The following is a 57,671-nucleotide window of genomic DNA, read 5'->3' as shown; positions in this document are numbered from 1 at the left end:
CACACCGGGGGCAGCCATTTCTGGTGCCCGGGGCGGCCGTTGGGGAACGACGTCGAATGCGCGGCGAACGGGTTGGCGAGGCCGTAACCGTCACGCAGCCGCATATCGAGCGGGATCAGCAGGCCGAGCGCGCCCATACTGTCGGCCGCGACGGTCACATACGGCCGGTCCGTCGGGTACGCGTACCAGCTCCTTGTCGAGTAGTCCTGGATCAGTACCGCCGGGCCCCGCACCCCGCGGACGGCGTCCAGCACCGTCGGCATCGCCGGATGGTCGGCGTAGTCCTCGGCGAGGATCGGATGTTCGTGCCCGGTCGCCCGCGACCAGTAGGCCCGCTCGTCGGTGACGCCGACGGCACGCGGCGCGGCGGAATACGGCGGACGGAGCGACCCCGCGGCCACGACCGCCCAGATCCCGACGCCGACCAGAAGTACCGCGGTCACCCTCGTCACGGGCACGGCCAGCACGGGCAGCAACAGGCAGAACAGCGCCGGGAGAAGCATGCGCCCGTGCATGAAATCCCCGCCGACCCTGACCACGTACAGCGAAAGCAGGATCGCGCCGGCGAGCGGAACCGCCACCAGCACCACGAATGTCCTGTCCATAGTGGACACCAAGGTCAGGACGGCGGCGGCGAGCAGGAGCACCGGAAGCAGGAGCCAATACGGCTGAGCGAGATCGGAGAGGTATGCCCAGCCGCGAGCCCAGTTCGCCTCCGACGCCTCCTTGACCAACGCGGTGTTCGGCGTGAGCAGGCCGTAGTAGCCCATCCGGAACACCTGATACGCCAACGGAAGCGCGGCCGCGGCGGCCAGCAGGCCCACCGCTCGTCGCCGCCCTGGTCTCAGGAGCACGAGCAACGCCAGCAACGCGACACCGCTGAAGAGCGCGAGATCCGGCCGCACCAACGGCCCGAGGCCGGAGACGACGGCGACCGGCCAGGCCCGCGTTTCATCCATTGTGGACATACGGCGGACGAGCAGCCACCACGTGCCACCGAGCCACAAGGTGATCAGGCCGGTCTCCAGCCCGGACGTCGCGAAGTCGCGGAACGGCGGCAGCGCACAGACCACCAGCGCCCCGGCGGGCGCGAGGCCGTGGAAGGTCAGCGGCTGGTAGAGCCGCCGGGCACCGTCCAGGCCGAAAAACAGCCCGGCGACCGAGAAGACCAGCCCGGTCACCACGGAGATCCACTCCAGCGGCACTCCCGGGATCAGGCCGAGAACGCTCAGTATCGCCGTCCACAGAGGACTGGTGTTGGTCTCGACCCGCTCGCCGATGTTGAACACCGGCCCGTTGCCCGCGAGGATCTGGCGGACCGTCCGCAGCACGATCAGCCCGTCGTCGCTCATCCAGCGGCGACGCCAGGCGAGGTCGGCGTAGACCACCAGTACCAAGCCGAACCCGAGCCACGTCCAGCTCGACGGTCGCCGGAACCAGGCACGCGAAGGCCACGCGGGCGTGCTTTCGCTCGCCGTCGTACTCGTCTGCGTCATGGCTCCGCCCGGCTCGGTTGCATCCGCAGGGAATCAGGTCCTCGGCCCACGAGTCAAACCGCGACGGCGAGCAGACAGGCCTGCGGCCACTTCTTCCCGGCAAGCTCCAGCCGGGCGGTGACCTGGAATCCCGCCTGGCCGAGCAGCTCGGCGACCCGGGCCGGTCGCAGCAGGTAGGCGTCGTAGGAGACGGGGTGGCCGTACGCCGTCTCGGGGCTCAGGCGCTCGTCGCCGACGTGGAAGCCGATCAGGAGCTGCCCGCCGGCCACCAGCGTCCGACGGAACTCGGCGAACACGGCCGGAAGCGTCTCCGGCGGCAGATGGAAGATCGACCACCAGGCGACGAGGCCGCCCAACGTGCCGTCGGGGATGTCGAGCGCGGTCATCGAGCCGACCTCGAACCGCAGGCCCGGGTACTGACGCCGGGCGACCTCGATCATCTTCGGCGACAAATCGACACCGGAGACGTCAAGGCCGAGTGAGGCCAGATGGGCGGTCACATGGCCCGGCCCGCAACCGACGTCGGCGACCGGGCCGCGCACCTGCTCGGCGAATCCGGACAGCATCGCGCGACTGACCGGCTCCTGGTCGAACAGCGGTCTGATCAGCGTCACGTAGTCCTCGGCGACGGTGTCGTAGGACTCGCGGGTGGCGTCGAGATGTGAGGTCACAGTGGGCGACGGTAGCGGCCCCCACCGACCATCACGGCTCGAAGAGGTGCCGTCCCTATTTCCCGTAGTGATAACGACAGGCAGCGAACCTGATCTCGCCTTCGGCGACCTTGCAGACAAGTCGGTGCTCGTCCGTGATCCGACGCGACCAGTACCCCTGAAAGCCGTGCTTCAACGGTTCGGGCTTCCCGATACCTTCATTGCCGTTGCGCACGATGTCCTTGATGAGGTCATTGATGCGCTTGAGCACTTTCCGGTCCTGGGTCTGCCACCAGAGATAATCTTCCCAGGCGTTTTCGTCCCAAATCAGCTTCATTCAACGAGTTCGTGCTGTGTCCCGCCGCCCGACTCCAGTCGCTCGATCGCGGTGATCAACCGCCGCGCGTTCTCCGGACTGCGGAGCAGGTACGCGGTTTCCTTGAGCGACTGGTAGTCGTCCAAGGACACGATCACGACGGGCTCGTGCCCGGCGCGGGTGATCACAACCTCTTCGCGGTCGTTGACCACCGAGTCGAGCGTCTCGGCGTACTTCGCACGAGACTCGGAGTAGCTCATGGTTTTCACTAGCACCCTCCCTTCGACGTACAGATTATTGTACGTCGCGAGGGGGTGGGGGACAAGGGTGCCGGATAAGCCATGGGTCACACCGACCATCACGGCTCGATCAGCCCGGCATCCCTGGTCAGGTCCTCCGGCGTCCCCGGCTTGATCACCGGGGTGCAGCCGGTCGCGGGGTCGGCTGCCGAATCGGTGCCGTTGTACTGCGCCGCGCCCGTTCGGGTCAGCTGCCGGGATCCGGTGTCGAAGCAGATCTGGTACGAGCCCGCGGGTACACCCGCGAAGGCGTATCGACCGTCCGGTCCGGTCACCGTCGAGCCGACGACCTTCGCGGAAGCGTCTTTCAGCGTCACCTTCACCTCAGGGACGCCGATCTCGTCGCGGCTCTGTAAACCGTCCTTGTCCTGGTCCAGCCACACGAAGTCGCCCAGTTTGCGCACGGGCGCGACGAGTCCCGCGGCGAGCGTCAGATCCTGACGTTTCTTGGGGCCGACCGTGGTCGTCGCGGTGCACCCGTTCGCCGGATCGGCGTCGGAGTCCTTCGCGTCGTCACCCGCGTCCTTCGCCGTGAAGGCGTAGCCCGCGAACTCGGGCGGAAGCGCGCCGATGTCGAAGCAGACCTGGTAGATGCCGTCCTTCAGCTTGGCGAAGCGGTATTTGCCGGCGGCGTCCGTGGTGAGCGTGCCGAGCACCGTGCCCGAAGCGTCCTTCAAGGTCGCCTTCACCCCGGGGACACCCGGCTCGCCGGCGTCCTGCAGGCCGTTCCGGTCGAGGTCGTTCCAGACGAACTCCCCGATCTCGTCGATCGCGGGCGGCGGGGTGACCTTGATGGTCGTCGTCGCGGTCTTCCGCGGCAGCGTGCCGCCCGAATGCTTCGCGCCGGAGACGGTCACGGTGCCGACGCGGCCGTTGTCGGCCTCGGTGACGTTCGCGTGGTCGCAGGTGATCGTCGTGGACTTACCGCCGTCGAGGCTCGCGATCGGGGCAGGCTTCACATCGCAGTACGGGTCGTCGACCTTGATGTCGGTGAGGTTCTCGGTGCCGTCGTTGGTCAGCGTGAACCGGAAGTTCGCGGTGGTGCCCGCCTCGATGGTGGCCGTGCCGCCCCAGGCGCCGCTCGCCGGATCCCGCACCTCCGCCTTCACCGAGAACGAGGCGACCCGCAGGTGGACGCAGTCCCACATGACCCAGTTACGGTCGGTGGCGGCGAAGAACTTGACCGAGGTCGCCGTCGGCGGCGCGGTCGACGGCGGGAAGTCCTGGCGGGCGAGTTTGCCGTCGGTCTCGACGGCGTGCTCGACCTTGCGCTTGTTCTCCAGGACGACCTTGTTCGTCGCGTTGTAGAACCGCAGTCCCGTTTCCTGAACGGCGTCCGCGCGCCGGAGGTTGCCGTCGTTCGTGCCGGTCCAGCCGGTGAGCGTGTAGACGGCGCCGGGCACGAACTTCATCGCCGCGTAGGCGGTGCTGACCAGCTTGTCCGGCGTCGCGATCAGCGCGTACTTGCCGCCGTCCTGCTGGTAACCACCCGCCGTCCACAGCCGGGGCTGTTTGCTCCTCGGCGTCCCGGTCGGCACCGGGGCCGCCGGGTTGAACGTGTACCCGGCGGGTGGGCTGCCCTCCTCCACGCTCGGGTTCGGCGCGACGCCGCCGGCGCAGCCGGACGGGGCGGCCGGAGCCTGCGCCCGCGCGGGGAAAGCACCCGCGCCCAGCAGAAGCGCGCCGGCCGTCATCAACACCAGTGCCCTTTTCACCGGGCCGAAGCTAGTGAGTGTGCCGCCGTTCCGTAATCGCTGAACGGTGTCGACCGGCGCCCCGATCAGGCGGAACGTGTCTTGCCGAGAGTGATCGGGGCGCCGGTCGCGACTACTTGACGCCGATGCGGCCGACCTGGCCCCAGCGGCCCTTCTTCCACACCGAAACGATCGACGGCCGCGGCTGCGACGTGCCGCCGTCCGGCCAGTGCGAAGTGGGGCTGCCCGAGTTGGGCGCGTCCTCACCGGGGTGCTGCACGGCGACGAGCACCAGGTGATCGGTCACCACCGGACCACAGCATTCCGCGCCGGACGGCACCGACAGGAACTGCTTGACGTGCCCGCGCTCCGGACCGTCGACCGGCACCGAGAACAGGCCGTCGTGGGAGCCGAGCGCGTTGCCGTCGGTGGAGATCCACAGGTTTCCGTGCCGGTCGAACGCGACGTTGTCCGGGCAGGAAATGGGGCTGACCTGCTCTTTCGGGAAGCCGCCGAAGTAGGTGTCCGCGGTCTTCGGGTCACCGCAGACCAGCAGCAGGCGCCAGGAGAACTTCGTCGACGCGGCGTCCCCGCCGTTCTCCTCCCACTCCAGGACGTGCCCGTTGCGGTTGCCCGGCCGCGGGTTCGCCTCGTCGACGTCCGCCTTGCCTGCCGGGCCACGCTGGCTGTTGTTGGTCAGCGCCGCGTAGATCCGGCCGTTGACCGGGTTCGGTTCGATGTCCTCCGGACGGTCCATTTTGGTCGGCTGGACCTTGTCGGCGGCCTGACGCGTGAAGACGTAGACCTCTTCCGCGGTGAATCCGTCCACAAAGGACTTGTTGCCGGAGGCCAGCGGGATCCACTCGCCGACGCCGTCGAATTCGCCGTCCTTCGGCAGCTTGCCGGTGCCGTCGATCTCGCCGGGGCTGTCGCCGGTGAACCGGCCGACGTAGAGCGTGCCGTCGTCGAGCAGCGCCGAGTTGTGGCGACGCGCGTGCGCGCTGTGGCCCGGCTTGTACTTGCCCTTCGAGACGAATTTGTAGATGTACTCGAACCGCTCGTCGTCACCGGAGTAGACGGCGACGCGGCCGTCCTTGGTGATCTTGACGTTCGCGGCCTCGTGCTTGAACCGGCCGAGCGCGGTGTGCTTGATCGGCGTCGAGTTCGGGTCGTTCGGGTCGATCTCGACGACCCAGCCGAACCGGTTGGCCTCGTTGGGCTCCTGCGCGAGGTCCCAGCGCTTGTCGTACCGCTCCCACTTACGGGTGCTGGCGGTGCCGGAGAAGCCGTACCGCTTCAGGCGGGCGGCCGCGACCGGGTCGGTGACCTTGTCCGCGTTGGCGAAGTACTGGTTGACGTTCTCCTCGCCGGAAAGCACGGTGCCCCAAGGGGTCACGCCGCCGGCGCAGTTGTTCTGCGTGCCGAAGACCTGGCGGCCACTCGGGTCCGCGGAGGTTTTGAGGTACTTCGAACCGGCGGCCGGGCCGCGCACCTCGAAGGCGGTGTTCAGCGTGATGCGGCGGTTGTACCGGCTCGGCGTGACGTGCAGCGCGCCACCGATCGGGTCCCGGAAGGTCTGGACCACTGAGAGACCGTGTGCCGCCCAGGCGATCTTGACCTGTTCCTCGGTCGGGTTGGCCGGGTCGTACTGGTCGGCCGGGAACATGTGGACCTCGGTGGTGTACTCGTGGTTCACCACCAGCAGGTTGCGGATGCTCAGCGGATCCTGCGGGATCAGGCCGACGAAGTCGCAGTTGTAGCCGAACTGCTTGGCCTGCGCGGCCGCGGTCTGCTTGGTGAAGTCGAACTTCGGCGCGCCCGCCTCGACGGCGTCACCCCAGCGGATGACGACGCGCTGCTCGTAACCCTCGGGGATGGTGACGGCGTCGAGGGTGTTCGGCGGCACCGCCTCGAAGTCGGTGCCGGGCACCGGACGGCCGGGGCGGCCCGGCTTGCCGTGGCCGGCGGCCTCGACCCCGGCGGGTTCGGCGGCGGCCGTGCCGGACAGCGCGGCGAAGCCACCCGCGGTGGCGGCCAGCACGGCACCGGCCTTCAGCGCGCCGCGACGGGACAGCATGTCCTTGACCACGTCGCCGAAGTATTCGTTGTCCGAGGTGTTGGGCTCGGGGTGGGCGCACGCGTTGCCGCAGCGGTACTCACAGGTGACCGCGGAGCGGCCACCGGGATGAGAGGTGATCAACGGCAGGAGCCGCCGAGGCTCGAAGGACACAGGGCCTCCATGGTTCGCGGTGGGTTCACGTAATCCGGTCAGGGGAACGTCGTGACGGTAAGCGACCAAAACGATCCAGTCCCGACCAGCAGATGAACAGCGCGCGAACGAGCGATGGCGCGCTGCCGGGACCGGCCGCGCGCCATCGACGAAAAGTACTGCTAGAACGTTGCTTACCGACTAGGAACCGATGTCACGCAACCCGTGACGACCCGGTTTCCACACGGCCACCACCGAGGGCCTTGGCTGGCTTTCGCCGCCGTCCGGCCAATGCGAAGCCGGTTTGTCGGCACTGGCGCCGTCCACTTCACCCGGATGCTGGACACAGACTGTGACGATCTTCTCTTCGACGATCGGGCCACAGGTCTCCGCGCCGCGTGGCACGGTGAGGAACAGCTTCAGCTCACCGCGGTTGCGGCCCTCCAGCGGCACCGAGTACAGGCCGTCGTTGATGCCCAGCGCGCCCGCCGAGTCGGTGGAGATCCACAGGTTGCCGTGCTTGTCGAAGGCCACGTTGTCCGGGCTGGAGATCGGCGAGACCTGGTCCTTGGGGAAGCCCGCGAAGTAGGTGTCCGGCGAGGCCGGGTCACCGCACACCAGGAACAGCCGCCAGCTGAACGTCAACGCGAGCGCGTCCCCGCGGTGCTCCTCGAACTCCAGCACCTGACCGTGCTTGTTGTTCACCCGAGGGTTGGGCTCGGTGGCGCCTTCCTTGCCGGGGTTGCCGCGCTGGACGTTGTTGCTCAGGGCGCAGTAGATCCGGCCGGTGCGCGGATGCGCCTGGATGTCCTCCGGGCGGTCCATCTTGGTCGCGCCCACCCGGTCGGCCGCCTCACGAGTGAAGACGTAGACCTCTTCGGCGGTCATTCCGTCCACAAAGGACTTGTCGCCGGAGGCCAGCGGGATCCACTCGCCCTTGCCGTCGAACTCGCCGTCGCTCGGCAGTTTCCCGGAGCCGTCGATCTCGGCGGCCGGGCTGTCGCCGGTGAACCGGCCGACGTAGAGCGTGCCGTCGTCGAGCAAGGTCATGTTGTGCCGCCGGGCGTGGCGGCTGTCGCCCGGCTTCATCCGGCCCTTGGAGATGAACTTGTAGATGTACTCGAACCGCTCGTCGTCACCGGAGTAGGCGACCACGCGGCCGTCCTCGGCGACGCGGATGTTCGCCGTCTCGTGCTTGAACCGGCCGAGATGCGTGTGCTTGACCGGGACGCTGTCCGGATCGTTCGGATCCAGCTCGATCACCCAGCCGAAGCGGTTGGCCTCGTTCGGTTCCCTGGCGATGTCCCAGCGCGCGTCGAACCGCTCCCACTTCCGGGTGGTCGCGGTGCCGTTGATGCCGTAGCGCGCGAGCCGTTTGCGCGCCACGGGATCGGTGACCGTGTCCGCGTTGCCGAAATACTGGTTGATGTTCTCCTCGCCGGACAGGATCGTGCCCCACGGCGTGACACCACCGGCGCAGTTGTTCATCGTGCCCAAGACGACCGTGCCGGTGGGATCGGCGGCGGTTTTCAGCAACTCGCTGCCCGCCGCGGGGCCGGTCACCTTGAACGGCGTGTGCAGGGTGATGCGCCGGTTGTAGCGGGACATCTTCGGCCGCAGATGCCCGGTGTCCCGGCTACGCGTCACCTGGACGACGGTCAGCCCGTGGGCCGCCCAGGCGATCTTGACCTGCTCCTCCGTCGGGTTGTTCCGGTCGTAACCGCGGAACATGAATTCTTCCGACGTGTACTCGTGGTTCGTCACCAGCAGCGCGGAAAGACCGGAATGGTCCAGGGGGAGCAGCGCGGCGAAGTCGCAGTTGTAGCCGAACTGCTTCGCCTGCGCCGCGGCTGTCTGGTTGTCGAAGTCGAACTCCGGCGCGCCGGGCAGCACGGCGTCACCCCAGCGGATCACGATGCCCTGCTGATAGCCCTCGGGCACCACGACGGCGTCGAGCGTGTTCGGCTGGACGCGTTTGTAGTCGGTGCCGGGTGGCGGTTTCGGGCGCCCCTCGGGGGTGGCCGAGGCGGGCGCGGCGAGCGCGATCGGGGTGCCGGCGGCCAGCGCGACGACGGCGGTCGCCTTCAGCGCGCCACGGCGGCTCACCGCGCCGAGCACGTCGGCGAAGGTGGGGTTGTCCGAGGTGTTCGGCGCGTCGTGGAAGCACGCGTCGCCACAGCGGTAGGTACAGGTCACTGACGCCCGGCTCGGTGAGTGGCCGGCCAGCAACGGAAGGAATTTCACTCGGACCTCCGCATCTGCAGTTCGGGAGGTCGACGCTAAGGCACCGGACCAACGAGAGGAAACCCTTCGTTGGTCCGGCGTTCACCTTTTGTTCCGATTTACATCTCCTCGCCCACGAGGACCGCTTCGGCCGGGATCGTGTGCGGGTCGGCGGTCTTCTCACGGATCGTCAGCAGGGCACCGGCGAGCACGCACAGGATCGCGGCGATGACGAACGGCGCCTGCTTCGCGCCGAACCACTCCGCCAGGTGACCGACGACGGTCGCGGCGACCGCGCCACCGAGCCAGCGGCAGAAGTTGTACCCGGCACTCGCGACCGGACGCGGCGCGCCGCTGATCGACATGGCCGTCCCGGTGAAGAGCGTGTTGAGCAGGCCGGAGACCAGGCCGGACAGAATGATGCCGACGACCAGCACCGGCTTGCTCGGGATCGCCATGATCAACAGCAGGACCGCGTAACCGAAGACAGCGACCACGGTCGCGTGCCGTTCGCCGAGTTTCGCGGCGAGCTTCGGCGCCAGCACCACCCCCGCGACGGCGACCGAAAGGCCCCAGCCGCAGAAGATCAGGCCGACGGCGACGGCGCTCCACTCCAGCACGAACGGCGACCAGGCCAGCACCACGAAGAACGCGGCCGTGTAGAGCGCGGAACCGATCGACGTGCGCAGCAGCCCGGCGTGCTTCAACGCGCGGAACGGGTCGAGCAGGCGGATCTTCAGCCGCTTCTCCTTGGCGTCGCCGATCAGGAAGATCGAGCACAGCACGAGACCGCACAGCATCAGCAGCGACGTGCCGAGGAACGGGCCACGCCACGAGATGCTGCCCAGCAGGGCGCCCAGCAGCGGACCCACCGCGAGGCCGACACCGAGCGCGGCCTCGTAGAGCAGGATCGCGCCCGCCTGGCCGCCGGTCGCGGCGCCGACGATCACCGAAAGCGCGGTGGCGATGAAGAAGGCGTTGCCGAGTCCCCAGATCGCGCGGAGCCCGATGAGCTGCTCGATCGAGCCGGACGCGGCACACAGGGCGGTGGCGATGACGACCAGCGTGAGCCCGACGACCACGGTCCGCTTGGCCCCGAACCGGGCACTCATCGCGCCGGTCACCAGCATCGCGACCGCCTGGACCCCCAGATAGGAGGAGAAGAGCAGCGTCACTTCGGACGGCGTCGCGTGGAGGCCTTCGGCAATCGACAACAGGATCGGGTCGACCAGCCCGATCCCCATGAACGCGATGACCGCGGCGAACGCGGTGATCCATACCTGTTTCGGCTGCCCCTTGACGGCGTCCAACAGGCTCGAGTGGTGCTCAGCGCTCATCGCGGATCAGTTCCTCCTTCTTGTCTTCGTGCAACAACCCGGTGGGGGCGGGAGGTCGGCGACTTTCGTGGTCACTTAGCCATGCTAACTAAAAGTACTGAGCATAGCTAAGTAATCTGCCGCACAAGATCCGCCGCGACGTTCTAGGGTTGGGGTGTGGAAGCGGTGATCTTCGATCTCGACGGTGTCCTGGTGGATTCGGAAACGATGTGGGACGAGGTCCGACGGGCGGTCGCGTACGAGTTCCACGGCACCTGGCGGGACGAATCGACCAGGGCGATGCAGGGGATGAGCACCCCGGAATGGGCCGCCTACCTGGCGCACGACCTCGGCGTCCGGCTTCGCCCGGCGGACGTCGCACAGGTGGTGATCGAGCGGATGGCGCGCCGGTACGCGGAGAAACCGCCGATCATCCCAGGCGGGCCGGACGTCGTCCGCGAGGTCGCGAAGCACTGGCCGGTCGCGATCGCGAGCTCGTCGCCGCCACTGCTGATCAAGGCATTCCTGGACATCACGCGGCTGCCCGTGCCGACGGCGGTGTCCTCGGAGCAGGTCGGCGCGGGAAAACCGGCACCCGACGTGTATCTGAAGGCGGCCGAGCTACTGGGCGTGGAGCCGAAGAACTGCGCGGCCGTCGAGGACACGACGAACGGGCTTCGCGCCGCGCTGGCCGCGGGGATGACGGTGTACGCGGTGCCGAATCCGCACTTCCCGCCGGATCCTTCGGTGCTGGAGCAGACGACGGTGATCGAGAAGATCACGGACCTTCCGGCGGCGCTTCAGAAGGGCTGACGTGCGCTCGTGAGTGGCTCCGGTCACGTGCGCGTGCGAGACGCGTCGGTCCCGCTGCTCTCAGGTCGGTGTGGCCGACAACGCGGGCGAGGCGTAGGTGCCTGGCCGCACTGCCTCGCCGACGCTATGAAGGGGCCTTTCGTTGCAAAATTTGCAATGAAAGGCCCCTTCATAGCGCGCTACGGGAGGCTCACGCCTCGCCGGCGATGAACTTTTCGACCTCGTCACGCGCGGTGGAGTCGTCGTACTGCTCCGGCGGCGACTTCATGAAGTAGGAAGAAGCCGACAGGATCGGACCGCCGATACCGCGGTCCTTCGCGATCTTCGCGGCGCGCACGGCGTCGATGATGATGCCCGCAGAGTTCGGCGAGTCCCACACCTCGAGCTTGTACTCCAGGTTCAGCGGCACGTCGCCGAAGGCGCGGCCCTCGAGCCGGACGTAGGCCCACTTGCGGTCGTCGAGCCACTGCACGTAGTCCGACGGGCCGATGTGGACGTTGCCCTTGCCGAGCTCGCGGTCGACCTGCGAAGTGACCGATTGGGTCTTCGAGATCTTCTTCGACTCGAGCCGCTCGAGCTCCTTCATGTTCAGGAAGTCCATGTTCCCGCCCACGTTGAGCTGCATCGTCCGGTCGAGCTGGACGCCGCGGTCCTCGAACAGCTTCGCCAGCACGCGGTGCGTGATGGTGGCGCCGACCTGGGACTTGATGTCGTCACCGACGATCGGCACCCCCGCCGCGCGGAACTTCTCGGCCCACTCGGGGTCGGAGGCGATGAACACCGGCAGCGCGTTGACGAACGCCACACCCGCGTCGATGCACGCCTGCGCGTAGAACTTGTCAGCCTCTTCGGAACCCACGGGGAGGTACGAGACGAGCACGTCGACCTCGGCCTCGCGCAGCGCCGCGACGACATCGACAGGAGTCTCATCGGACTCTTCGATGGTCTCGCGGTAGAAGCGGCCGAGCCCGTCGTAGGTGTGGCCGCGCTGCACGGTGACGCCCAGCGGCGGCACGTCGGCGATCTTGATGGTGTTGTTCTCGCTCGCGAAGATCGCCTCGGACAGATCGCGGCTGACCTTCTTGGCGTCCACGTCGAACGCGGCGACGAACTCGATGTCGCGGACGTGGTACTCGCCGAACACGACGTGCATCAAACCGGGCACGCGAGTGCCGGCATCTGCGTCGCGGTAGTACTGAACGCCCTGGACCAGCGAGGCCGCACAGTTGCCGACGCCCACGATGGCCACCCGAACGCGGCGGTTCTCGCCCATGCCGGTTTCTCCTTCATTCGTCCAACAGTTGTAGGTAGTGCTCAGCGGGGCCGGAGAGCGCCTCAGGTCTCCGGTCCGCGCTGCTCGGCCTGTTCGTGCGCGATCAGCTCGTTGAGCCAGCGCACCTCCCGCTCGCTGGACTCCAGCCCGAGCCGGTGCAGCTCACGGGTATAGCGGTCGATCTTCTCCTCGGCCCGCGCCATTGCCGTCCGAAGTCCTTCTCGGCGTTCCTCGACCCGACGACGGCGGCCTTCCAGGATTCGCATCCTGACGTCGGCCGGTGTCCTCGAAAAGAACGCCAGGTGGACGCCGAAGCCTTCGTCGTCCCACGTCTGCGGACCGGCGTCGCCGAGCAGTTCGGCGAACCGCTCCTTGCCCTCGGCGGTGAGCTTGTACACGCGCTTGCCCCGGCGTGCCCACGCCCGGTCTTCCACCTCTTCGAGCTCCTCGACGAGGTAACCGACGCGAAGCAACCGGCGCAGGGTCGGGTACAGCGAGCCGTACGAGAACGTCCGGAACATCCCGAGCGTCTCGTGCAAACGTTTGCGCAGCACGTACCCGTGCATGGGGGTCTCGTGCAGCAGCCCCAAGATCGCGAGCTCGAGCACACCGCACCCCCTTCCGGGAACAAACCGCGACCGGTCGCGTTGGCCACCGAGACCGGCTCGGTCAACCTACCGGCCCACTATATCGCGCCGATACATCGAAGTGGTGTAGCTAACCCGATCAGGGCACTCGCCAACCGGACGAAATTCACCGGAGAGTTATCGAATCCTCGGCGTGTCCGGATGCGCGGACGCCGTCCGGTCGAGAACGGGCCGTGGACCACACAGCAAGAGCCCGTACTCTGTTGGGGTGCGAAACCAGCGGCAGGTCGTGGACTACGCCTTACAGCGGCGCGCGCTGCTGAAGGGCGTCCACTCCGGACGGGTCGGCACATACGACGTCTGCGACGCGGGTCCGTACCTCCTGCGGGCCGCGAAATTCCACGGAAGACCAGGTGATCAGGACTGCCCGGTCTGTCATCGGGAGGAACTGACCCTGGTGTCCTGGGTCTACGGCGACGAGCTGAAGCACGTCGCCGGATCGGCCAAGACGCCGGACGAACTGGTGCGGATGGACGGACTCTTCGCGGAATTCACCGTCTACGAGGTCGAGGTCTGCCGGAGCTGTCACTGGAACCACCTGGTGCGCTCCTACGTCCTCGGAACAGGAGATCCGGGAAGCACCCGGCCACGGACCCGGTCGCAGAGGACAGCGGGTCAGTGACAGGTATCGAAAGCGCAGTTGAGCACAGAGCGGCGTACCCCGAAGCGCCGGTCTGGGAGGCCCATTCGTGAACGACGAACGCAACCGCTCCTGGCCTGGCCAGGAGCCTGATGCACCTCGCCGTGCCCAATGGCCGGGCGAAGAGGACGGACCCGGCTGGCCGGGCGAGGAACCCCCGCGCCGTCCCCAGCGCCGGACACCCCCCAACGGCGCCCCCCGCGCGGCCGCACCCCGGTCCCCGCAGCCGCGTTCTGCCGACCCACGCCCGTCTGACCCACGCCCTTCTGACCCACGCCCGTCTGACCCACGCCCTTCTGACCCACAGTGGCCCGGCGGTGACGGTGGCGGTCCGGAGTGGCCCTCCGACGACGAACCTCGCCGTCCCGCCGCGCCCCGCCGCGCCAACGGCATGCCCCCGCGCAGGCCAGGACCTCCTCCGCCGGGCGGCCGTTCCGCCGCCGCCGCTGGAGCCGGAGCCGCTGCCGGCATCCAGCGTTCCCAACAGGGTGCCGCCGGTCACCGGCCCCCGCCGCCACCCGGCAACCGCCGTCCTCCCGCTCCGCCGGCGGCCGATCAGGCGACCGCGCTGGTCCGCCCGGTCGAGCCGGATCCGTACGAGCGCGAACCGGACCTCATCACGCACCACGCCCACAACGGCACCGAAGACCCGTACGGCTATGACCCGTACGACGACCGCTATGACGATCGTCACGAAAGCACCGCACTCGGCGCCGAGGGTGGCGATCCGGACGATGACGAGCCCGCCGAGGACGAAGAGGGCGACAAGAAGAAGACCCTCACGCCGAAGCAGCGCAAGAAGCGCCGCTGGAAGATCATCCGCCGGGTGCTCTACGCGATGTTCGGCCTGTTCGTGGTGGTTCCGGCGATCGCGTTCGTCATCACCTACTTCCTGGTGGACGTCCCGTCGCAGGAAAGCGTCGCGAGCCAGCAGAGCCAGCCGATCACGTTGATGTACGCCGACGGCAGTCCGATGGGCAAGATCGCGCCCGCCAGCGGCGGGAGCCGCTACCTCCTGAAGCCGGGCGAGATCCCGGACTCGGTGAAGCACGCCGTGTACGCCGCCGAGGACTCGTCGTTCGAAACCAACTCCGGGTTCGACGTCGGCGGCATCCTGCGCGCGGTCTACAACAACGTCACCGGCGGCCAGGGCGGCGGTTCGACGATCTCCCAGCAGTACATCAAGAAGGCCACGGCCAACGAGGCGCCGACGCTCACCCGTAAATGGACCGAGCTGGCCAAATCCTTCAAGATGAACAACCAGATGTCCAAAGAGGAGATCATCACCGCCTACCTCAACACCATCTACTTCGGCCGCGGCGCGAACGGTATCGAAGCGGCCGCGCAGGCCTACTTCAAGAAGCCCGCCAAGGAGCTCAGCTCCCCCGAGGCCGCGCTGCTGGCCGGCCTGATCCAGGGTCCGAGCCGGTCCGAGAACGACGCTTACGCGCAGCGGCGCTGGAACTTCGTGATGGACCAGATGGTGGCGAACAACTGGCTGCCCGCCGCCGAACGCGCGACCGCGGCCTTCCCGAAGCCGATCCCGAAAGCGCAAGCGAAGGCCGACGACGCCGGGACGCTGAGCCTGCACATCCGCAACCGGGTGATCGAGGAACTCGAATCCCGCGGCTACGACCAGGACAGGCTGCACCAGGGCGGCTTCAAGATCACCACGACGATCGATCCCAAGGCGCAGAAGATGGCCGAGGAGTCCGTCGCCGAGGGGATGAAGGGCCAGACCGACGAAAACATCCTCAACGCGCTGGTCGCGGTCGATCCCAAGACGGGCGGCGTGGTCGCCTACTGGGGCGGTCCGGACTGGACGAAGAACGACCAGGGCCAGGAGGTCCAGGCCCACGACTGGGCGAACGTCCCGCACAACCCGGGTTCGGCGTTCAAGGCCTTCGACCTCGCCGCGTGGCTGAAGATGGGCAAGGGCCTCGGCGAGACCTTCGACGGTTCCAACAACCGGAAGTTCGAAGTCGGCGGCGGCAACTACCGCACGATCAAGAACGCGGGCGAGAGTGCCAACTGCGGCACCCAGTGCACGGTCGCCGAGGCGATGAAGGTCTCCGCGAACACCGTGTTCTACGACATGGTGATCAACAAGACGAAGGTCGATCCGGTGGCGAAGGCCGCGAAGGAAGCCGGCGTGGAGACGGTGGACGAGGGCGGCACTTCGGTCCTCTACCCCGACATCAACATCGCGCTCGGCGGTGGTCGCACGGTGACCACCGCGGAGGACATGGCCGCCGGATTCGCCACGTTCGCCGGTGAGGGCATCCGGCAGAAGCAGCACTTCGTCGCCAAACTGACCAACTCCGACGACGAGGTCGAGTTCGACGAGACGGCCCCCAAGGGCACTCCCGCCTTCAGCGACGACGCCGACAAGAGCAAGCAGATCGCCGGCAACATCACGGACGCGCTCGAGGAGGTCGTCCCGTACTCGAAGCTGAAGTGCCCGTCAGGTCACGATTGCGCCGGAAAGACCGGGACACAGCAGTACGACTTCAAGGACAGCGACCCGGCGAGCTACCGCGACCGCAACGCGCAGACCTGGATGGTGGGTTACACGCCGTCCATCTCGACCGCGGTGTGGGTCGGCGGCGACGGCAACAAGCCGCTGCACGACAAGAACAACAAGCCGATCTACGGCCGGACGATCGCCGGTCCGATCTGGGAAGACTTCATGTCCCGGTACCTGACCGGTAAGCCGACGGAGAAGTTCGGCAAGGTCAAGCCCATCGGCAAGGACGCCCGCGCGGTGGTGCCGACCACGGCGCAGAGGCCGCCGCAGACTTCGACGCCGCCGCCGGAGACGACCCCGTCGACTCCTCCGCCGCCCTCCTCGACTGAGTCGACGGAGACGACGGAGACGAAACCCACGAAGCCGACGAAGCCGCCATGGTCTCGTCCGGGGCCGGGCACCTCCGATCCGTTGTTCCCGAATACCGGGGACCCCTGACCGGGCGAAAACGACTGAAGAAGGTGTGCCGGGCGACCCTGGTACACCTTCTTTCGGGCGTACCCGATGAACCTGAACGGATCTGACACGTCTTCTCCAGCAGGAGACCTGCGACCGCAGGACCGCGCTCACCACGGAAAGGTTCGGAGGACGTCCAAGTGAACGACGATCCCCACGGCGGATGGCCAGGTCAGGACCCTGACCCCGCACGTCGTCCGCAACGCCCGGCCGGACCGCCCCGTCGTCCCGCGGGCCCGCCTCCGGGCCACGGACAGCGACCGGGCGCCCACCAGCAAGGTCCCGGACAAGCGCCGTGGCAACGGCAGCAGGGTCCGCCCCAGCAGCAGCCGCCGCCGCGACGTTCGCAGCGACCACCGGTCGCGCCGCAGCACGAGCCGGACCTCATCACGCATCACGAGCACAACGGCACAGAGCACCGGTACGACGCCGACCGCGGTTACGAAGAGCCGTACGACGACGACCGGCAAGGCCCGGAGACCGACGAGGACGGCAAGCCCGTCCTCACCCCGGCGCAGCGCAAGAAGCGCAAGTGGAGACGGATCCGGCGGGTGCTGCTCGCGCTGTTCTGCCTGTTCTTCGTCCTCCCGGCGATCGCGTTCGTGATCACCTACTTCCTCGTCGACGTCCCGTCGCCGCAGGCCGTCGCGGCCACGCAGGGCCAGGCGGTGACCTACTACTACGCCGACAACACCGAGATGGGCAAGGACGTGCCCAAGGGTGGCAACCGGCAGATCCTGACGCCGGAGCAGATCCCGGACATCGTCAAGAAGGCCGTCATCGCCACCGAGGACGCCTCCTTCGAGACGAACTCCGGTTTCGACATCGGCGGCATCCTGCGCGCGGTCTACAACCAGGTGACCGCGGGCAAGGGCGGGGGTTCGACCATCTCCCAGCAGTACATCAAGGTCGCCAGCGGGGACGACGAATCGTCGCTCACCCGGAAATGGACCGAACTCGCCAAGTCCTTCAAGATGAACCAGACGTACGAGAAGAAGGACATCATCTCGGCGTACCTGAACATCATCTACTTCGGGCGTGGCGCGTACGGGATCGAATCGGCCGCGCAGGCGTTCTTCGGCAAGCCCGCCGGCGAGCTGAACGCCTCCGAGGCGGCGCTGCTCGCGGGCCTCATCCAGCAGCCGGGCCGCTCGGAGAACCCGAAGGTCGCGAACGACCGCTGGACCGTGGCGCTGAACCGCATGGTGCAGAACGGTTTCCTCTCCGCCGCGGACCGCGCGAACCTGCAGTTCCCGACGCCGATCCCGCAAGAGGACAAGCAGCAGGCCGGGGTGGTCAACCCGTTCATCCGCGACAAGGTCAAGGAAGAACTGGCCGCCAACGGCATCACCGACGCCGTCTACTACCGGGGCGGCTACAAGGTCTACACGACCATCGACCCGAAGGCGCAGGCCGCGGCGGAACAGGCGGTCGCCGAGGGGATGAAGGGCCAGACCGACGAGAACCTGCTCAACGCGCTCGTCGCGATCGACCCCAAGACCGGCGGGGTGAAGGCGTACTACGGTGGCCCGTCCATCGTGAAGGGGCCCGACGGCAAAGACCAGAAGGGCCGGGACTGGGCGAACACGCCGCAGAACCCCGGGTCGTCGATGAAGCCGTTCGACCTCACCGCGTACCTGCAGCTCGGCAAGGGTGGCATCAACTCGACGTTCGACGGCTCCAACAACCGGCAGTTCGGCAAGCAGACGATCCGGAACGCCGGTCCCGGCAGTTCCTGTTCGGCGCAGTGCACGGTGTCCGAGGCGATGCAGCGCTCGGCGAACACGGTGTTCTACGACATGGTCGTGAACGTGACCAAGCCGGGGCCGGTGGCACAGGCCGCCAAGGACGCCGGGATCAAACCCGCCCCCGAGGGCGCCTCCGAACTGTTCGCCGACAACAACATCGCGCTCGGCGGTGGCAAGACGGCCGTCAGCCCGGAGGACATGGCCGCCGCATACGCGACCTTCGCGGGCGATGGCCAGCGGCGGGAGAGGCACTTCGTCGCCAAGGTGACCAACTCGCAGGACGAAGCCGCCTACTCCGCTCCGGAAGAGGCGAAGCCCGCGTTCTCCGACGACGCCGACAAGAGCAAGCAGATCGCCGGCAACGTCACCGAGTCGCTCAAGGGGGTCATCCCGTTCTCGAAGCTCAAGTGCCCCAACGGCCACGAGTGCGCGGGCAAGACGGGAACCCAGCAGCACACCTACCGTCCGGGTGAGCCCGCGTCGGCGAAGGACTCCAACTCGCAGACCTGGATGGTCGGCTACACGCCGTCGATCTCGGCCGCGGTCTGGGTCGGCGGCGACGGGGACAAGCCGCTGAAGGGCAAGAACGGCAAGGCGATCTTCGGTTCGACGATCGCCGGGCCGATCTGGCAGAAGTTCATTTCCCTGTACCTGAACGGGAAGCCGGGCGAGCGCTTCGACAAGGTCAAGATCATCGGCGGGGACAACAACAACATCCCGTCGACGCAGGTCCCGCCGGACGAGAACGAGGAGCCGGGCGAGACCGGTACGCCGTCGACCGGCCCGTCGACGGGACCGTCGTCTTCGCGGAACGAGGAACCGCCGTCCAGCTCGCGGAATCCTCCGTCGTCCAGTGAGAACGGCGGCGAAGAAAGCGGCGGCAACGGTCCCGGCCGCGGCGGCGGCAGAGGTGACAACGAATAGCCGTTGAAGTACGTGAAGGCCCCCATCATTGCGTCAGGCGCAGTGATGGGGGCCTTCACGTACTTGGGGATCAGAGAGTGACGACGCGCCTTTCGGCACCGGAAAGGTGGGCGGCCTCGATGACCCGGAGCGCCTCGACGGCGGAAGCGGGATCGACCGGGAAGTCACCCTTGCCGAGCAGCGCGTCGCGCACCTGCGCGTAGAAGTCTTCGTAGCGGCCGACCTCGGTGGGCACGGTCTCGACGTCGTCGTTCACGCCGAGCCGGCCGGCGTCCGACGCCGGTTCCACCCCCCAGCCGGGATCGCCGGGCCGCACCCCGTCCTTGATCTGCGGCTCTTGCACGTCGAGGCCGTATTTCGTGAACGTCGCCTTGTCGCCGAGTACGCGGAACCGCGGGTTCCGGGTCCCGGCGAGCGCCGACGCCCACAAGTGCGACCGCACGCCGTTGGCGTGATGAAGGGCGACAAAGACGTCGTCGTCGACCGACACCCCCGCACGCCGCTTGTCGACCTCCGCGTAGACCTCGGCGACCGGGCCGAAGAGCTGCAACGCCTGGTCGACGATATGCGCGCCGAGGTCGTAGAGCAGCCCGCCCGCCTCGGCGGGGTCACCGAACTCGCGCCAGTTGTCCCGCGGTTTCGGCACCCATCGGTCGTAGCGTGATTCGAAGCGGAAGACGTCACCGAGGCGGCCGGCGTCGATGAGCTTTCGCACGGTGAGGAAGTCCGAGTCGAACCGGCGGTTTTGGAACACCGTCAAGCCGACGCCCTTGGCCTTCGCGGCCTCGACGACCTTCGCCGCTTCGGCCGCCGTCGGCGCGAAGGGCTTGTCGACGACGACTGGGAGCCCTGCTTCGATCGCCTGGAGCGCGAGCGGGACATGCGTGCGGTTCGGCGTGCTGACCACGACCAGATCCAGGTCACCGGCCTTCGCGAACAACGCCTCCGCGTCCGGCAGCACGTCCGCGTCCGGATAGTCGGCGCCCGCCTGTTCGACCCGTTCCGGATTCGAGGTGACGATCGCGGCCGGGGTCAGCCCTGGCGTCGCGTTGATCAGCGGGGCGTGGAAGACGCGCCCGCCGATGCCGTATCCGAAGATCCCCACTCGCAAGTCAGCCATGGGACCTATTAAACAACAGTGTTGCGTAATAGGCCAGTCGTGGCAGGATGCGCGCTATGCCGGAGAACGGGGTCAATCTGCGCGGCCTGCGCCAGCACAACCGCGCGCTGCTGCTCGCGCACATCCTGCGCGCGGGCGGCCTCAGCCGCGTCGAACTCGCCGGACGCACCCGCCTCACCCAGCAGGCCGTCTCGAAGATCGTCCCAGAACTGCTCGACGCCGGCCTGCTCGACGAGGAGCGCCAGCCCGCGGCCGGAGTCGGCAAGCCGCGCACGCTGCTGCGCGTCCGCGCGGACGCCCGGCACGCGCTCGGCGCCCAGCTCGACCGGGACTCCTTCCGCGTGCTCAGAACCGACCTGACCGGGAAGATCATCGCGTCCGAAGGCGGTCGGCTGCCCACTGGATTCACCCCTGACCAGGCCGTTTCCGCACTCGTCGAAGCGACCGAAACGCTGCTCGACGGCGTCGAGCGCGAACGCGTGCTCGGCCTCGGCGTCGGCGCCGTCGGACCGCTCGACCACCGCGAAGGCGTCATCCGGGACGCCACGAACATGCCGGGCTGGCGCCACGTCCCCCTGCGCGACCTGCTCGCGAAGCGCACCGGACTGCCCGTGCGGCTCGACAAGAACACCAACGCCGCCGCGTTCGCCCAGCACTGGCCCGACGGTGACCGGGCCGCGACCGCCGTCGTGCTCGTCGGCACCGGGATCGGCGTCGGCCTGCTGATCGACGGCAAGCTGTACCGCGGCCCCCGGACCAACGCGGGCGAGTTCGGGCACACGACCCTCGCCTTCGACGGGCCGCGCTGCGCTTGCGGACGCCGCGGCTGCGTCGAGGTGCTGCACAACGCGGCGGCGACCACGGAGGAAGCGGCCGGTCTGCTGGGGACCGGTCTCGCCGACCTCGTCCAGATCCTCGACCTCGAACGCGTGGTGCTCACCGGACGCGCCGTTCGCGCCGAGCCGGAGATCTACCGCGAGACCGTCGCCGCGCGGCTGCGAGAACTCCTGCCTTTGCCGCACTGGCAACGGATCCAGGTCGATCTCGACGAGATGGGCGACGACGTCGTCGCGTTCGGGGCGGCGGCCGAGGTGCTGGCCGGGTTCTACGACAGCGGCGACATCACCGGATGGTCACCCGGTTAGGCGCTAACATCCGCCACGTGTCCGACCAGACGACCCCGCCGGAGCCCGAGGCCCCGCTCTCCCTCACCCCGGGCGAACGGGTCATCCCGAGCTGGAACGAACCGCTCGTGGCCACGGCCACCCGGCCGATCGGCGGGCCGCTCGGCGAGCACGCGGCCGTGGGGCGGCACTGGTTCTGGTCACCGCAGAGAGTCGGGCTGTTGCTGGCCTGCCTCGCGCTGCTGCTGTCGTGGTTCGGCAAGGCGTCCTGCATCCAGCAGTACACCGACGACTCCGGGATGAGCCAGCTCGACTGGCGAGCGGGCCGCCCGTTCGTCGCGATGTGCTACTCGGACATCATCCCGCTCTACAGTTCCGAGCGGCTGAACGACCCGGACACCTTCCCGTACGTGACTTCGTGGACCGAGAACGCGGGCACGGTGAAGGAGACCACGCGGTACATGGAGTACCCCGTCGTGACCGGGCTGTTCCAATGGATCAACGCGAAGCTCACCGAAGCGTGGCTTTCGGTCGCGGAATCGGGCTGGCTGCCCGGCGCGCTCCCGGTCGCCGTCTACTTCAACATCTCCGCGCTCTGGCTCGCGCTGGCCTGGCTGGTGACGGTGTGGGCGACCGGCCGGTCGTTGAAACGCCGTCCGTGGGACGCCGCCCTGGTGGCGATCTCACCGTTGGTGCTGGTGCACACGTTCACCAACTTCGACGCGATCGCGACCGCGTTCACCGCGACCGCGCTGCTCGCCTGGGCCCGGCGGCGGCCGGAGGTCGCGGGTTTCCTGCTCGGTCTCGGCGCGGCGGCCAAGCTTTATCCGCTGCTCCTGCTCATCCCGTTGTTCTTCCTGTGCCTGCGCGCGGGCAAGGTCAGACAGTGGGCGCTCACCGCCGGGCTCGCCGCGGTGACGTTCGTGGTGGTCAACGTCCCGTTCGCGCTCGCCGCGCCCACCGGCTGGTGGGAGTTCTTCCGGCTGAACACGGTCCGCCCGATGGATCCGGATTCGCTCTACAACGTGATCTCCCACCTGTCCGGATGGGCCGGTTTCGACGGAAAGCTCGCCACGGGCGAAACGCCGGTCGTGCTCAACACCGTCGTCGCGCTGCTGTTCCTCGCCGCTTGCGTCGGCATCGGGTACATCGCGCTGAAGGCGCCGCGACGGCCGCGACTCGGCCAGCTCGCCTTTCTCGTGGTGGCCGCGTTCCTGCTGACCAACAAGGTGTGGAGCCCGCAGTACTCGCTGTGGCTCGTGCCCTTGGCGGTGCTCGCGATCCCGCGCTGGCGGCTGCTGCTCGGCTGGATGATCGTCGACGCGCTGGTCTGGGCGCCGCGGATGATGTACTACCTCGGCGTCGGCAACAAAGGGCTGCCCGAGGACTGGTTCCTCGGCACCGTCGTGGTCCGCGATCTCGCGGTGGTCGGCCTGTGCGCGCTGGTGATCCGCGAGATCTACCGGCCGCGCACAGACCTCGTCCGCCTCGCCGGGGACGACGACCCGGTGGGTGGCTTCCTCGACGGCGCGCCCGACGCTAAGCGCGTTTCAACACCTCAGGCCCAGGGCGCTCCAGCTTGATCCGCTTGCCGAAGTCCTCGGCGCCGAAGTCCTCGATCTGGACGACGACCTCGTCGGGCGAGGTCTCGACCAGGCGGCAGGTGAACCAGTCGTCACCGTGTTTGACCGACCAGCGGTCGGCGAGGACGGCCAGTCCTTCCGCCTCCAGCAACGCGACGGAGTCGTCGAAGGCGGCCGGTCCGCCGAGCGGGTAGCCGAAAACGGTCAGTGCCTGCCAGCGTGCGGCAGCAGCGTCTCGGGTGGGGACGACGTAGCCGACGTGCTCGCCGTCCTCCTCCCGGTACACGGTCCGATGCTTGATCATGCCGATCAGGTTCGACCCTCCCGTGGCGTGAGGGTCAAGCCGATTACCGCACGGTGTAGCCCCTCACTGGTGGCAAGGTCAGGCGGAGGCGACGCGTTCGCGGACGTACGCGATATCGGCGGCCTGGCCATCGGCCGGGGTCTCGACGATCACGGGGGCGCCCGCCTCGGCCGCGACCGCGGCCAGCACCTCGGGGTCGATCGTGCCGTCGCCGCCGACGACGTTGGCGTGCCGGTCACGGGTGGAGCCGAATTCGTCGCGCGAGTTGTTGAGGTGCACCAGGTCGATCCGGCCGGTGATGGCCTTGACCTTCTTGACCGCCTCGGTCAGGTCCCAGCCCGCCGCGTACGCGTGGCAGGTGTCGAAACAGAAGCCCGCGCCGAATTCGCCGACCTTGTCCCAGAGCCGGGCGATCGTGTCGAGGTCGCGGGTCATCGCGTTGTCGCCGCCCGCGGTGTTCTCGATCAGGATCGGCACGGCGAAGCCGCCCTTCTCCTGTTCACGCTCGAAAAGCTTGCGCCAGTTGACGAGGCCTTCTTCGACGTCTTCCCCGGAACCAACGTGGCCGCCGTGCACGACGAGCCCCTTCGCGCCGATTTCGGCCGCGCCGTTCGCGTGCTGCGTGACGTTCTTCCGCGACGGGATGCGGATGCGGTTGTTCATCGACGCCACGTTGATCAGATACGGCGAATGGATGTACACCTCGACCGGCGATTCCTTGATCGCTTCGCCGTGCGGGTGCGGTTTCGGAGCCTTCCAGCCCTGCGGGTCGGAAAGGAAGAACTGGAGGACCTCGGCGTCGCGTTCGGCGACTGCGGATAGGGGGTCGTCGTCGCGGACATGGGCACCGATTTTCATGCCAGCAAACTACTCTGGACGAATTCTTTCCCGGCGCGCCCCGGGCCGTCACGCTCGTGGGGTAGCGTGAGCGCGTTCTGTGAAAACCGCGTTGGGTCTTGAGGGGCGGAGGACGAACTCGATGGGGAAGACTGCCGGGCGGATCACGGTTTGGGGATTCGCACTCTCGGTGTCGGCCGGGCTCGCGTTCCCGACGATCGCGATGGCCGCCGAGGGACCGAATCCGACCCTTTCCGGCGACTGCGCCACCACGCTGCAGAACGGGCGGTCCGGCAACGGCCTCGTCCTCGACGCGGGCGCTCCGCTGAACTCGCCCGAGGCGTTGACCGTCGGGCTCGATTCGAAGGCCAAGACCGCCGAGGGCCGCAAGCCGCTGCTCTCGCTGCCGGTCGGCGACGTCGTGAAGGCGACCGGCCTCACCGACAACGCGGTCGGCGACCTCGCCGCGAAGGGTGTCTGCCCGCCCGTGCAGGGCACCGTCAACGCGGTCGGCAACCTGACGCAGAACGTGGTGCCCGACCTTCCGAATGTTCCGAGTCCGGACCCGGAAGATCCGCCCAAGGACCACGAGCCGCCGCAGCAGCCCCAGCCCCAGCCACAACCCCCGAAGCCGGGGCCGGGTCAGCCCGGCGATCCGGGCAGCGAGCTCCCGATCGAATCCGGCCCGGGTTCCTCCACCGGCATCGGCGGCGACTCGATCGCCGGCGTCATCAGCAACGCCGCGCTGCTTCCCGGCAACTTCGTCCAGGCGCCGGTGATCACCGAGATCATCCCCGGCGAGGTGCCGCCGCCCACCGTCGACGAGAAGGACACCGGGAACGCGCAGGCCATCCAGTCGCCGGTCGCCCCGGCCAAGCTGCCGCTGCTGCTCGCGGTGCTGGCGCTGGCCGTCGTCGCCGCGGCCCTCGTCCGTGCCTGGTTGCGGGGCAAGCCCGCCTGATCTCACCCTCGGTGACGCCCGCTCCACTCGAATGCCCGACTTCTTCGAGTGAGCGGGCGTTACTCGCCTCCATTAGCGTCGTTGTGCAGGTAGGTGAACCCGACGACGGAGGAGTCGAAGGCATGCGCGAACGGACACGGAGGGCGACGGCCCTGGGTGCGTCGGCCTTCATTCTCGCGGGCTCGGCCGCCCTCGCCATGCCGGGCACGGCCGCGGCCGCCGAGACCAAGACCGCCGCCTGCGGCGGATCGGTGACCGCGAAGACCGGTGACACGATCCTCGGCAAGACCCCACTGCTCGGCATTCCCCTCAACCTCGGCCAGGCCGGTCCGGTCTCCGGCGTGCTCACCGGCACGATCAACGCGCTGCTCGGCACGGTCTGCAAGGTGACGGTGACCGTGGTGAACGCGGTGGTCGCGCCGGTCCCGGTCGTCGGCGAACCCGCCGCGGAGGCACTGAACGGCGCCGTCACGGGCACCACCCAGGCGTTGACCGGCGGCGGCCAGAAGGCGCCCGGCACCCAGCCCGCTCCCCAGCAACCGGCCCCCGGCACCGGCGCCCCGCAGCAGGGCGGCTCCGGCGGCACTCCGGCTCAGGGTGGCAACCCGGCGAGCGGCCCCGGTATCCCCGCCGCGAACAGCCCGCTGCTGCCCGGCACCTTCACCCCGAATTTCGGCGGTTTACCTTGGGGTGTCAGCACGGGCTACGCCCCGATGCGTGACTACAGCTCCATCCCGATGGCGACAGCCGGTCTCTTCAGTCCTTCGCCCGGGCTGCGCTACGGCAGCCAGATCCCCGGTTACGCGCCGCAGTTCGGCCTCGCGGCCGAGGGTGAGAACGGCACCGCGAACCCGGACGTCCAAACCGCGGGACAAGCCCAAGCGCTACCGAACGTGAGCGACGGATTCACTCAGGACGGGAAACTTCCGCTGCTGATCGCCGTTTTGGCACTCTCCGGAGTCAGCGCGGGGCTGGTCCGGACGTGGGTACTCCGCCGAATGGCCGCTTCAAGTTAGTCCTACCGCCTAGTATCTTTCTGATCACTCCCTCGTTATCCCCGGTGGCTGTGCTTTTTTTCGCTGGTGAAAACCCGATGCACTGCCACACGCCCCCACCGACCCCGGAGGATCGCGCTCGTGCGGAAGACCACCATCTGGCAGACCACCCGCAAGGCGCTCACCGTCTCCGCACTCGCGGCCATGGTCACCGGCGGCGCGTTCCTGGCGGGCGGCACCGCCTCGGCCGCGACCACGCTGGCGAACGCGTGCGGCGGCACCGTCAATGGCGGGATCGGCGACACCGTCGCGATCACCGGCACCTCGGTCAAGGAACTGGTGCGCGCCGGCGCGAGGGAAGCCGGCACGCTGGCCCTCTACGACGTCGCCGCGAACGACATCGCCAAGGTCAACACCATCTCCGTCGGCGCGATCCCGAACGCCGCGGGCGGCTCGGTCCAGGGTGAGGCCATCGGCGCGGCCGTGCGGCAGGCGGTCAAGGACACCAAGTCGTGGGGCCTCGGGCTCAACCCCGAGAAGACCCTCGACTCCATCAAGCACAAGGTCGCCGGCAGCTGCGGCCTGACCACGGTCGCCACGAACTACGTCGCGCCCGCGCTGCCGACCCCCGGCACCACCGGCCCGCAGCAGGGCGGCACCGGCGGCGGCACCCACGCGCTGCCGACCACCCCGAACCTGCTCCCCGGCGGCAACAACAACGGCACCGGTTACGCCCCGCCGCGCGACTACGGCAACCTGCCGGTCGCGCAGCCGGGTGTCGCGGTGGCGCCGGGCGTGCGTTACCCGGCCAACAGCCCGCTTCCCGGCGAAGGCGCCCCGCAGTACGGCCTTCCCGGCGAGGGCCAGGCCGGGCAGGGTCCGGACGTCCGCAACGCGGGCAACGCCGAAGCGCTCGCGACCGACGGCCTGCCCGGCGGCGACATCCAGCTGCCCATGCTGCTCGCGGTGCTCGTGCTCGCCGGCGTGACCGCCGCGCTGGTCCGCACCTGGGTCCTTCGCCGCGTCTCCTGACGCCCCGTCGGGGATCGGCATAGCGACGCCAGGTACGCTTACCTGGACAAACCCTCCTGCCACGGACAGTCCGTGGCCGCGAGCCCATAGGAGGTGAGTGGTTGTGTCACGCCATTACGAGGTAATGGTCATCCTGGACCCCACGCTCGATGAGCGTACGGTCGCACCGACCCTGGACACCTTCCTCAACGTCATCCGCACTTCGGGCGGAAGCGTGGAGAAGGTCGACGTCTGGGGACGCCGCCGTCTGTCGTACGAGATCAAGAAGCACGCCGAGGGCATCTACGCGCTCCTCGACCTGAACTCGACGTCGGAAGCGGTCAAGGAGCTGGACCGTCAGCTCTCGCTCCAGGAGACCGTGCTCCGCACCAAGGTCATGCGCCGCGAGATCAAGCCGGCCAAGCCCGTCGCCGCCAAGGCCTGAGCCGAAGGACTTTTCCGATGGCTGGAGACACCGTCATCACGGTGATCGGCAATCTCACGTCCGACCCGGAGCTTCGCTTCACCCCTTCCGGCGCGGCGGTCGCGAACTTCACCGTCGCGTCCACCCCGCGCACGCTGGACAAGCAGTCCGGTGAGTGGAAGGACGGCGAGGCCCTGTTCCTGCGCTGCAACATCTGGCGTCAGGCGGCCGAGAACGTCGCCGAATCGCTGACCCGTGGCGCGCGAGTCGTCGTGCAGGGGCGCCTCAAGCAGCGGTCTTTCGAGACCAAAGAAGGCGAAAAGCGCACTGTCGTCGAGCTCGAGGTCGATGAGATCGGTCCCTCGCTGCGCTACGCCACCGCCAAGGTGAACAAGGTCAGCCGTGGCACCGGTGGCGGTGGCGGCGGCTTCGGTGGTGGCGGCGGTGGAGGCCAGAGCGGCCCGCCCGCCGACGACCCGTGGGGTTCCGCTCCGCCCGCCGGCGGTGCCGGTGGTGGCGGTGGCTTCTCCGACGAGCCGCCCTTCTGATCCGAAAGTCGCATAGGGCGTCCACCGCGGGCGAAAGCTCCGCGAGACGCCCAGAGACAACCACTACGTAGAAATCCAGGAGTAGCACCGTGGCCAAGCCACCCATCCGCAAGCCCAAGAAGAAGGTCTGCGTGTTCTGCAAGGCCGAGAAGAAGGGCCGCCCGGAGAACATCGACTACAAGGACACCAACCTGCTGCGGAAGTACATCTCCGACCGCGGCAAGATCCGTGCCCGCCGGGTGACCGGCAACTGCAGCCAGCACCAGCGTGACATCGCCATCGCGGTCAAGAACTCCCGCGAAATGGCGCTGCTGCCCTACACCTCGACCGCACGCTAAGGAGGCACGTCAATGGCGAAGATCATTCTCACCACCGACGTCGCCAACCTCGGTGGACCCGGCGACATCGTCGAGGTCAAGGACGGCTACGCACGCAACTTCCTCCTCCCGCGCGGCTACGCGATCGTGGCCACCAAGGGTGCGGAGAAGAACGTGCGCACGATCAAGCGGGCGCAGGAGAGCCGTCGCATCCGCGACCTCGACCACGCCAAGGAGATCAAGGCGACCCTGGAAGGCCTCGGCGCCGTCCAGCTGACCGGCAAGGCGGCCGAGGGCTCGAAGAAGCTCTTCGGTTCGATCACCACCGCCGAGATCGTGGACGCGATCAAGGCCGCCGGCGGCCCGCTGCTCGACAAGCGCGTCATCGAGCTGAAGGACCACATCAAGACCGTGGGCAAGCACTCGGTCGGCGCCCGCCTGCACCCCGACGTCCGCGTCGACGTGCGGCTCGAGGTCAAGGCCAAGTAACACCGCTTCGGTACAGGGCGGGGTTTCTCCTTCACGGAGATGCCCCGCCCTTTGCTTTGCCGCGGAACCCCACTCGGCCGGGTCACGTCTTAGGATTGACTCGACGTCGAGGTACGGGGACGCAAAAGGGGATCTGGGAGCAATGGCTTACGACAGCAACGCCGAGCAGAACCGGCAGGAGAAGGTCACGGTGTCCGCGCCGGCCAACCCGGACAAGCCGGCGTCGACGTCCGGCGGGGGTGGCGGCGGCTTCACCTTCGACAAGGACAAGATCGACGGCATCATCAAGAAGTGGACGGACCTGCAGGTCGAGCTCAAGAAGGACTTCCGCGACGCGAACCTGATGGCGAACGTCAAGGCGCCGGGCAAGGAGTTCGCGAGCGGTGACTGGGAGAAGCTGGCCAACCCTTCGGGCAAGGCGTTCCTGGAGCAGAACCAGAAGATGCAGGACTACGTCCAGAACTACATCGACCAGCTGACCGCCGCGAAGCAGAAGATCGCCACGAACGAGGCCGAAACGCAGGCTTCGCTCAACAAGCACAAGGCCGTGTGATGCGCCGTTCCCTCGTCTTCGTTTTCGCCGCCGCCGCGCTGGTCGCGGGCTGTTCGGGCACCAAGAACGGCACAGCGTCCTCCGAGCCGTCGTACACGACCGGTGCCTCGAGCGCGTCGAGCGGCTCGTCCGGCTCCGCGCCCAAGGTGTCGAGTCCGCTGAAGACCTCGTCGATCGAGAGCAACGCGTGCTCCGCGCTTTCCCCGGCGAAGCGGTCCGAGCTCGGCCTCAGTGATGGCGAGCAGGGGACCACGAGCGTCGGCCCCGGCTGCTCCCTGTTCGCGGTGGACGACCGGCTGAACCAGATCGACATCAGCCCGGTGCTCGCGAACAAGAACGGCCTCAGCGACGTCTACGACACGAAGGCCAACGACGAATATTTCGAGCCGACCGAGATCGCCGGCTACCCGGCGGTGTACGCCGCGGCACTCGACGGCCGCAAAAGCGGCAAATGCGGTCTGTTCGTCGGCGTGACCGACCAGCTGGCCGTGAACATCCTGGTGCAGTACGACCACGGGCCGGGCGCGAGCGACCCGTGCCCGGTGGCGCGCAAAGTGGGGGAAGCGATGATCGAGACGTTGAAGGAGGGCTGAGGCGTGTTCCTGCTGCCGATCATCGCCGGGTACTCGGCCTACAACCTGGCGACCACGAAATCCGGCGACTTCGAAGCGTCGGGCGGTGATCGCAAGATCGATTGCTACAACATCTGGGAGAAGATCGTCACCGGCCCGGGTACCGGGTCGATCCAGGAGGGACAGGCCGCGGCGACCCGGCTCAAGGCCGGTTACCAGGACAGGCTGACCACCATCGACAACCTGTCGAAGGAAATGGACGCCGCCTGGACCGGTAAGAGCGCCGAAGCCGCGCAGGAGTCCGGCGCGCATCCGCTGCGGGTCTGGATGGCGGACTCCGGCAAGAAGCTGACGGACTCCGACAAGTACCTGGGCGAGCAGAACACCGCGTTCACCACGGTGAAGGCGAAGGTCCAGCCGGTCCCGAAGGACCCGCCGAAGAACAACCTGCTCAACTCCGTCACCCCGTGGACGACCGACACCGACCGCGCGATCCGGGACTACAACCAAAAAGGTCAAGCGAACGTCGACGCGTTCAACGAGTACTTCAAGGCCAGTTCCGAGAACGGCAAGAAGCTGCCCACCTACAGCAAGATGGAGGGGCAAAACAGAGGCGTCGACGTCAACGGCGGCGGCGGGAACGGCAAGGACAAGGACGGCAACGGGAACGGTCAGGGCGACCGGAACGGGCACAACGGCATGCCGGGCATCTCGACGCCGCCCGGTTCGATGCCGCCCGGCGGGATGCCGAGCATTCCCGGGTCGAACATGCCGGGTATCGGTACGCCGGGTTCGAATTTGCCCGGCTCGAACCTTCCCGGCAGCAATCTGCCCGGCTCGAACTTCCCCGGCTCGAACCTGCCGGGTTCCAACCTGCCGGGTTCCAACCTGCCCGGCGGGCAGTACAACCCGAACATCCCCGGCAGCGGCTACAAGCCGCCGTCCTGGGACGACGGGACGAACGCGTCCGGCTTCACCCCGCCGAAAATCCCCGGTGCCGGCGGCTTCGGCCCGAGCGGCGGCGGAGGAGGTGGCGGCGCCGGCTTCGGCGGCGCCGACATCCCCGGCGCGGGCGGCTTCGGTCCGGACGGCGGCTTCGGCCCCGGATTCGGGCCCGGTGGCGGGAGCGGCGCGGCCCTGCCCGGCAACGCGGGCGCGATGGGCGGCGCCGGGATGGGCGGTGGCGCGGCCGGTGCCGGAGCCGGTGCGGGTCGCGGTGCGGGCGGCATGATGGGCGGCATGGGCGGGATGGGTGCCGGTGCCGGTGCCGCCAAGGGGAAGGGCGGCGAGGACGAGGAGCGCAGCGCCAAGTACCTCGTCGGCGACGACCCCAACGACATCTTCGGCACCGACGAACTCACCGCACCGCCGGTGATCGGGGAGTAATACGTACTCTCGCGCCGGGCGCGTGCCAAAATTGGCGCCGCGCCCGGCTTGTCTTGTTCCGGGCTGGACGAACATGAACGACTAGGGGGCAGTTCCGGTGCTGGACAAGCAGGTCACTATCACGACCGGCACCCTCATCACGCTGATCCGCCGCCGTGGCGGCGAACCGCACACGATCCTGTCGGAAACACCGACCTGGTACAGCGAGGAAGCACAGCGGACCGAGGACGAACGGACCAATGAGGAACTGGCGAGCCAGGGCCTCTTCGGCGCCAGGGGACTGCACCCCGGATTCAAGGCGACGCTCGAAGCCATCGCCAGGCCGTCCCTGGAGTACTACGGCTGGGTCGACGGCGGATTCGAGGGCAAGGCGCTGAGCTTCACCCTGCTGGCGGGCAGCAGTGGCGGGGAGGGCTTCGTACTAGCCCGGCACAGCGAACACGACGGCATCGCGCTCGCTTCGGTGCGGCCTGAGGAGCTGCTCACCGAGTTCCTCGACCAGATCCCGAAGCTCGCGCCGGGACGTGGACGTCCGATCGCCGTCCCGAAGAGCCAGATCGAAGCGCCGCGCTCGTCGTCGACGGCGCAGGACGAGGGCTTCGAGGTGCTTCGCAGCGGTCGACAGAGCGCCGGCAGCCAGGAGGCCGACGAGCTTCGCCGCATCCTCGCGCTACGCCGATTGGGCAGCGGCAGCCTGTACGTCGCCGCTCGCGGCCGGAGCGGCGCGCGGCAGCGGATCGAACGCCCGGTGAACTACATCGATACGTCCGAGGGCCGGTGGCTGACCGAAGAGGTACCGGGGAGTGGCGAGCCGAGGATCGCCTTCACACCCGCCGACCAGCAGGTTCTCGCGGACCGACTACGGAGCGCACAGGGCAGGTTGTTCGCGTCCTGAATCACACGCCGGCCGGCCCGGCGAGTGGACCCTCTACCCTCCGTAGTATCCATCCACAGGGCACCCCTGTGCGCCGCCGTGCGACACGCCGAATGACGGATTTCGCCCGACACGCCGGGCGGATTCGAAGAAAGTTCTCCACAGTGTGTACACAGGCCCTGACCAGCGATTTTGTCAGACCATTCCAGCGTTGCCCACAAGTTGTACACAGGCTTCGGGCCACCTGTGAAGGGATGCCCGCAGTCATCCCCAGGTTGTCCACAGGGCGGTCCCCAGGCGAAATTGCGCTGGTCCTTTCGGGGGGCCTACCGTGCCCGCCGGGCCAGTACGCAGTGTTGCGTCCGAGGGGTCCGGAAGATGAACACAGGGGAGCTCGAGGAGCCGCGGGAGGGCGGACGGCGAGCACAGGGGACCGACCGGGGAAATTCTGGCATAATCGAACGCGTGTTCGATGCCTGAGGAGGTGGCAGCAGCGGTGGCGCTGACCGACGACCGCAATCCGATGTACGCGGAGTCCGACCCGGGTCCCAGCGACCCCGGGCCGCGTGGCGGGGAATACGACCGCCAGCCGCCGCAGGACATCGCGGCCGAGCAGTCCGTGCTCGGCGGCATGCTGCTGTCGAAGGACGCCGTCGCCGACGTCATCGAAGCCCTCGGCCCCGACGACTTCTACCGGCCCGCGCACCAGGCGATCTACGACGTCATCCTCGACCTCTACGGACGCGGTGAACCCGCCGACCCGATCACCGTCTCCGCCGAACTGGAACGCCGGGGCGAACTCGGCCGCATCGGCGGCGCCCCGTACCTGCACACCCTGATCGCGACGGTGCCGACGGCGGCGAACGCCGGATACTACGCGGAGATCGTCTCCGAGAAGGCGGTGCTGCGGCGCCTGGTCGAGGCGGGCACGCGGATCGTGCAGTACGGCTATGGCGCGGCCGCGGCCGACGGCGCGAACATCGACGAGGTCGTCGACCGCGCGCAGGCCGCGATCTACGACGTCACCGAGCGGCGCACCAGCGAGGACTACGTCGCGCTGGAAGAACTGCTCCAGCCGACCATGGACGAGATCGACGCGATCGCGTCGCGCGGCGGGCAGTCGCAGGGCATCCCGACCGGATTCGCCGACTTCGACGATCTGACCAACGGCCTGCACCCCGGACAGATGATCATCGTCGCCGCGCGACCCGGTGTAGGGAAATCGACCCTGGGACTGGATTTCGCGCGTTCGGCGTCCATCAAACACGGTCTGACCAGCGTCATCTTCTCGCTGGAAATGAGCAGGACCGAGATCGTCATGCGCATGCTCTCGGCCGAGGCTCGGATCCGGCTGGCGGACATGCGCGGTGGCAAGATGTCCGACGACGACTGGACCCGGCTCGCGCGCCGGATGAGCGAGGTCTCCGAGGCGCCGCTGTTCGTCGACGACTCGCCGAACATGACGATGATGGAGATCCGCGCGAAGGCCCGGCGGCTCAAGCAGCGCAACGACCTCAAACTCGTCGTCCTCGACTATCTGCAGCTGATGACCTCGGGCAAGCGCGTCGAGTCCCGGCAGCAGGAGGTCTCGGAGTTCTCACGGCAGATGAAGCTGCTGGCGAAGGAGATCGAGGTCCCGGTGATCGCGATCAGTCAGCTGAACCGTGGTCCCGAGCAGCGGACCGACAAGCGCCCGATGCTGTCCGACCTCCGTGAGTCCGGTTCGCTGGAGCAGGACGCCGACCTCGTCATCCTGGTGAACCGCCCCGACGCCTGGGAGCGGGACGACCCGCGCGCCGGTGAAGCGGACCTGATCATCGCGAAGCACCGTGCCGGGCCGACGGCGACGATCACCGTCGCGCACCAACTGCACTACAGCCGGTTCGTCGACCTCTCGCACGACTAGGCGACTCCCGTAGGGAAGGCGCGGAATCGTCATCACCTGGCGTAGGAGACGCGCGCGCCGCCTGGCCGAGTCGGTGTCGGCTCAGTGAATCCGGCCGATCAGGGCCGTCACCCGTACGTCCTCGATGAACGGCCGATGCGGCTGGAGTACATCGCCGAGCCGCTCGGCGAACCGCGGGCGTTCCTCGGGGGAGGGGACGCGGCCGACGGGCAGCGCCGAATAGACGCCACCGACGATCTGGTCCGCGGTGAGTTCGTCGGAGTACTCGACGGTGACGACCGACGCGGCATAGCCGGCGGCGACCAGGCTGTCGCGATACAGCCGTTGGCTGCTGTCGTCGGTACCGCAGGTGCCGGTCGTCTTGCTGCCGAGCCAGTCCTCCAGAAAGCCACGCAGCGCGCGGGACCACTCGCTGTCCTGCAGCCACAACGGGGTCCCGTTGGTCACCACGGCCACCCCGCCGCCGGGCCGGAGAAACGGGACCACCGCGCGGAACAGCTCATCGTGCCGCATCCAGTGCAGCGCCTGCGCGATGGTCACCGCCGCCAGACGTCGATCGCCGATCAGCGCGCCCAGCGCGGGGATGTCGGTGTCGGACCCGACCATCCAGCTCACGTTGGCCGTCCCCTGCTCACTCGCGCCACGCCGGGCGCGCGAAAGCATGTCCGGCTCCGGATCAACGGCGACCACGGACCGCACTCGCTCCGCGATCGGCAGGGTCAGCTGCCCGGTACCGCACCCCAGATCCACCACGAGATCACTGGTGGTCAGCTCGAACGCGTCCACCAGTGCGTCGATCACGGCCGGCGGATAACCACGCCGGAACCGGTGATAGAAGTCCACCACTTCGCCACGAAACCCGAGATCCATTTCTCCAGACTGCTCGGCCGGGCCTTGCCACGACAGCGGTTCAGCTGACAGCAGTTCGGCTCACAGCGTGAAGCGGGTGTGACTTCAGCCGGGCTGGAAGAACGCGAGCAGTCTCTGGGCGGCGTCGGGCGCCATCAGCAGTTCCTGCATGTCCGCGGACATGCGGGCGGCGGCGCTGGTCCGTTCGAACATCTCGCGTTCGTATTCCTTGACGGCGGTCGAATAGTCGTCCGGGTGCGCGGCCAGCGCGAGACCGAGCAGGGCACCGTCGAGCAGCGCCATGTTGGCGCCCTCGCCCACCGGCGGCATCAGATGCGCGGCATCACCGATCAGCGTGACGCCCGGTGTCGACGGCCAGGTCAGACCGACCGGAAGCGCGCTGATCGACCTCGGCACGACCAGGTCGTCGCAGGCCTCGATCAGCGCGATGATCCGTGAGTCCCACCCGTCGAGCAGCTCGATCAGCCGCGCCCGGGCGGCGGCCGGGTCGTCGAAGGGGATGCCGCTGGTGGCGAACCAGTCTTCGCCGGTGTCGTAGAAGCTGATACCGATCCGGACCCGGCCGTCACCGTTGCGCTGCGCCCCCAAGGACACTCCGTCGCCCAGCACCCAGTAGTTGCCGCGTCCGACCATCGCCGCGAGGTCGGGGCGGGTGCGGTCGATGTCCGGAATGCCGACCTCGACGACGTTCTGGCCGAGATGCGCCGGGCGGGCGTCGGTGACCAGCGGGCGGACCCGGGACTGCGCGCCGTCCGCGCCGACCAGCAGGTCATGAGTCGCACTTCCGCCATCGGCGAACCGCACCCGGCCGTTCTCGGCGGATTCGAACGCGTGCTCCCAGCGCACCACACCTTCGGGGAGGGAATCCAGCAGCAGGCCGCGCAGATCGGCGCGATCGACCTCGGGCCGGGCGAGCGGGGCGTCGTCGGGCGTGTCCTCTTGGAGCAGCAGAGTTCCGTCAGGCTGGAGGAGACGCATGTCCTGCCCTTCACCACGGGCGATCTCGTAGAACCGGTCGATCAGTCCTGCTTCGCGCAACGCCCGCTGACCGGAGTGGATGTCGAGCATCCCGCCCTGGCCGCGCGCGTCGCGTGACGATTCCCGTTCGTAGACGACGGCGTCGATGCCGTTCACGTGCAACACCCTGGCAAGAGCCAAGCCACCCAGACCTGCTCCGACGATGGCGATGGTCATGTCGTCACCCCTCGATACACTGTATTCTTCGATACAGTGTATCGACTGATGCGATGTATTGTCAGCGCCATGTTGGTGTGGGAACGGCCGGAACCGCCGAATCGACCGGCACCGGCCTCGCTGAGCCGGGAGCGGATCGTCCGAGCGGCGATCCGGCTGGCCGACGCGGATGGCCTGGAAGCGGTGTCACTGCGCAAGGTCGCCGCCGCCTTGGACGTCGGCCCGATGCGGCTGTACGGCTACATCGCGAGCAAGGACGAGCTGCTCGACCTGATGGTCGACGCCGTCCACGCGGAGATCCGGCCCGCCGGAGACAACTGGCGAGAGGTACTGCGGTCTCTCGCCGAAACCACCCGGCACGCCGCCCGCCAGCACGAATGGCTCGCCGATCTCCTCGGTGGCAGGCCCCGGCTCGGCCCGAACGCGCTGACGGGTGGGGAGATCGTGCTGGCCGCGCTGGACGACGTCGGCGTGGACGCCAAGATGCCGGTGGTCTCCGCGGTCCACTCGTACGTGATCGGCGCGGTGCGCCGGGAGATCGCCGAGCGGCGTGCCGAACGGGCCACCGGGATGGACGAGAAGCGCTGGCAGAGCGCACACGGACCCTATTTGGAACGGACCTTCGCCACCGGCCGGTTCCCGGCGTTGGAGACGGTGGTGCGCGACGCCGTCCACCTGGACGCCGACCAGACCTTCCGGATAGGTCTCGACTTCCTGCTCGACGGCATCGAAGCTCGCGTCTCCGGCTGACGACGGCCGTGTCAGCGCGGTGACTGCCCCGTGTCAGCGCGGCACGCGAACGTGGTCCCATGACCAAGTCACTGAGGGGTACGAAGAACGGAATCCTCCGGCGAGTGGGGATCACGGCGCTGGGTGTCACGCTGCTGGCCGGCGTGGCCGCGCCGACGGCCTCGGCCGGACAGGATCGGCCGGAGCTGCAGCGCGCCGCGCAGGAATTCGTCGACGCCGGTTTCGGCGGGATGCAGCTGCGGGTGCGCGACGAGCGGGGTGAGTGGACCGGCAGCGCCGGGGTGCGCGAGCTGGGCGGAACGGCGAAGCCGCCGACCAACGGCCACTTCCGGGTCGGCAGCACGACCAAGAACTTCACCGCGACCCTGGTACTGCAGCTGGTTGCCGAAGGCAGGATCGGGTTGGACACCCCGGTGGCGGGCTTCCTGCCGCGGTTCGGCCTGGACCGGCGGATCACCGTCCGCATGCTGCTGCAGCACACCAGTGGTCTGTTCAACCACACCGGCCAGTACAACCCGGACGGGACGGTCACGCCGGGAATCCCGTGGGCCGGCCAGGAATGGGTGGACAAGCGCTTCCACACCTACCAGCCCGAAGAGCTGGTTCGGCTGTCGGTGGCCAAACCGCTGCTGTTCGAGCCAGGGGCGAGCTGGAGCTACTCCAACACCAACTACGTGGTCGCCAGGCTGCTGGTCGAAAAGCTCACCGGCCACTCCTTCGCCGACGAGCTGGACCGGCGGATCCTGCGGCCGCTCAAATTGCGGGGCACCTTGTCGCCGGGCGCCTGGCCGGGAATGCCCAAGCCGTACGCCCACGCCTACTACCGCTATGAAAACGACGGTCAGTGGAAGACGGTCGACGTCACCCACCAGAACCCGTCCTGGATCTCCAGCGCGGGAGACATGATCTCGACGACCAAGGATCTCCAGACCTACTTCTCCGCACTCCAGAGCGGCAAGCTTCTACCGGCCACGCTCCTGGCCGAGATGCGCAAGACCCACCCACAGAGCGAAAGCCTCTACGGCTACTACGGCCTCGGACAGTTCACTCAGGACCTGGGGCCGGGCTGCGTCGGGACCGTCCTGAACCACAACGGCGGCCTCAACGGCTACGGATCGCTGATGTACAGCACACCGGACGGCAGCAAGACGCTGACCGCGTCGATCACCGGCGGGGACGCCGCGAACGACCCGACGCAGGCTTTCCCGGGGGCGCTGAACAAGCTGCTCAAGACGGTCTTCTGCGGGAAGTGAGGAAGACGGCCTCGTGAGTGGGGGCACGCGGCCAGCACCTGAGATGTGTCCTGCTCAGCGCGGGGTCGTGAGTGACGATGAGGGTTAGAACCCTCATTAGCACTCACGACCTCCTCGTGAAACCGTGCGAAGCGCGTTCTAAGCCGAATCGCCACTCACGGCCGAGCCGAGCGCGCCGTAGTTCCGGACGAAGGCGGTCAGCAACCGGGCGAACTCGCGCCGGTCTTCTTCCGGCCAGTCCGCCATGGCCTCGGCGAACACCGAACGACGGAACTCATGCATGCGCGTCACCGCGGCGCGCCCGCTGTCGGTGAGCACCAAGACGGCCCGGCGGCCGTCACGCTGATCGGCCTCACGCCGGAGAAAACCCTCGTCGACGGCCCGCGCGACCAGCCGGCTCGCGCGCGGCTGGTCGATGGTCAGCGCCGTCGCGAGGCTCGTGACGGTACCGGGCTCGCCGCTCTCCTCGGCCGCTTCGACGGCGTCGAGGAGGCCCTGCACCGCCTGGTCGGGCATCGATTCGGCGCGATCGCGGGCGAGCTTCGACAGCGAGCGCCTCGCTTGACTCCGCCGGATCGCGATCATCGCGCGTTCCACGTCGGCCACGGCATCGCTGTTCACACGAGAAGTATCCCCGCCTCGGAATAAGGCGAGGACGGGTGACGTCGTCTATCCTGGTAGTTGAAAGTTCAAACACTTGGAGCTGACATGGCCGCCACCCCGGTGCTTTACCTCAGCCACGGCGCGCCGCCGCTCGCCGACGACGCCACCTGGACCCGCCAACTCGCCGACTGGTCGGCGAACCTCGAAAAGCCGAAGGCCGTCCTCGTCGTCTCCGCACACTGGGAAGAGGCGCCACTGACCCTCGGCGCCACCACCACGGTGCCGCTGGTCTACGACTTCTGGGGCTTCCCCGATCGCTACTACCAGGTGAAATACGCCGCGCCCGGCGCTCCCGAACTCGCGGACAAGGTGCGGAAACTCCTGCGCTCGACGCGAACGCCGGTCCACGACGCGCCCGACCGCGGCCTCGACCACGGCGCCTATGTCCCGCTCGTGGAGATGTACCCGGACGCCGACATCCCGGTGCTGCAGGTGTCCATGCCGTCGCTGGACCCGCGGGAGTTGTTCGACCTCGGCCGGAAACTCGCGCCGCTGCGGGACGAGGGCGTGCTGATCATCGGCAGCGGCTTCTTCACGCACAACCTGAGCGCGATGCGCCAGACCGACGGCACCGACGGCGTGCCACCGGCTTGGTCGAGCGAATTCGATCACTGGGGTGCGGAAACCCTGCGCGAGGGCGACCTCGACGCGTTGCTGGACTTCCAGCACAAGGCACCCGCCGCGGCCATCGCGCACCCCAGGATCGAGCACTTCGCACCGCTGTTCGTCTCGCTCGGCGCGAGCTCTTCCGAAGGGAAGGGCGAGACCGTGATCGACGGCTACTGGTACGGCCTCGCCAAGCGCTCCCTCCAGTTCGGCTAGCGGGAGCGGAGCACCCCGGCGCCGGCCACGAGGCCGAGCGCGAGCAGCGTGACCAGCCCGAAAGACACCGTCAGCGACGTCAGGTCGGCGATCCCGCCGACCAGCGACGGCGCGACGAGCCCGGAGGAGTAGGTGATGGTCGCGACGCCCGCGATCGACTGGCTCGGCGTCGGGCCGCTGCGTCCGGCCGCCGCGAAGGCGAGCGGAACGACGACGGAGACACCGAGGCCGATCAAGGCGAATCCGGCCATCGCCATCACCGGATTCGCGGCGAAGACGACCAGCAGACCACCCGCCGTCGCGAAAGCGCCACCCGCGCGGACCGTCTTGACCGCGCCGAAGCGTCGCACCAGCGCGTCCCCGGAAAGGCGGGCGACCGCCATCGTGCAGGTGAACGCGGTGGTCGACGCCGCCGCGATACCGGGCGAGGTGCCGAGGACATCACGCAGGTAGACGGCGGACCAGTCGAGGCTCGCCCCTTCGGCGAAGACAGCGCAGAACGCGACGGCCCCGATGATCACGGCCGACTTCGGCGGCAACGCGAACCTCGGCGGCGGGTGCTCGTCAGGCGCGCTGCGGACGTCGAGCACCGCTTGGCAGATGAGCGCGCCGGCGACGGTGAGCACGGCGGACGCGATCGCCAGATGCACCCTGGCGTCGAGCGCGGCGTGCGCGGCGAGCGCACCGGCGGCGGATCCGACGAGCGCGCCCGTGGTCCACATGCCGTGCAGCCCCGACATGACCGACTTGCCCATCTTCTCCTCGACGTCGACACCCAGCGCGTTCATCAGCACGTCCGAGGTGCCCGCCGCGGTACCGAAGACGAACAACGCCAGGCACAGGGTGAAGAGGTTTCCGGCCAACGACGGCAGGATCAGCGCCAGCGTCCAGTAGGCGAGCAGCACCCGCAGGCCCTGTCGGCCACCGAGCCGGTGCCCGATCCGCGCGGCGAGCGGCATGGTGAGCGAGGCGCCGATGGCGGGGAAAGCGAGCGCGAGGCCGAGCTGTCCGGCGCTGATTCCCGCGTGTTCCTGGATCCACGGGATCCGGGTGGCGAAACTGCCGGTCACCGCGCCGTGCACGGCGAAGATGGCGGCGACGGCCACCCGCGCCTGCCGCACCCGCCGCGTCGGCCCGCCGACGGTTTCCACTGCATTACTCATTGGGCCCCCAAGGTCCACGAGACAACCCGACGAGCATCAGCGTAAACTATCAGGAAGGGAACCTGATAATTAATTCTGGGAGGATCTGCCGGTGAGTGTCATTCGGATGCCGTCCGCCTCCCCGAGTACCGCGCGGGCCATCAACGACCGGCTGGCCCTCGACCTGCTCCAGCGCGAGGGCCCGCTGACGGCCGCTCAGCTCAAGACGTCGACCGGGCTCTCCCGGCCGACCGTCGCCGACCTCGTCGAACGGCTGCAGGACGCCGGGCTGATCGCCGTCGTCGGCGAAGCGGGCGCCGAACGCCGAGGGCCGAACGCGAAGCTGTACGGCATCGTCGCCGAACGCGCGTTCCTCGCCGGCCTCGACATCCGTACGCACGGGATGGCCGTCTCGGTCGCGGACCTGCTGGGGCGGACCCGCGCCGAGGCCTCGCTCCCGTTCGACCTGGACATCGACACCGACGTGGCCGTCGAGCGCGCGATCACGCTGCTGAAGGACACCACCACCGAAGCGGGCGCGTCCGTGCTGCACACCATCGCCGTCGGCGCTCCCGGACTGGTCGATCCGGCGACCGGAGGACTGCGACCGGCCGGGGGATTGCCCACATGGCACGGGAGGCTCGTCTTCGAGCTCCGGCGTCGGCTGGGCATCCCGGTGCTGCTGGAGAACGAGGTCAACCTCGCGGCCGCGGCCGAACAACGGCTCGGCGCCGCTCGCGACCGGGACACGTTCGTGCTGCTGTGGCTCGGTTTCGGCGTCGGCGCGGCCGTCGTTCTCGACGGTTCGCTCCGACGGGGCGCCTCGGGCGGCGCGGGGGAGATCGGGTTCCTGCCGATGCTCGGCCCCGGCAGGCTTCCGACGGCGACCGATTGCGACGGCGGCTTCCACACCCTCGCGGGCAGCGTCGCGATCTGCGAACTTGCCCGAGCGCACGGCATCCCGGCTTCGCCGTCCGACAACGCCGAAGCAGCCGAAGCGGCTGTCGGGTACGCGATCGACGCGGACGCCGAAGACTTCCTGGAGATCGTCGCGGAGCGGATCGCCATCGGCTCCGCCGCGGTCACCGCGGTACTGGACCCGGGCTGTGTCGTACTCGGCGGCGAAGTCGGCCGGGCGGGCGGCGACGCGCTGGCGGACCGGGTGAGCAGACGGCTCGCGGAGATTTCGCCGCTGCGGACCGAGGTACGCGCGGGAACCGTCGGCGGCGGCGCGGTGCGGGAAGGCGCGGTGCTGACCGCGATGGGCGCGGCACAGGACGCGTTGTTCGGAAGGACTCGTGAGTGATCCGGGTGGTTCTATTGGGGGTAAGGCAACCGTGGCGTCTTGAGGCTTCCGGTGAGGGGTGGGTCAGGTTGGTCGTGAGTGGCGATTCGGGTTCTCACCCGAATCGCCACTCACGACCCACTGGACCCGCGCCCTGCGGCGTTGTCTGCGTTTGACTTACCCCTCGATAACGACCCGAATCACTCACGACGACAAAAAGCGGGCCCGGGAGTCGCCTCCCGGGCCCGCGTTCTCATTCAGTGGCGTGAGCCGACTGGCAGGTTCACATGGTGTGGAACTTCTTGCCGGTCAGGGTGCCCACGAAACGCTGGAACATGCTCAGCGGCGACGAGTCGGCGTTCGCCAGAGCCGGAACCTGCGCGGTCGGCATCGCCGGGGTGCTGTTCACGCCGGGCAGGGTGCCCGTCGTGTGCAGCTGCACCGGCGGCTTGCCGTCGGTCGGCAGCTGACCCGCGGCGGGCAGCTGGCCCAGGGCAGGCAGCTGGCCGACAGGCAGCTCGCCAACAGCAGGCAGCTGGCCGACAGGCAGCTCGCCAACAGCAGGCAGCTCGCCAACAGCAGGCAGCTGGCCGACAGGCAGCTCGCCAACGGCAGGCAGCTGGCCGACAGGCAGCTCGCCAACAGCAGGCAGCTGGCCGATGGGCAGCTCGCCAACGGCAGGCAGGTCCACCGGCAGCTCACCGGCCGCCGGCAGCGCGGGGAGCTGCGCGACCTTCGGGGCGTCCGCACGAGTGGTGCCGCCGGGCAGCGACGGAACCTTCGGCAGTGCCGGGGTTCCGGGCAGCGCCGGGGTTCCGGGCAGCTCGGGCAGGCCGGACTTCGGCAGCTGGGCCGGAATGGTCCTGAGCTGCTTCAGCGCGGTCTGCCCGGCCATCTGCACCGGGAGGGTCGCCAGCTGGGGACCGTTGGCGCGGGCGCCGGTGGTCGGCAGGATGCCGGCACCGTTCAGCGACGGCACCGCGGGAACCGCGGGGAGGGCGGCCGCACCGAACGGCAGCGTGGGCAGCGCGTCGATCGGCATCTCCGAACCGACCGAGTCGAGGAAGGCGCGGCTGTAGTCCTCGTCGTTGATCTCGGTGAGGTCCGTGCTGGTCGACTCCGCGCTGGCCAGCACCGGGATCTCGTGGCTGTCCAGCGGGATCACGAAGATGAACGGGTGGTGGGCGTTGAACCCGGAAAGGGCATCTCCACTGCCGTCCGTGCTGCTGTCGCCACCGACCTGGCCGAGGGTGACGTTGTCCGACGTGGTCTCCGAAACGCCACCGAGCGCGGCGATCGCGTTGCCGAACAGCTTGCCGTCCGCGGCGGCCGGGAGGTCGAGGATGTTGCCCGACAGCGATCCGTCGAGGCCCGAGGTCTCGACGTCCCCACCCGAGGTGGCATCGATGGTGTCGGTGCTCCGTGCGGTCGCGGTGCCGACGGCCGAAACCGCGTCGTGCGCGAACGGCACCAGCGGCAGGAGCTGCGGGCCGACGATGTTGCCCGCGGCCGCTCCGCCGTCACCGTTGGTGGTGGCGTCGCCGCCCGCCGTCGAAACGACGTCGTTGACGCTGGTGCCCTCGGCGATGCCCGCACCGGCCACGCCGTGACCCGTGATCGGGACCGCGCCACCGATGGGCGACTGGACGATGTTGCCCGCCAGGGTGCCTTCTTCACCGTTGGCGGTGGCGTCGCCACCCGCGTTGGAGTCGGTCAGGTTCGAGCCGGAGCCCGAAGCGATCCCGCCGAGCACCGCCGCGAAGTTGTGCGCCTGGACCGGCAGGGAGACCGGACCGTAGACCAGGTTGCCCGCGCCCGCGCCACCGTCACCGGTCGCGTGGACATCGCCACCAGCGTTGGAGGTGGTGTCACCGTCAGCGGCGCCGTGGCCCTGACCGATGAGCGCGCCACCGATCCCGAAGGCCTGCAGCGGCAGCGAAATCGGCACAGTGCCCAGGTTGGAGCTCAGGAAACCGTTGTCGTCGTCGGTGTTACCGCCGCCGCCGCCGGAGATGACCTTGGTCTCGTCGACGGAGCCGGAGCCCTGGCCGATGAAGGAGCCACCGACGCCGAAGACCTCGACCGGAGCCGCGACCGGGACCTGGACGATGTTGCCCGAACCGGACGAGCCGTCGCCCGTGGTGCCGTCATACCCGCCGGCGGTCACGGTCTTCGTCTCGGTCGCCTGGGCGACGGCCTGGCCGAGGTGCGAGCCACCGACGCCGTAGACCTCGGGGGCCAGCGCGGCCTGGGTGTTGACGATGTTGCCGGCGAGGGTGGAGTCCTCACCGGTGGTGTGGCTGCCGTTGCCGGCGTTCGCGTCGACGGTGTTGTCGCACGACGTGGCGTTGGCGTTGCCGATGTAGGTGCCCGCGATGCAGGTCGCCTCGACGGGGGCGGCCACCGCCGGGTCGATGATGTTGCCGCCGCCCGCGGAACCTTCGCCCGCGGAGCTGACGAATCCACCGGCGTCGACGGCGCTGGACTGGCTGGTACCGCCCTCGGTGCCGGTGTTCGCGAGGCCGATCCAGCTGGCGGCCACGCCGCCGACGTTGGCGACGTCCGCGGTCTGCGGCACGACCGCGTTGCCCGCGAGGAACGAGTCTTCGCCCTCGGTCTGCACGTAGCTGGGGACGTTGCTCCAGCCGGGCGTGGTGTCGCCCGCCGTCGCGTCGGCGGAGGAGCTGCTGTTGGAGTTCGCGAGCGAACCCCACGCGGCGGCCGCGTTGTCGTTGACCTTCACCGGCAGGGCGATCGGCGCCGCGACGACGTTGCCGCCGATCGAGGAGTCGTCACCGTCGGTCTCGATCCAGCCGCCGGAGGTGGCGTCGGTCTCGGCCTCGTAGCCGGAGCTGTTGGCGTTGCCGAGGATCCAGGACGCGGCGTTGCCGGTCACCTGGACCGGGGTGGCGAACTGACCGGCCACGACGTTGCCGGAGGTGGCGGAGCCCTCGCCGTCGGTCGTGATGTTGCCGGTCTCGGTGGTGCTCTGGTTGGCGGAGCCGCCGACCACGCGGCCGGTGCCGCCGGCGAGCCCGCCGCCGTTGCCGGCGATCTGCACGGGCAGTGCCCAGTCGAGGGACACGACGTTCCCGGCGAGGCTGGAGTCCTCACCGGTGGTCTCGATGTCCTGATTGTGCGCCCAGGTCTGCTGGTGGCTTCCACCCTCGACCTCGGCGTCGCCGAGCACGCCGATGGCGTTGTCGACGATCTGGATCGGGACGACGACGTCGCCGACGATCTTGTTGCCCTTGAGGATGTCGTCCGTGGTGGTGAATCCACCCGGGGTCAGTCCGCCGCTGAGCTGAGGGGCGGGCTCACCCTTGGCCAGCGGGGCGGGGATGGCGCCGGTGGTGGGAAGGCTGGGGAGCCCTCCGCCGATGCCGTCGATGCCGCTGCTGGGCGAAGAAGCCGAGGCGAGCGCCTCGGGGACGGGCTTGGTGACGGTCTTGGTGCTGACCTCACCCTCGTAACCGGGCAGGTCGACCTGGCCGAGAGGCATGCCGATGGCGTTGTTGTCGATCTCGATGGGAACGGTGACGTTCGCGTCGAGGGGAGAGGCAGGGATGTCGGGGTTGACCTGTTCGTCAGCCGAAGCGATGCCAGTGCCCAGCATCAACAACCCACCCGTGACCAACGCGGTCTGGAGTCCGCGCTTTGCCCAGGATTGCATGGGGTTTGTCTCCTTCATTTCGGGTTCCCTTTCGGGTTCGAGGAGGTGCTCGCGACGAAGCGTCGGGAAGCACCAGAGGGGGTGGAACGAATGCGGGCGCACAAAAGCGCACCGCCGTGTCGCGGGGATCAGGAGCGGACGCGAAGCCAAGCCCGGAATCGGGAGGCGTAGGGCGCGTCGGCTACCCCGCGGAAGGAGGTGTTCAGTCGGGAGTGACGCCGGGCTGCGCGCCCGGGGTGAGCGGCATGTACCGCGTACCGGCCAGCGTGGTGCCGGCCAGCGAACGCTCGATGGCGGAGGCGACCCAGGCCGGAACGCCATAGGTCAGGCCGTCGAGGTGACCACCGGGGGCGGTGCCGCCGCCGGGGACAGTCGGGATGGACGGCGCGACGGGAAGCTGCGCCGGGGAAAGCGGACGCGGGAAGTCACCGCGGTGACCGTCACGCGAAGGAGAGTTCTCGTCCTGACCGGCGACGGCTCCGTGCTGCTGGACGAACGCCGGCGTCGGGAGAACGGTCTCGGTGAAAGCGGGGAACTGAGTCGTGGCCAGCTGCGCGAAGTCGGTGACCTGGTCGCCTGCCCCGCCGGTCTCCAACGGGGACCTCGGGTCGAGGGGAACGCCGCCGACCGGGAGCTCCGGGAGGAGGTCGCCGTGCCCGCGCGGGTCGAGGAAGTCCCAGACCTTGCGGCCGAAGTCCTGTGCCTCGGGCGTTCCGGCGATCGTCTCGTCGAGCACCTGGCGGGTGTCCTGCGGCTTGCGCACGATGTGCTCGACAGCCCCGAGGGTCCGCTCGGTGGGGGTGATGACCGCGTTGTCCGCGAAATCGGTGACGGCGTCGCTGACGCGAGTGGACACTTCGTGCTCGTCGGCACGGAGGGCGCCGCAGTGGTGCTTCGCGGACGCGGGCTTGTCCTCGGCCGGCATCGACCACGTGGTGGCTTCCTGGTGCCGGTTACCGCACATCGCACCGGCGACGTCGCCCGCGAACTTCGAACTACCGCGCGAGACGTCGGTCAGGCCGGCCGCGGTGGCGTCGGTGAACGGGGTGACGCTCGTTTCGGGAGTGGAGATCACCGGTGCGGAGGGAACGACGTCGGCGGAAGCGGAAGCGCCGGAAACGACCCAGGCCGCGGCCGAACCGGCGACAGCGCCGCCGAGCACGAACAGCGCCCGCGAAGCGAGACGGCCGAAGCGCGCCGCGCCCCGCCTCTCGTTCTTCGCCGCGTTCGTCACTCAGTCTCCTGCTCGCCTGGGTGTTCCGGTTCGTCGTTGCGGGACCGACATAAGCAAAGTGCGGAAGGCCCGCGCGACTTCGAAGCACCTTGATGGCACGATCGTGTGAAGAACACAGGGTGTAGCCCATGATCACGATCGGTGATCGTTCCAGGCGAGACCCTGTTACTCGTGAGTCGATCATGCGGCGGTGTGTCAAGCGTCGCTTCGGGCGAATCAACCCCTGGCGCGTTGCCCGGAATGCTCAAGAACGTCGCCCCGGACCGATACGGTGTGCGCGTGAGCGAGCCCCAGCGCAAGCAGCCGGAATTCGACCCGGCGAACCCCTTCCTTTCCGAATCGACCGAAGACGTCTCCGCTCTGGTCCCGCGCGGTCTGCGGATCGGCGCGGCGCTGGCGTGGCGCTTCATCGTGGTGATCGCCGCGCTGTACGTCATCGTGTTCCTGATCGGCTACCTGTCGGTGGTCGTCATCCCGCTGTCGATCGCGCTGCTGCTGGCCGCGCTGCTCGCGCCGGCGGTCTCCAAGCTGATGACGCTGAGGTTCCCGCGCGGGCTCGCGGCCGGGATAGTGCTGATCGCCGGGCTGGCGGTACTCGGCGGGCTGCTGACGTTCGTCGTCGCGCAGTTCTCCTCCGGTCTGCCGGAATTGCAGAAGCAGCTGACGGAGAGCCTTAACCAGATCAAGGTGTGGCTCATCGACGGCCCGCTGCACCTGCGCCAGGAGCAGATCCAGGAGTTCATCAACCAGGCGATCGGCTTCCTGCAGAACAACCAGGCGTCGATCACCACCACGGCGCTCACCACGGCGGGCACCGTCGGCGAGATCGTCACCGGTTTCATCCTGACCCTGTTCATCCTCATTTTCTTCCTCTCCGGCGGCGACGGGATCTGGAAGTTCCTCGTCCGCGGCGTGCCCGGCCGGGTGCGCAACCGGGTCGACGTCGCCGGGCGGCGCGGATTCGCGTCGCTGGTCAGCTACGTGCGCGCGACGGCGGCGGTGGCCGTTGTCGACGCGGTCGGCATCGGCATCGGGCTGGCGATCGTCGGCGTGCCGCTGGTGATCCCGCTGGCGACGCTGGTCTTCCTCGGCGCGTTCATCCCGATCATCGGCGCCGTGATCGCCGGCGCGGTGGCCGTGCTGATCGCCTTGGTGACGAAGGGCGTCGTCGGCGCGCTGATCGTGCTGGCCATCGTCATCGGCGTCATGCAGCTGGAGAGCCACGTGCTGCAGCCGATCCTGCTCGGCCGCGCGGTCAAACTGCACCCGCTCGCGGTGGTGCTCGCGATCACCGCGGGCCTCGTCACCGCCGGGATCGCGGGCGCGCTGCTCTCGGTGCCGCTGCTCGCGGTGCTCAACGCCGGGATTCGATCGCTCCTGCACGAACACGATCCCGATCCGGCCGAGGTCGACGTCCTCAAGGATCAGGCGGCGCAGCCGAACGATCCCGGCTCGCCGGATGAAGAGGTCAAAGCCAAGCCGTGACCGAAACCCCGCTCTGGCGCGCTGTCTCGGCACTGGACACGCGGGACCCGGCCACTCCGCTGTGGCGCGGGGTGATCGTGCTTCGCGCGGCGACACTGCTCTTCGCGCTCGGCTCGTTCGTCGTCCACTACGACGGTTACGCGAAGCAGTGGCTGGCGTGGGCCGCCTTCGGTGCGATGGTGGTGTGGACGGTGGTCAGCAGCGTGTTCTACGCGCGGCCGTCGAGCCGCTGGCCGTGGCTGGTCGGCGTCGATCTCGCGCTGACCGTGATCCTCATGTTCACCTCGGCGTGGATTTTGTCCACCGCGCAGTTCGACGCCAACACTCCGCTCATCACGACGGTGTGGGCGGCGGTCCCGCCCGCGGCCGCCGGGACGCGGTTCGGCGCGCTCGGCGGGGTACTCGCCGGGCTGGTGGTCTCGGTGGTCACCGGGCTGGTGCGCTGGCGGTTCGACGTCGACGTCGCGCGGGACGGCTTCCTGCTGACCGCGAGCGGGTTCGTGATCGGGCAGGCCGCGACCATGGCGCGAAGGTCCGCGGACGCGCTGACCAGGGCGTTGCGCATGGAGGCCGCGACGGCCGAACGGGAGCGGCTCGCCCGCTCCATCCACGACAGCGTCCTTCAGGTGCTGGCGCGGGTGCGCAAACGCGGTGCCGAGTTCGGCGGAGAAGCCGCGGAACTGGCGAAACTGGCGGGCGAACAGGAGATCGCGCTGCGCGCGCTGGTCACCACCGAGCCGACGCGGCCGAGCGCGAACGGCACCACCGATCTCCGGGCCGCCCTCCAGTTGCTCGCGACCCCGTCGGTGCAGGTCTCGACACCGGCGGGCGAGGTTCAGCTGCCCGAGCACGTGACCACGGAACTCGTGGCGGTGGCGCGCGAAGCGCTGTCGAACGTGGAGAAGCACGCCGGTCCCGAGGCGCACGCCTGGGTGCTGCTGGAGGATCTCGGCACCGAGGTCGTGATCAGCGTTCGTGACGACGGTCCCGGAATCGCGCCCGGGGTGATGGAACGCGCGAGCGCCGAAGGACATCTAGGTATCGCGGAGTCCATCAAGGGCCGCGTGCGGGATCTGGGCGGAAGCGTCGCCCTCGACACCGCGCCGGGCCAGGGCACGGAATGGGAAGTCAAGGTTCCAGTCGCGGCGAGGGGAAAGCGATGACCGGTGCACCCGGAGTGTCGGTGATGGTGGTCGACGACCATCCGATGTGGCGCGACGGCGTCGCGCGCGACCTGACCGAGCACGGCTTCGACGTGCGGGCCACCGCGCCGGACGCGCCCGCCGCGGTCCGGATCGCGCGGACGGTCCGGCCGGACGTCGTGCTGATGGACCTCAACCTCGGTGAGACGTCGGGCGTCGACGCGACCCGCGAGATCACCACGGAACTGCCGTCGACGAAGGTGCTGGTCCTGTCGGCGAGCGGCGAGCACAGCGACGTCCTCGAAGCGGTCAAAGCCGGCGCGTCCGGCTACCTGGTGAAATCGGCCTCGGCAAGCGAACTGGTGGACGCGGTCAAACGGACCGCCGCCGGGGATCCGGTGTTCACCGCCGGGCTCGCCGGACTCGTGCTCGGCGAATACCGCCGCATGGCCGACGCGCCCGACGGCGGGCCCGCACCACCGCGGCTGACCGAACGCGAGACCGACGTCCTGCGGCTGGTCGCGAAGGGGATGACGGCGCGGCAGATCGCCGAGAAACTCGTGCTGTCGCATCGGACGGTGGAGAACCACGTCCAGTCGACACTGCGGAAACTCCAGCTGCACAACCGCGTCGAACTCGCCCGCTACGCCATCGAGCACGGGCTCGACGAGGAGTGACTCAGCCCTGGGCGACGGTCACCACCGACCGGTTCCGCTCGGCGGGCAACGGCGTTTTGCCGACAGTCCAGTGTGGACGATCCAGCCGCCAGGTCGCGACGACATCGGTGGTCAGCACCAGAGCGTCGTCCTCGGTCCATTCGATCGCGATCTGCTTGAGCGGGGTCGCGATCGGCATCGAGGGTGCCCGGGTCCAGGTCAGCGTGTCGAGAGCGAGCACCCAGACGTCGGCGGTCTGCGTCGCCGTCCCGGCCCATGCCGGGTCGCCGAACAGCACGGCGACCTGGTAGCCGTCGCGGCTCGGCACCACCGGTCCCGGCGTGCCGTTGGTCACCGGCCGCTCGACCGGGGTGCGTTGATCGTTGCGCAGGTCGAGCACGGAGAACTTGGTCAGCTCGGCGAGCAGCATCCGGTCCTTGGTGACCGCGAGCACCCGAGGGAACTGGTGCACGGCGCGGCCGGTGGCCGGGTCGATCAGCACGTCCTCGGCACTGGACGTCCCGCTGTTCACCGTGATCAGCAGTCCCTTCGGCACTTCTCGGCGCACGGCCGTCGTACAGCTCGCCGGACGGCCGCGATCCCCTTCGACGCCGAGCAGAGAGACGTACTGGAGACGGCAGAGGTCGTCGCCGTCGTCGCGGATCAGCCAGACACCGGTTTCGTCGGCCGACGGGGCGACACTGCGCGCTTTGCCCAGCCGCCAAGGCTGGTTCTTGGGATTCCCGTAGACGAGCACCTCCGACGGCTCCAGGCACGATGGCCCGCAACGGGCGGCCGACAGCACGACCGGGAACTTGCCGACCCGGACGACGTCGTTGACCCTGTCCCCGCCCGGAGCACCCGGAAGCGGAGTGGTGACGCCGGTGGCGGGATCGAGGATCGAAGGCGGCGAAGTCGCCATGACGAGCCGGAAACCGCTGTAGTCCACCGGTTCGCCTTCGATTCGCGACGGCGGTGGAGCGGTGGACTCGGGGGAATGTGGCGTCGGGCCGGCCTTCACCGGACTGCATGCGGCCAGGAGAAGGAATGCCGCCATCAGGGCGGCACCGGGAAGAAATGCGGGTCTGTTCAGGGTATTTCCCCGATCTCGCGCGTGAGATCCGGTTCTACCATTCCAGACATGGGCGAGGAAGAGCAGTCGACGACCGAGACCAAGCCGTTGAGCGGACGGGACATCCGGGTCTCGGACGCGGAACGCGAACACGTCGTCGAAGTACTGCAGAAGGCGATCGGCCTCGGAATGCTGAACCTCGACGAGTTCACCGAGCGGACCGACCGCGCCCTCGCGTCCAGGACCCGCGGTGAGCTGAACGCGGTCCTCACGGATCTGCCGGGCCTGGTGCACCCCGAAGCGGGAATGGTGCCGCGTCAGCAACAGAACCCGTGGACACCGCCGCCACAGCAGTACGCCTACGGGCCGCCGTCCGGGCAGGCCATGGAACTCAACGGCAAGTACTCGGCGTTGCAGCGCGACGGGAACTGGCTGGTCCCGGAGGCGATGGTGATCCGGAACAAGTACGGCGCCACCAAACTGGACTTCTCCCAAGCGGAGATCCGGTATCCGGTGGTGTACATCGAACTACAGGTCAAATGGGGTTCGGTGGAGATCACCATCCCCGAGAACGGTGCCGTCGACACCAACTCGATCACCGACATCAAGTTCGGCAGCCTCGACGACCGGACCGGCTCGAACGGCCGCCCCGGCACGCCCCGGCTCGTCATCACCGGGCGCGTGCACGGGGGGACATTGATCATCAAGCACCCGCGACGGGGCTTCTTCGGTTAGTCGGTACCGACCGGGCGCACGTGCCGCAGGTGCCTGAGCACGAAGTACGCGACCGCCGCCAGCACCAGCGCGGCCAGCGCGGACACCGCGTGCATCCCGGTGGCGAAGGCGTCGTGCGCGGGGACCGCGTCGGCGAGCTGGGCCTGCGTGACCGCGTTGCCCAGCGTCCCGACGGTCGCGATGCCCAGCGCGTAGCCGAACTCGTTGCCGGTCTGCGACAACGAGGCCGCCGAACCGGCCTTCTCCGGCGGCACGGAGCCGACGACCAGATCCGTGCCGAGGGTGACCAGCGGACCGCCGCCCAGGCAGGTGATGGCGAACGCGATCGACGGCAGCACCGGACCGGCGCCCGCCTCGACCTGCGTCAGCAACAGGAATCCGGCGATCGCGCCTGCCAGCCCGCCGGCGATCAGGGTCGAGGGACGGAAGCGGCGGGCGAGGATCGGCGCGGTCAGGAAGCCGACGGTCGACGCGAGCATGCCCGGCAGCAACGCCAGCGCGGCGCCGACCGGTGAAAGCTCCAGGACGATCTGGAAGAACTGCGCGACGAACAACATCGTCGTGCCACCCAGCATGGTGAACGCGCACATCCCGCCCAACGCCGTCGTGAACGCGCGGCCGCGGAAGAGCTTCAGATCGATCAGCGGGTCGGCGAGGGTCCGCTGACGGCGCACGAAGACCACGCCGAAGCCGAGGCCGATCAGGAGCGAAGCCACCGGGACCACGTGCACGCCTTCACGGGCGAGTTCCTTGATGCCGTAGACCGCGGGCAGGATCGTGACCAGCGAAAGCGCGATGCTCGGCAGGTCGATGTGGCCGGCGTTCTCGTTGCGGTATTCGGGCAGGAACTTCGGTCCGACGACGAGCAGCAGGACCATCGCGGGCACGCCGAGCAGGAACACCGAACCCCACCAGAAGTGCTCCAGCAGCACGCCGCCGACCATCGGGCCGGCGATCGCGCCGACGATGAAGCAGCCTGCCCAGATACCGATCGCGAGCGAACGCTGACGGCTGTCGAGGAAGAGGTTGCTGATCAGGGCGAGCGTCGAGGGCGCCAGCGTCGCACCGGCGATACCGAGGACCGCGCGGGCACCGATGAGCATCAGCGCGCTGGTCGAGAAGGCGGCCAGGACGGACGCCAACCCGAACGCCGTGGCGCCGATCAGCAGCAGCCTCCGGCGGCCGATGCGGTCACCGAGGGTCCCCATGGTGACCATGAAGCCGGCGATCATGAAGCCGTAGACGTCCATGATCCACAGTTGCTGAGTGCTGTCGGCGCCGAGGCTCTGGCTGAGCTTCGGCAGCGCGAGGATCAGGACGAAAACGTCGAGGGAGACCAGGAAGGTGGGCAGGGCCAGCACGGCCAGCCCGACCCACTCCCGGCGTCCCGCCCGCGTCGGGGTCATGGTGGTCGTCATGGTCCGGTCCTTTCGTCGTCTTGGCTGTCTTCACCAAGGCGTCGAACCCGTGGACCGGATTTCGACATGCCCCCTGATCTTTTTCGGATCGGGGGAGCAAGGGACCTTTGCTATCGCTTGGCGGCCGCCGCGCGTGCCTCGGCCGGGTCCGCCGTGGCCAGGACGGCCTCGGCGAGCGCCTCGCATTCGGCGAGTGTCGTGGCGGCCAGGCTCGCGCCGACCGCGCGCACGGCGGGCGCGTTCATCGACAGGCTGGTCAGACCGAGCCCGGCCAGTACCAGCGCGAGCCGCGGATCGGCCGCGGCCTCACCGCAGACTCCGGCGGGCTTGCCGGTGTCCTTGGCGGCCTGGCCGATGACCTTGAGCAGGCGCAGCAGTCCGGGCTGCCAGGGATCGTTGAGCTTGGCGACCGCGCCGAGCTGGCGATCGGCGGCGAAGGTGTACTGCGCGAGGTCGTTGGTGCCGACGGACACGAAGTCGACCGCGTCGAGGATCTCGCGAGCGGTCAGCGCGGCGGCCGGGATCTCGATCATCACCCCCGCGCGGGTGATACCGGCGGCACGGACCCGCTCGGCGAACCAGGCGGCCTCGGCGGCGGTGGCGACCATCGGCGCCATCACCGAAACCTCGGCGCCGGAATCCTGCGCGGCACCCGCGATGGCTTCGAGCTGGCGGTCGAGGATCTCGGGCCGGTCGAACGCGACACGAAGGCCGCGTACGCCGAGCGCCGGGTTCGGCTCGACCTCGGGCTCCAGGAAGGCGAGAGGCTTGTCGGCGCCCGCGTCGAGCGTGCGGACGACGACCGGCTTGCCGCGGAACGGCGAGAGCACGGCGGTGTAGGCCTTGCGCTGCTCTTCGACGCTCGGCTCGGCGGAGGCGTCGAGATAGCAGAACTCGGTGCGGAACAGGCCCACACCTTCCGCACCCGCTTCGGCCGCGGCCTGGGCGTCGGTGGCGGAACCGACGTTGCCGAGCACCTTCACCCGGTGGCCGTCGGCGGTCGCACCGGTGCCGTTCCAGTCGATCGCGCCGGCCTTGGCGGCCGCGACGACCTCGGCGCTGGGGTCCGCGAGCTCCACCACACCGGTGTCACCGTCCACCGCAAGCGCTTGCGCGTCGAGCGCGAGGATCCCGCGCACCGCGACGACGGCCGGAATGCCGAGCGCGCGGGCGAGGATGGCGGTGTGACTGGTGGGGCCGCCCTCTTCGGTGACGAGCGCGAGCACCTTGTCCGGATCGAGTCCGGCGGTGTCGGCGGGAGCGAGGTCGCGCGCGACGAGCACACTCGGCGAAGCCAGCTCAGGAACGCCAGGAGGCGCGATGCCGAGCAGTTCGGCGACGAGCCTGTCGCGTACGTCGCGGACATCTCGGGCCCGCTCGGCCATGTAGCCGCCCGCGGCCGCGAGCGCTTCGGCGAACTTCTCCGCCGCCTCGTGCACCGCACGGGGGGCTGGCAGGTTCTGAGCCTTGACCAGCGCCTCCGCCGAGGAGACGAGAGCCGGGTCCGCCGCCATGGCCGCGGTGGTGATCAGGATCGTCGCGGCTTCGCCGGTCGCGGTCTCGGCCTGCTTCTCGAGCCGGGCCGCCACGATCTGGGCGGCCGGTTCGATCCGGGCGGCCTCGCCGGCGGGATCGGCGGGCGCCGGTGTGCTCGCGGGTTCGCCGAGGGGTTCGGCGACTCGGACGACAGGACCGCTCGCGCGGCCGGGACTGACGGCGACCCCGGTCAGTGACTCAGACGGCATGGTCTAGACCATATCTCATAGGCGGCGTGACCTGGCTCATAGCCAACAGCACAACACAGAAGAAGACTTCATTCCAGTTCGGACGCCTTCGGATACGAAGGCTGAGCGCCTTGCCGCGTCACGGTGATCGCAGCGACCTTCACTGCCCTATGCGCCGCGTCGGCCAGCTCCTCGCCCTTCGCGAGCGACGTGGCGAGCGCACCCGCGAAGGCATCCCCGGCACCCGTCGTATCGACGGCGTCGACCTTCGGCGAGGCCACCTCGACCACACCGTCCGCGGTCACCACCGCCGCGCCCTTCGCGCCGAGCGTCACGACGGCGGCCTTCGGACCGAGGTCGAGCAGCTTGGGGAAATCCGCTTCGCCACCGAGAAGGAAAGCTGCCTCGTGCTCGTTGACCAGCAGGACGTCGAGGTTCTGCAGTGTCTTCGCGGAAAGCTCGGTCGCTGGCGACAGGTTCAGCAGCGTCCGAACCCCGGCCTCGGCCGCCTTCGCGACGGCGTGCTCGACCGTCTCGAGTGGAATCTCGAGCGACAACACCACGATCTCGGCGCCATCGAGGTCGACGTCCTCGGGCCGCAAACTGGAATTGGCACCCGGCGAGACGAGAATCGAGTTCTCGCCGTCGGGCGTCACGGTGATGTACGCGATGCCGGTCGGACGCTCGCTGGTGCGCAACGGGCCCGTGTTCACCCCGGACTCGGCCAGCGACCGCTTGAGCAGTTCGCCGTACGGGTCGTCGCCGACCGCCCCGAGCAGCGCGACGTCGGCCCCGAGCCGAGCCGCGGCGACCGCTGTGTTGGCTCCTTTGCCACCCGGCGACAAGGCCGTGTCGCCACCGAGTACGGTTTCGCCACCCGCAGGTCGCCGGTCGACCGGGACGACAAGATCGGCGTTGGCGGAACCGATGACCAGTACCTGAGAAGTCATGGAGGAAACGATCCCATGACCAGTTGTTGTCCGGCGATGTCCCCACCGTCGGCGAAGATGTGAAGAACTTTGTAACTTTCCCGGTGCCTGATGCGACAATCAGGCGAGTAGCGGAACGCCGTCACTCTTTCGGGGGATAACCTTCCCCCGGACGTCACTTCGGCGAACACCACCGCTCTTCAGATGCGTTGCCGCGTTCACGCGGTGACGTTGCCCCGATCCCGGCGCGAGCCGAGGTCGAGGCATCGGGTCGCCGGCGTCGATCACGTAGCCCCCCGAGTGATCGGCGCCGGCGGCGCCCCGCTTCGTCGTTCGGCGGCAGCGGGGGCCGTCAGCTCGCAACGGCCGTCTCCCGGAACTCCACGCGTTCGGATTTCCGCATGCCGGTTTCGAGCTCACGACGCGCGTTCGCGGAAAACGGCCTGCCCAACCGGTACCAACCGCCTTCGAGAATTCCGGACTCGGCGTTGTACGGATCGCTCCTGGTCAGCTCCGCCAAACGCGGGTGACGAATCGCGAACATGTCCGAACTCGGCAGAAAATCCAAGTAGATGGAGCCGTGATCGACCCCCCACCGGACCGCGTCGATCTCGTGCCACCACACCCCTACGAACGTGCCGTAAGTTCGGAAGTAGAAGCCCCGAGGCCCAAGCTCGAGCACGACCTTCCTCTTCTTCTCATGCGTTGCACCTTCCAGCCCTTCGACCACCATGGTCACCGCGAAGAGCGCGAAGAGCACCACGAACGCGATCACCCGCACCACAGTGCCCGCGGTCGCTGCGGCGACGACCAAGGCACAGACCTCAATCGTCAGGGACACGAACCGGAAGACCCACATCTTGCGCTTGTCCCAGCCGTTCACGTGGATCTTCACCGTGTCCTCCACGACTTCGAGGGCTTCCTCTCGGGCCGTGGTCACCACCGGTTCATCAGGCACAGTCCGCACAGCGGTGTTGTCGTCCTCGACCGCGACATCCACGTACCTGACCAGAAGTGGCAACAACGACTCCACGTCGCGAGGCCTGAGGTCGATATCCGAGACCTGGAGATCTCCGTCGGGCTCACGGGCGAAACCCGCGGCTTGCGCATCGAAGTTCGCTCCCGGTCGAATGATCAGGGTGAAATCGTCAGCTCGACGACTGTATTGGGTGTACTCGCGGAACTTGAGGCTCAAGCAGACTTTTTCGATGTCTTCCCACCGGGCGACCCATGCCACCACACCGTTTTTGATGCGAATGATCCCGGTCGGTTCGAAGATCAGCTCGTCAGCGGGCGGAGGGGTGCGGTAGTTGCGGAACTCGATGGTTCCGCAGTAGATGAAAACCGCGCAGAGCACTCCGGCGACGATGCGTACAGCCGGTTTGTAGT

Annotated in this window: 50 protein-coding genes (2 of these 50 running past the window's edge); 26 read left to right on the top strand and 24 right to left on the bottom strand. The window is 68.6% G+C overall.

Going from position 1 to position 57,671, the window contains the following annotated elements; translation table 11 throughout:
• The 8 genes from ACZ54P_RS02175 to ACZ54P_RS02140 all read right to left on the bottom strand — a co-directional run.
• Positions 1-1,496: the 5' portion of an arabinofuranosyltransferase AftB family protein gene (locus ACZ54P_RS02175; RefSeq protein ID WP_465459725.1), read on the bottom strand. The gene continues 229 nt to the left of window position 1, outside the view; the window shows 1,496 of its 1,725 coding nt (coding positions 1-1,496); its start codon is at positions 1,494-1,496; its stop codon lies off the left edge, out of view.
• 53 nt (positions 1,497-1,549) lie between these two features.
• Positions 1,550-2,167, bottom strand: a complete 618-nt coding sequence (locus ACZ54P_RS02170) for a class I SAM-dependent DNA methyltransferase (protein WP_465459724.1) — start codon at positions 2,165-2,167, stop codon at positions 1,550-1,552.
• Between the two features lie 55 nt (positions 2,168-2,222).
• Positions 2,223-2,483: a Txe/YoeB family addiction module toxin gene (locus ACZ54P_RS02165; protein WP_465459723.1), complete on the bottom strand. Its 261-nt coding sequence runs from the start codon at positions 2,481-2,483 to the stop codon at positions 2,223-2,225.
• Entirely contained in the window at positions 2,480-2,722 is a 243-nt protein-coding gene (locus tag ACZ54P_RS02160; RefSeq protein WP_229907886.1) for a type II toxin-antitoxin system Phd/YefM family antitoxin, read from the bottom strand. Before ACZ54P_RS02160 ends, ACZ54P_RS02165 begins: the two co-directional genes overlap by 4 nt.
• 98 nt (positions 2,723-2,820) lie before the next feature.
• Entirely contained in the window at positions 2,821-4,476 is a 1,656-nt protein-coding gene (locus ACZ54P_RS02155) for a DUF7850 domain-containing protein (RefSeq protein WP_465459722.1), read from the bottom strand.
• A gap of 112 nt (positions 4,477-4,588) precedes the next feature.
• A complete protein-coding gene (locus ACZ54P_RS02150) occupies positions 4,589-6,685 on the bottom strand; it encodes a PhoX family protein (protein WP_465459721.1) in 2,097 nt (698 codons plus the stop codon).
• 180 nt (positions 6,686-6,865) lie between these two features.
• On the bottom strand, positions 6,866-8,908 hold the full coding sequence (locus ACZ54P_RS02145; RefSeq protein ID WP_465459720.1) for a PhoX family protein: 2,043 nt from the start codon (positions 8,906-8,908) through the stop codon (positions 6,866-6,868).
• A 98-nt stretch (positions 8,909-9,006) separates the two neighbouring features.
• Positions 9,007-10,224 carry an MFS transporter gene (locus ACZ54P_RS02140; RefSeq protein WP_465459719.1) on the bottom strand — a complete coding sequence of 406 codons (1,218 nt, stop codon included), beginning with the start codon at positions 10,222-10,224 and terminating at the stop codon, positions 9,007-9,009.
• 156 nt (positions 10,225-10,380) lie between these two features.
• On the opposite strand from ACZ54P_RS02140, the gene ACZ54P_RS02135 reads away from it, so the two are divergent.
• Positions 10,381-11,016 (top strand): HAD family hydrolase, encoded by a 636-nt coding sequence (locus tag ACZ54P_RS02135; protein ID WP_465459718.1) that lies wholly within the window; start codon positions 10,381-10,383, stop codon positions 11,014-11,016.
• A gap of 190 nt (positions 11,017-11,206) precedes the next feature.
• On the opposite strand, the gene ACZ54P_RS02130 is transcribed toward ACZ54P_RS02135, so the two are convergent.
• Positions 11,207-12,289 carry an inositol-3-phosphate synthase gene (locus ACZ54P_RS02130; protein ID WP_061981706.1) on the bottom strand — a complete coding sequence of 361 codons (1,083 nt, stop codon included), beginning with the start codon at positions 12,287-12,289 and terminating at the stop codon, positions 11,207-11,209.
• Positions 12,290-12,351: 62 nt separating this feature from the next.
• A complete protein-coding gene (locus ACZ54P_RS02125) occupies positions 12,352-12,897 on the bottom strand; it encodes a PadR family transcriptional regulator (RefSeq protein WP_465459717.1) in 546 nt (181 codons plus the stop codon).
• Positions 12,898-13,144: 247 nt separating this feature from the next.
• Here ACZ54P_RS02125 and ACZ54P_RS02120 point away from each other — a divergent pair, with 247 nt between their 5' ends.
• From ACZ54P_RS02120 to ACZ54P_RS02110, 3 genes are all read left to right on the top strand, one after another.
• The gene (locus ACZ54P_RS02120) at positions 13,145-13,558 is read left to right on the top strand and encodes a DUF5318 domain-containing protein (RefSeq protein WP_465459716.1); all 414 of its coding nucleotides are present in this window, start codon (positions 13,145-13,147) and stop codon (positions 13,556-13,558) included.
• A gap of 586 nt (positions 13,559-14,144) precedes the next feature.
• Positions 14,145-16,541, top strand: a complete 2,397-nt coding sequence (locus ACZ54P_RS02115; protein WP_465460214.1) for a transglycosylase domain-containing protein — start codon at positions 14,145-14,147, stop codon at positions 16,539-16,541.
• A 158-nt stretch (positions 16,542-16,699) separates the two neighbouring features.
• On the top strand, positions 16,700-19,231 hold the full coding sequence (locus ACZ54P_RS02110; protein ID WP_465459715.1) for a transglycosylase domain-containing protein: 2,532 nt from the start codon (positions 16,700-16,702) through the stop codon (positions 19,229-19,231).
• A 70-nt stretch (positions 19,232-19,301) separates the two neighbouring features.
• On the opposite strand, the gene ACZ54P_RS02105 is transcribed toward ACZ54P_RS02110, so the two are convergent.
• Positions 19,302-20,351, bottom strand: coding sequence for a Gfo/Idh/MocA family oxidoreductase (locus ACZ54P_RS02105; RefSeq protein ID WP_465459714.1), 1,050 nt, complete (start codon positions 20,349-20,351; stop codon positions 19,302-19,304).
• 56 nt (positions 20,352-20,407) lie between these two features.
• Between ACZ54P_RS02105 and ACZ54P_RS02100 the strand changes: the two genes are divergently transcribed.
• Together ACZ54P_RS02100 and ACZ54P_RS02095 are read left to right on the top strand one after the other, a co-directional pair.
• On the top strand, positions 20,408-21,496 hold the full coding sequence (locus tag ACZ54P_RS02100) for an ROK family transcriptional regulator (protein ID WP_465459713.1): 1,089 nt from the start codon (positions 20,408-20,410) through the stop codon (positions 21,494-21,496).
• 17 nt (positions 21,497-21,513) lie between these two features.
• A complete protein-coding gene (locus ACZ54P_RS02095; protein ID WP_465459712.1) occupies positions 21,514-23,058 on the top strand; it encodes a glycosyltransferase family 87 protein in 1,545 nt (514 codons plus the stop codon).
• Here ACZ54P_RS02095 and ACZ54P_RS02090 read toward each other — a convergent pair.
• A complete protein-coding gene (locus ACZ54P_RS02090; RefSeq protein ID WP_465459711.1) occupies positions 23,015-23,362 on the bottom strand; it encodes a hypothetical protein in 348 nt (115 codons plus the stop codon). The genes ACZ54P_RS02095 and ACZ54P_RS02090 overlap by 44 nt on opposite strands.
• Positions 23,363-23,440: 78 nt before the next feature.
• Complete coding sequence (locus ACZ54P_RS02085) at positions 23,441-24,220, bottom strand: deoxyribonuclease IV (protein WP_465459710.1); 780 nt, start codon at positions 24,218-24,220, stop codon at positions 23,441-23,443.
• 121 nt (positions 24,221-24,341) lie between these two features.
• Here ACZ54P_RS02085 and ACZ54P_RS02080 point away from each other — a divergent pair, with 121 nt between their 5' ends.
• From ACZ54P_RS02080 to dnaB, 12 genes are all read left to right on the top strand, one after another.
• Positions 24,342-25,160, top strand: coding sequence for a hypothetical protein (locus ACZ54P_RS02080; protein WP_465459709.1), 819 nt, complete (start codon positions 24,342-24,344; stop codon positions 25,158-25,160).
• 122 nt (positions 25,161-25,282) lie between these two features.
• Positions 25,283-26,176, top strand: coding sequence for a hypothetical protein (locus ACZ54P_RS02075; RefSeq protein ID WP_465459708.1), 894 nt, complete (start codon positions 25,283-25,285; stop codon positions 26,174-26,176).
• A gap of 120 nt (positions 26,177-26,296) precedes the next feature.
• Positions 26,297-27,187: a hypothetical protein gene (locus tag ACZ54P_RS02070; RefSeq protein ID WP_465459707.1), complete on the top strand. Its 891-nt coding sequence runs from the start codon at positions 26,297-26,299 to the stop codon at positions 27,185-27,187.
• 103 nt (positions 27,188-27,290) lie between these two features.
• Positions 27,291-27,611, top strand: a complete 321-nt coding sequence (gene rpsF / locus ACZ54P_RS02065) for a 30S ribosomal protein S6 (RefSeq protein ID WP_177242327.1) — start codon at positions 27,291-27,293, stop codon at positions 27,609-27,611.
• Positions 27,612-27,628: 17 nt separating this feature from the next.
• The gene (locus ACZ54P_RS02060) at positions 27,629-28,138 is read left to right on the top strand and encodes a single-stranded DNA-binding protein (protein WP_465459706.1); all 510 of its coding nucleotides are present in this window, start codon (positions 27,629-27,631) and stop codon (positions 28,136-28,138) included.
• An 89-nt stretch (positions 28,139-28,227) separates the two neighbouring features.
• Positions 28,228-28,476, top strand: coding sequence for a 30S ribosomal protein S18 (rpsR, locus tag ACZ54P_RS02055; protein WP_005168122.1), 249 nt, complete (start codon positions 28,228-28,230; stop codon positions 28,474-28,476).
• Between the two features lie 12 nt (positions 28,477-28,488).
• Positions 28,489-28,944, top strand: coding sequence for a 50S ribosomal protein L9 (gene rplI, locus ACZ54P_RS02050; RefSeq protein WP_061981689.1), 456 nt, complete (start codon positions 28,489-28,491; stop codon positions 28,942-28,944).
• A 142-nt stretch (positions 28,945-29,086) separates the two neighbouring features.
• On the top strand, positions 29,087-29,497 hold the full coding sequence (locus ACZ54P_RS02045) for a hypothetical protein (RefSeq protein WP_465459705.1): 411 nt from the start codon (positions 29,087-29,089) through the stop codon (positions 29,495-29,497).
• Complete coding sequence (locus ACZ54P_RS02040) at positions 29,497-30,090, top strand: DUF3558 domain-containing protein (RefSeq protein ID WP_465459704.1); 594 nt, start codon at positions 29,497-29,499, stop codon at positions 30,088-30,090. The genes ACZ54P_RS02045 and ACZ54P_RS02040 overlap by 1 nt, the downstream gene beginning before the upstream one ends.
• A 3-nt stretch (positions 30,091-30,093) precedes the next feature.
• Positions 30,094-31,455, top strand: a complete 1,362-nt coding sequence (locus ACZ54P_RS02035) for a PPE domain-containing protein (RefSeq protein ID WP_465459703.1) — start codon at positions 30,094-30,096, stop codon at positions 31,453-31,455.
• 97 nt (positions 31,456-31,552) lie between these two features.
• Positions 31,553-32,350 (top strand): ESX secretion-associated protein EspG, encoded by a 798-nt coding sequence (locus tag ACZ54P_RS02030; RefSeq protein WP_465459702.1) that lies wholly within the window; start codon positions 31,553-31,555, stop codon positions 32,348-32,350.
• A 475-nt stretch (positions 32,351-32,825) separates the two neighbouring features.
• Positions 32,826-34,235, top strand: coding sequence for a replicative DNA helicase (dnaB, locus tag ACZ54P_RS02025; RefSeq protein ID WP_465460213.1), 1,410 nt, complete (start codon positions 32,826-32,828; stop codon positions 34,233-34,235).
• Between the two features lie 81 nt (positions 34,236-34,316).
• On the opposite strand, the gene ACZ54P_RS02020 is transcribed toward dnaB, so the two are convergent.
• The gene (locus ACZ54P_RS02020; RefSeq protein ID WP_465459701.1) at positions 34,317-35,105 is read right to left on the bottom strand and encodes a class I SAM-dependent methyltransferase; all 789 of its coding nucleotides are present in this window, start codon (positions 35,103-35,105) and stop codon (positions 34,317-34,319) included.
• 84 nt (positions 35,106-35,189) lie between these two features.
• Positions 35,190-36,299 carry an FAD-dependent oxidoreductase gene (locus tag ACZ54P_RS02015; RefSeq protein WP_465459700.1) on the bottom strand — a complete coding sequence of 370 codons (1,110 nt, stop codon included), beginning with the start codon at positions 36,297-36,299 and terminating at the stop codon, positions 35,190-35,192.
• 69 nt (positions 36,300-36,368) lie between these two features.
• Between ACZ54P_RS02015 and ACZ54P_RS02010 the strand changes: the two genes are divergently transcribed.
• The gene (locus ACZ54P_RS02010) at positions 36,369-37,049 is read left to right on the top strand and encodes a TetR/AcrR family transcriptional regulator (protein ID WP_465459699.1); all 681 of its coding nucleotides are present in this window, start codon (positions 36,369-36,371) and stop codon (positions 37,047-37,049) included.
• A 59-nt stretch (positions 37,050-37,108) separates the two neighbouring features.
• A complete protein-coding gene (locus tag ACZ54P_RS02005) occupies positions 37,109-38,302 on the top strand; it encodes a serine hydrolase domain-containing protein (protein WP_465459698.1) in 1,194 nt (397 codons plus the stop codon).
• A gap of 138 nt (positions 38,303-38,440) precedes the next feature.
• On the opposite strand, the gene ACZ54P_RS02000 is transcribed toward ACZ54P_RS02005, so the two are convergent.
• Positions 38,441-38,887, bottom strand: coding sequence for a MarR family winged helix-turn-helix transcriptional regulator (locus tag ACZ54P_RS02000; protein WP_465460212.1), 447 nt, complete (start codon positions 38,885-38,887; stop codon positions 38,441-38,443).
• A 123-nt stretch (positions 38,888-39,010) separates the two neighbouring features.
• Between ACZ54P_RS02000 and ACZ54P_RS01995 the strand changes: the two genes are divergently transcribed.
• The gene (locus tag ACZ54P_RS01995; RefSeq protein WP_465459697.1) at positions 39,011-39,787 is read left to right on the top strand and encodes a dioxygenase family protein; all 777 of its coding nucleotides are present in this window, start codon (positions 39,011-39,013) and stop codon (positions 39,785-39,787) included.
• Here ACZ54P_RS01995 and ACZ54P_RS01990 read toward each other — a convergent pair.
• On the bottom strand, positions 39,784-40,950 hold the full coding sequence (locus ACZ54P_RS01990; RefSeq protein ID WP_465459696.1) for an MFS transporter: 1,167 nt from the start codon (positions 40,948-40,950) through the stop codon (positions 39,784-39,786). The genes ACZ54P_RS01995 and ACZ54P_RS01990 overlap by 4 nt on opposite strands.
• A 91-nt stretch (positions 40,951-41,041) precedes the next feature.
• Here ACZ54P_RS01990 and ACZ54P_RS01985 point away from each other — a divergent pair, with 91 nt between their 5' ends.
• Positions 41,042-42,235 (top strand): ROK family transcriptional regulator, encoded by a 1,194-nt coding sequence (locus ACZ54P_RS01985; RefSeq protein WP_465459695.1) that lies wholly within the window; start codon positions 41,042-41,044, stop codon positions 42,233-42,235.
• A gap of 262 nt (positions 42,236-42,497) precedes the next feature.
• On the opposite strand, the gene ACZ54P_RS01980 is transcribed toward ACZ54P_RS01985, so the two are convergent.
• Together ACZ54P_RS01980 and ACZ54P_RS01975 are read right to left on the bottom strand one after the other, a co-directional pair.
• Positions 42,498-45,887: a beta strand repeat-containing protein gene (locus ACZ54P_RS01980; RefSeq protein ID WP_465459694.1), complete on the bottom strand. Its 3,390-nt coding sequence runs from the start codon at positions 45,885-45,887 to the stop codon at positions 42,498-42,500.
• 202 nt (positions 45,888-46,089) lie between these two features.
• The gene (locus ACZ54P_RS01975; RefSeq protein WP_465459693.1) at positions 46,090-47,121 is read right to left on the bottom strand and encodes a hypothetical protein; all 1,032 of its coding nucleotides are present in this window, start codon (positions 47,119-47,121) and stop codon (positions 46,090-46,092) included.
• Positions 47,122-47,400: 279 nt separating this feature from the next.
• On the opposite strand from ACZ54P_RS01975, the gene ACZ54P_RS01970 reads away from it, so the two are divergent.
• Genes ACZ54P_RS01970 through ACZ54P_RS01960 form a run of 3 tightly spaced genes read left to right on the top strand, consistent with a single transcriptional unit; the run spans position 47,401 to position 50,425 of the window.
• Entirely contained in the window at positions 47,401-48,606 is a 1,206-nt protein-coding gene (locus tag ACZ54P_RS01970; protein ID WP_465459692.1) for an AI-2E family transporter, read from the top strand.
• Positions 48,603-49,769 carry a MacS family sensor histidine kinase gene (gene macS, locus ACZ54P_RS01965; protein ID WP_465459691.1) on the top strand — a complete coding sequence of 389 codons (1,167 nt, stop codon included), beginning with the start codon at positions 48,603-48,605 and terminating at the stop codon, positions 49,767-49,769. Before ACZ54P_RS01970 ends, macS begins: the two co-directional genes overlap by 4 nt.
• Positions 49,766-50,425, top strand: coding sequence for a response regulator (locus ACZ54P_RS01960; RefSeq protein ID WP_465459690.1), 660 nt, complete (start codon positions 49,766-49,768; stop codon positions 50,423-50,425). Before macS ends, ACZ54P_RS01960 begins: the two co-directional genes overlap by 4 nt.
• Before the next feature lies 1 nt (position 50,426).
• Here the strand turns inward: ACZ54P_RS01960 and ACZ54P_RS01955 are convergent, their stop codons facing one another.
• Entirely contained in the window at positions 50,427-51,461 is a 1,035-nt protein-coding gene (locus tag ACZ54P_RS01955) for a hypothetical protein (RefSeq protein WP_465459689.1), read from the bottom strand.
• An 84-nt stretch (positions 51,462-51,545) separates the two neighbouring features.
• Here ACZ54P_RS01955 and ACZ54P_RS01950 point away from each other — a divergent pair, with 84 nt between their 5' ends.
• Positions 51,546-52,211, top strand: coding sequence for a DUF1707 SHOCT-like domain-containing protein (locus ACZ54P_RS01950; RefSeq protein WP_465459688.1), 666 nt, complete (start codon positions 51,546-51,548; stop codon positions 52,209-52,211).
• On the opposite strand, the gene ACZ54P_RS01945 is transcribed toward ACZ54P_RS01950, so the two are convergent.
• The 4 genes from ACZ54P_RS01945 to ACZ54P_RS01930 form a co-directional block, all read right to left on the bottom strand.
• A complete protein-coding gene (locus ACZ54P_RS01945) occupies positions 52,208-53,629 on the bottom strand; it encodes an MFS transporter (RefSeq protein WP_465459687.1) in 1,422 nt (473 codons plus the stop codon). The two genes, ACZ54P_RS01950 and ACZ54P_RS01945, sit on opposite strands and share 4 nt — an antisense overlap.
• Before the next feature lie 110 nt (positions 53,630-53,739).
• Positions 53,740-55,374 (bottom strand): phosphoenolpyruvate--protein phosphotransferase, encoded by a 1,635-nt coding sequence (gene ptsP, locus ACZ54P_RS01940; RefSeq protein WP_465459686.1) that lies wholly within the window; start codon positions 55,372-55,374, stop codon positions 53,740-53,742.
• A gap of 68 nt (positions 55,375-55,442) precedes the next feature.
• Positions 55,443-56,303, bottom strand: a complete 861-nt coding sequence (locus tag ACZ54P_RS01935) for a ribokinase (protein ID WP_465459685.1) — start codon at positions 56,301-56,303, stop codon at positions 55,443-55,445.
• 331 nt (positions 56,304-56,634) lie between these two features.
• Positions 56,635-57,671, bottom strand: the 3' portion of a protein-coding gene (locus ACZ54P_RS01930; RefSeq protein ID WP_465459684.1) for a hypothetical protein. The gene runs 115 nt beyond the window's last position; only the last 1,037 of its 1,152 coding nucleotides appear in the window; its start codon lies off the right edge, out of view; the stop codon is at positions 56,635-56,637.

This window comes from Amycolatopsis sp. NPDC034160, from assembly GCF_055575355.1.
This window is presented reverse-complemented; position numbering and strand designations above follow the sequence as displayed.

What these genes read in the sequence shown, in the direction of transcription:
- ACZ54P_RS02165 (WP_465459723.1), bottom strand. Translation starts at nt 2,483, where the DNA reads ATGAAGCTGATTTGGGACGAAAACGCCTGGGAAGATTATCTCTGGTGG.
- ACZ54P_RS02160 (WP_229907886.1), bottom strand. Translation starts at nt 2,722, where the DNA reads ATGAGCTACTCCGAGTCTCGTGCGAAGTACGCCGAGACGCTCGACTCG.
- ACZ54P_RS02140 (WP_465459719.1), bottom strand. Translation starts at nt 10,224, where the DNA reads ATGAGCGCTGAGCACCACTCGAGCCTGTTGGACGCCGTCAAGGGGCAG.
- ACZ54P_RS02130 (WP_061981706.1), bottom strand. Translation starts at nt 12,289, where the DNA reads ATGGGCGAGAACCGCCGCGTTCGGGTGGCCATCGTGGGCGTCGGCAAC.
- ACZ54P_RS02105 (WP_465459714.1), bottom strand. Translation starts at nt 20,351, where the DNA reads ATGGCTGACTTGCGAGTGGGGATCTTCGGATACGGCATCGGCGGGCGC.
- ACZ54P_RS02100 (WP_465459713.1), top strand. Translation starts at nt 20,408, where the DNA reads ATGCCGGAGAACGGGGTCAATCTGCGCGGCCTGCGCCAGCACAACCGC.
- ACZ54P_RS02090 (WP_465459711.1), bottom strand. Translation starts at nt 23,362, where the DNA reads ATGATCAAGCATCGGACCGTGTACCGGGAGGAGGACGGCGAGCACGTC.
- ACZ54P_RS02085 (WP_465459710.1), bottom strand. Translation starts at nt 24,220, where the DNA reads ATGAAAATCGGTGCCCATGTCCGCGACGACGACCCCCTATCCGCAGTC.
- ACZ54P_RS02080 (WP_465459709.1), top strand. Translation starts at nt 24,342, where the DNA reads ATGGGGAAGACTGCCGGGCGGATCACGGTTTGGGGATTCGCACTCTCG.
- ACZ54P_RS02075 (WP_465459708.1), top strand. Translation starts at nt 25,283, where the DNA reads ATGCGCGAACGGACACGGAGGGCGACGGCCCTGGGTGCGTCGGCCTTC.
- ACZ54P_RS02060 (WP_465459706.1), top strand. Translation starts at nt 27,629, where the DNA reads ATGGCTGGAGACACCGTCATCACGGTGATCGGCAATCTCACGTCCGAC.
- rplI (WP_061981689.1), top strand. Translation starts at nt 28,489, where the DNA reads ATGGCGAAGATCATTCTCACCACCGACGTCGCCAACCTCGGTGGACCC.
- ACZ54P_RS02045 (WP_465459705.1), top strand. Translation starts at nt 29,087, where the DNA reads ATGGCTTACGACAGCAACGCCGAGCAGAACCGGCAGGAGAAGGTCACG.
- ACZ54P_RS02040 (WP_465459704.1), top strand. Translation starts at nt 29,497, where the DNA reads ATGCGCCGTTCCCTCGTCTTCGTTTTCGCCGCCGCCGCGCTGGTCGCG.
- ACZ54P_RS02020 (WP_465459701.1), bottom strand. Translation starts at nt 35,105, where the DNA reads ATGGATCTCGGGTTTCGTGGCGAAGTGGTGGACTTCTATCACCGGTTC.
- ACZ54P_RS02015 (WP_465459700.1), bottom strand. Translation starts at nt 36,299, where the DNA reads ATGACCATCGCCATCGTCGGAGCAGGTCTGGGTGGCTTGGCTCTTGCC.
- ACZ54P_RS02010 (WP_465459699.1), top strand. Translation starts at nt 36,369, where the DNA reads ATGTTGGTGTGGGAACGGCCGGAACCGCCGAATCGACCGGCACCGGCC.
- ACZ54P_RS02005 (WP_465459698.1), top strand. Translation starts at nt 37,109, where the DNA reads ATGACCAAGTCACTGAGGGGTACGAAGAACGGAATCCTCCGGCGAGTG.
- ACZ54P_RS02000 (WP_465460212.1), bottom strand. Translation starts at nt 38,887, where the DNA reads ATGATCGCGATCCGGCGGAGTCAAGCGAGGCGCTCGCTGTCGAAGCTC.
- ACZ54P_RS01995 (WP_465459697.1), top strand. Translation starts at nt 39,011, where the DNA reads ATGGCCGCCACCCCGGTGCTTTACCTCAGCCACGGCGCGCCGCCGCTC.
- ACZ54P_RS01990 (WP_465459696.1), bottom strand. Translation starts at nt 40,950, where the DNA reads ATGAGTAATGCAGTGGAAACCGTCGGCGGGCCGACGCGGCGGGTGCGG.
- ACZ54P_RS01980 (WP_465459694.1), bottom strand. Translation starts at nt 45,887, where the DNA reads ATGCAATCCTGGGCAAAGCGCGGACTCCAGACCGCGTTGGTCACGGGT.
- ACZ54P_RS01960 (WP_465459690.1), top strand. Translation starts at nt 49,766, where the DNA reads ATGACCGGTGCACCCGGAGTGTCGGTGATGGTGGTCGACGACCATCCG.
- ACZ54P_RS01955 (WP_465459689.1), bottom strand. Translation starts at nt 51,461, where the DNA reads ATGGCGGCATTCCTTCTCCTGGCCGCATGCAGTCCGGTGAAGGCCGGC.
- ACZ54P_RS01950 (WP_465459688.1), top strand. Translation starts at nt 51,546, where the DNA reads ATGGGCGAGGAAGAGCAGTCGACGACCGAGACCAAGCCGTTGAGCGGA.
- ACZ54P_RS01945 (WP_465459687.1), bottom strand. Translation starts at nt 53,629, where the DNA reads ATGACGACCACCATGACCCCGACGCGGGCGGGACGCCGGGAGTGGGTC.
- ptsP (WP_465459686.1), bottom strand. Translation starts at nt 55,374, where the DNA reads ATGCCGTCTGAGTCACTGACCGGGGTCGCCGTCAGTCCCGGCCGCGCG.
- ACZ54P_RS01935 (WP_465459685.1), bottom strand. Translation starts at nt 56,303, where the DNA reads ATGACTTCTCAGGTACTGGTCATCGGTTCCGCCAACGCCGATCTTGTC.